The following is a 54,504-nucleotide window of genomic DNA, read 5'->3' as shown; positions in this document are numbered from 1 at the left end:
CCGCCTTGCCGCGGCGCTCTGAGGTCAGGGCTTGGATTCTGGGACTGCGCTGCGTCGCTCTTCTCCTTGCTCCTCCCCGAAATGACGGACTCGTTCCGGGAAAGACAAAGCGATGGGGCCTGCCAATCGCCAGGTAGCCGATTGGCCGACGCAAGCGAGCGATAAAAGTCGGGCGCCGAGCAACCGGCGGCGGCATCGATTGCGGCCAGTGGCGACCTGTCGCCATTGACAAGCCATCTTTGCTCCTCCACCTCATGCCCGGACTTCAGCGCATCGGCCCGGAGCGCGCTTTTGTGCGTCCAAGTGGACGCGCGGCGCTCCAGAGATTAAAGGCTGCCGGCATGACCGGATATTATTCCTTTCCCTTCCCGCGCCGCACCTCGGTTGGCGTCGATGTGGGCGGCGTGGTGGTTGGCGGGGGTGCTCCCGTCGTCGTGCAGTCGATGACCAATACGGATACCGCCGATGTCGACCAGACGGTCGCCCAGGTCGCGGCGCTGCATCGCGCCGGCTCCGAGATCGTGCGCATCACCGTAGACCGCGATGAAAGCGCCGCCGCCGTGCCGCGCATCCGGGAGCGGCTGGCGCGGCTCGGTATCAACGTGCCCATCGTCGGCGACTTCCACTATATTGGTCACAAGCTCCTGGCCGATCATCCGGCCTGCGCCGAGGCGCTGGCCAAATACCGCATCAATCCCGGCAATGTCGGCTTCAAGGACAAGAAGGACCGGCAGTTCGCGGCAATCGTCGAGATGGCGATCAAACATGACAAGCCGGTGCGCATCGGCGTCAACTGGGGCTCGCTCGACCAGGAACTCCTGACCCGGCTGATGGACGACAACCAGGCCCGCGGCTTTCCGTTGACCGCACAGCAAGTGACGCGCGAGGCGATCGTGCAGTCGGCGATCCTCTCGGCCGAGATGGCCGAGGAGATCGGCCTTGGCCGCGACAAGATCATCCTCTCGGCCAAGGTCAGCGGCGTGCAGGACCTGATAGCCGTTTACACCGAGCTCGCCAGCCGTTCCGACCATGCGCTGCATCTCGGCCTCACCGAAGCCGGCATGGGCTCGAAAGGCATCGTCGCCTCATCCGCCGCCATGGGCATCCTGTTGCAGCAAGGCATCGGCGACACCATCCGCATATCGCTGACGCCGGAGCCGAACGGCGATCGCACGCGCGAGGTGCAGGTGTCGCAGGAATTGCTGCAGACCATGGGCTTCAGGCAATTCGTGCCGATCGTCGCCGCTTGCCCCGGCTGCGGCCGCACAACCTCGACCGTGTTCCAGGAACTGGCCCAGAACATCCAGGCCGATCTCAGGAAGAACATGCCGGCGTGGCGTGAGAAATACCCAGGGGTCGAGAACCTCAAGGTCGCCGTGATGGGCTGCATCGTCAACGGCCCGGGCGAGTCCAAACATGCCGATATCGGCATTTCGCTGCCAGGCACCGGCGAGACGCCGACGGCGCCCGTTTTCGTCGACGGCAAGAAGGCGGCGACGCTGCGCGGACCGTCGATCGCGCAGGATTTCGAAAAGATGGTCGCCGACTATATCGAACAACGATTTGGTCGCGGCAAGGCCGCGGCAGAGTAGGTCGAATGCTGCGCTTCCTCCCGGTGGCGCTGATCCTGCTGTGCGGGTGGCCCACCTTGGCCCAGGCCGATCCGCCGCAATCGGCCAAGCAGCGGCTGATCGACAAGGTCTGCAACCTGATCCAGGCCCATGCCGACCAGAACGGTCTGCCCAGGGATTTCTTCGCCCGGCTGATCTGGAAGGAAAGTCGGTTCGATCCCAACGCCGTCAGTCCGGTCGGCGCCGAAGGAATCGCCCAGTTCATGCCGGGGACCGCCAAGATGCGCGGGCTCGCCAATTCCTTCGACATCAACCAGGCGATCCCGGCCTCGGCGAAATACCTCGCCGAGATGAAGACCAGCTATGGCAATCTCGGCCTGGCGGCCGCCGCCTACAATGCCGGCGAAAACCGGGTCTCGCGCTGGCTGGGCTCGGGCGGCTTCCTGCCGATGGAAACCGAAAGCTATGTCTTCGACATCATGGGCGAGCCGGTCGATAAGTTCGCCGACCGCGCCTATGCCGGAAGCGTGCGACCGCTCGACGCGAAATCCGATTTCGTCGCGGCCTGCCGTAAGCTCCCGGTGATCATGTCGCGCACGGTGGCGATGGCTTCCATCAACATAAAGCCGTGGGGAATCCAGGTGGCCGGCAATTTCCGCCGCAGCGCCGCAGTCAACCAGTGGCTCAGGGTGAGGGGCCGCTTCCCGGCCCTGCTAGCCGGGCATGATCCGGTGGTCAGCCGGGTGCGCACGCCGATCGGCCGGCGCGGCATCTACGCGGTCAGGATCGGGGTCGACGACCGTGCCGCCGCCGGGGCTATCTGCCAGAAATTGCAAAGTGTCGGCGGGGCATGCGTGGTGGTGCGCAACCGATAGCGGGTGTGTCGTTGCGGGTGAAGGGGCGATAAAAATGACGGCCGCGGCTATAGGCGACCCTGGATTGGCCGGCATTGCCCTGCCTTCAACGAGCAATGAGGGCCGCAGGATGGTCGACGCATATGTTATCTGCGGCACGCCCAGGACCGGAAGCACTTTGCTGTGCAAGCTCCTGGCCTCCACGAAGGCGGCGGGCGATCCTCATTCGTTCTATCGGCGGCAGGACGTGCCCGAATGGGCCGAAGAGTGGGGGCTGCCCGGCCGCGACACGATGGGCGAACTCGAATTCAATGCCGCCTATCTCAATGCGGCCATCGCCGCCGGCAAGGGTGGAACCGGCATTTTCGGCCTGCGCCTGATGCGAGAGAATCTGGATGAGCTTTCAGCGATACTCGACCGGATTTTCCCGGGGCTTGTCTCGGATAAAGCTCGTTTCGAGAGGGCTTTTGGCCGTGTTCTCTACATACATCTGTCACGCGAGGACAAGCTTGCGCAGGCCGTATCGCTGGTCAAGGCGCAGCAAACCGGCCTTTGGCATGTCGCTCCCGATGGCACCGAACTGGAAAGGGTGGGACCTCCCGGAGAACCTCGATATGATTTCGGGCGGATCAAGGATGAGGTTGCCGGGCTCGATGGTTATGACACTGCCTGGAACATGTGGTTCGCGGAGCAAGAGGTAATCCCGCTGCGGATCGGCTATGAGCGCCTGTCGAGCGATCCGGTTGCAACGTTGGCGTCCGTTTGCGACGCCTTGGGGGTTCAGGCACCGGATGCTGGGGATATAAGACCCGGCGTCGCAAGGCTTGCCGACGAGACAAGCCTCGACTGGATGCGCCGTTATCATCTGGATGCGGCGTCCGAGGCGTCGACGGTATAGCTATGCCGTCTTCGCCACCACCGTTTCGCTGAGCCAGGTGCCGATCTTGGCGCCGAGGCGGTCGGGTGAAACCGGCTTCGGCAGATAGTCGTCCATGCCGGCTTCGATGCACTTGTCGCGGTCGCCCTTCAGCGCATGCGCGGTGACGCCGATGATCGGAATGTGGCTGCCATCCGAGGCCTCCGTCGCCCGGATGGCGCGGGTCGCCTCGTAACCGTTCATCTCCGGCATGGAGACGTCCATCAGGATCAGCCTCGGGCGCAACGAGCGGTACATCTCGACCGCCGTGCGGCCGTTGCCGGCTATACGATAGCTCAAGCCCAACCCGTTGAGAATCTGGCCGAACACCAACTGGTTCACCTCGTTGTCCTCGGCGATGAGGATGTCGATCGGACCGTTCGGCGCGACCGCCGGTTCCGGCACGGGGACGGCCGGCATTGCCGGGCCGCGGATGACGGTAAAGGCGGGCGGCGCCGCCTGCGGCAGCGCCGGTACAGGTTCGCGAACGAACTGCGCCCTGCCGACCTGCGAGCGGGCTTTCTGGACGACCGAGATGACGGTGCCGAGCAGGACCGCGGAGCGCGCCGGCTTGGTCAGGTGCGCGGCAATGCCGAAATCAATGATCATCTTGCCGAAATCGACCTGGTCGACCGAGGTCAGGAGCACGACCGGTATGGCCGACAGCCGGCTGTCGGCGGCGATGGCTTTCGCGACATCGGCGCCGTTCATACCGGGCATCTGGTAATCGAGGATGATGCAATCGACGGCGGCCCCCAGCTGGCAGGCGCGGTCGAGGAAAGCCAAGCCGACCGCACCGCTTTCGGCGGCGGCGCAGTCGAAGCTCCAGCTCCTGAGCTGTTCGAGCAGGATCTCGCGGTTGACCGGATTGTCGTCGATGACCAGAACGCGGGCGCCGGTGACGTCGACCGGCACGATCTCGTCGCGAGCCTCGGCACGATGCACGGGCAGGGGCACCGCGAACCAGAATACGGAGCCGCGGCCGATCTCGCTCTCGACGCCAATCTTGCCGGCCATCAGGTCGACGAGGCGGGCGGCGATGGCGAGACCAAGGCCGGTGCCCTCGTGACGGCGGGTCGAGGAGCCGTCGACCTGGGCGAATTTTTCGAACACGTTCTGCAACTTTTCGGCCGGGATGCCGATGCCGGTGTCCTCGACGCGCAACTTGAGCTGGACGACGTCATTGACGGTTTCGCCGCCGACGTCGATCAGCACATGGCCCTTCTCGGTGAACTTCACCGCGTTGCCGAGCAGGTTGGTGACAATCTGGCGGAACCGCCCGGCGTCGCCGACGACGTAGGCCGGCAGGCGCGGGTCGACGCGCACGATCAGTTCGAGGTTCTTTTCGGCGACATGGGCGGAGACGAGCGTGGCCACATCCTCGACCGCCTCGGCAAGGCGGAACGGCGCCGGGTCGAGCGTGAGCTGGCCGGCATTGATCTTGGAGAAATCGAGGATGTCGTTGATGATGGTGAGCAGCGCGTTGCCGGATTTGACGATGACGTCGGTGAAGGTCTTCTGGCGCGCGGTCAGCTCGGTCTTGGCCAGCAGCTCGGCCATGCCGAGCACGCCGTTCATCGGCGTGCGGATTTCGTGGCTCATATTGGCGAGGAATTCCGATTTGGCGCGGTCGGCCGCCTCGGCCTTGAACAGCGACTCGGCGGATTCGGCGAAGGCGCGGCGGATGGCTTGCTCCATCGGCCGGAAGATCCAGAAAGCGGCGATGGAGAGCACCGCGAACAGCAATCCGCTCGCCCACAGCAGCAGCCGGTCACTGGAGGCGTCGGCCAAATGGCGCTCGTCGTCCATGGCGGTGCGGACGCGGACCAGCATCGGCTGGGCAAACAGGTCGTTCTGGTTGCGGATTTCGCGATAGCTCCACTCATCGACCTTCTGCGCCACCGACATCAGGTTGAAGTTTCGAATCATGTCGCGCGGAGACCAGAACAGGTCGCCATTGACCGAAGCGGATTCGAGCTCGTTGATCGTCTTTGTCGACAGGCGTGGACGCAATGCGGCGATCTGGGCCGCAAGCGTCCCAATCTCGCTGGTCAGGCGTTCCGAATGGCCGCGCGCCGACGCGGTCAGCGCATCGCGCGTCTCCGCTCGCCAGGCGGTTCCCGTCGTCTCGGCGAAGCTGGTCGCGTTGCGCAGATCGCGGGTAAAGATGACAAGGTTGCTGCTCAGGGCATCGATCTGGTGGCGGAAGGAATTGACGCGATCAAGTGCGAGCATGATCGCCAGCGAAGCCAACGCGAAGATCAGCAATCCCGAGAGATAACGGCTCCGGATGGACCGTATGAAGGAAGAATATTCCGGCATGCGCAACCCCAACACATACGCATTATTTTAACGGTCGGGATTACGCTTGATTTACATTAAGATTTCGTTCTGGCGACCGAGAATTTCGGATTCCCGCAGCCTCCCATGTAGCCTGCCGGCTGCGCCGAGATGAAGGGCCGCGGCCACTTCAAGGGACGGTCAAGCTTCGGATATTATTTCAATCCGCGGGCCGTTTGTGATGCCGGGATTCCTGGTTCGAGCCGCGAAGCATTTCACGGTCATCGGCATCGACCAGATCGACGTCGCCGCCCCTGAGCGACTGGCCCTGCTGGCGAGCCGTTCTTTCCTGCTTCGACCGCTTCAGTTCGTCCTCGGCGTTGAAATTCTTGTCCGCATTCTTGGTGTTCACCCGCTCCTCGATGATTTGCACCTGCTGTTCGTGGGTCTTCTTGCCGGTCATGGGATATCTCCCTCTATTTGTTCGTCCGGCCGGTCTGGTCGGGGTTCACACCGCCTTGCGGGGTGGTGTCGTTCTCGACATCGCCCCGAAAAGTATTTTCGCCATCGAGTTCCTCGTCGTCGTCAAGAATGTCGCCACCCTTGATGGTGCCTTTGGATGCGCCGATGCCGGGATCGTTGCGCAAGTCGCGATCGCTTGGCCTCGGCTGTTTGCGATGCTTGTTGTCGTTCATGGGTTGCCTCCTGCTTCTGGTCCCGAACGTCGCGACGGGTGCAATTGTTCCCGAAACGCAAGGTCCCCAAACGCTCTGGCCGGGAGTGAGACCACCGCAGCCGCGTATCTTCGAACAGCGGAATGCTGCCACGAGTGATGTCAGCTCCGCGTCAACCGGTTATCGATCGGGCAGCATTTGGCGCGCCTGCCTGTTCGGCGCGGCGGATCAGATCGACGCTGTGATGCCGCCGTCCACATAGAGAATATGGCCGTTTACGAAAGAGGAGGCCTCGCTGGCCAGGAAGACGCAGGCGCCGACCAGTTCCTCGACCTTTCCCCAGCGGCCGGCTGGCGTGCGCTTTTCCAGCCAGGTGCTGAACGCAGGGTCGGCGACAAGGGCAGCGTTGAGCGGCGTATCGAAATAGCCGGGTGCAACGGCATTGCATTGCAGGCCATGTTTGGCCCAATCCGTAGCCATGCCCTTGGTCAGGTTGCCGACCGCGCCTTTCGTCGCCGTGTAGGGCGCGATGCCCGGACGGGCGAGCGCGGTCTGCACGCTGGCGATGTTGATGATCTTGCCGCGGCCGCGCCTGATCATATGGCGCGCCACGGCCTGGCCGACATGGAAGACGCTGGCGACGTTGGTCTGCAGCAGGCGCTCGAACGCATCGGCGGGAAACTCCTCGAGCGGCGCGCGGAATTGCATGCCGGCATTGTTCACCAAAATGTCGATCGCTCCGCCGTCCAGTTCGAAACCGTCGACCGCTGAGCGAACCGCTTCATGATCGGTAGCATCGAAGGCCAGCTTTTCCGCTCCGGGAATCTGCCTGATCGCGGTGGCGAGCCTTGCCTCGTCACGGCCGTTGAGGATCACCCTGGCGCCGGCTTCGGCCAAACCCTTGGCCAAGGCGAAGCCTATGCCTTGCGAGGAGCCGGTTACGAGGGCGGTGCGCCCGCTGAGATCGAACAATTTGGTCGACATCGAACCTGATCCTCCCGATTGGCCCGTTAAACAGAAACCTTCACGCCAAGCCTCGGGGTCTGCCCCGATCTCAATTGTTGCGCGTCGCCACGAAGGTCGCGGCTGCCTTCAGCAGGCCGGCCTGCTCGCCATAGGGTTCGAGCAGCGCATGCGCCTGATGGACAAGGCCATGCAACTGGGCGCGTGCCCATGCCTCCCCGTGCAGCGCCACCAGCGTTGCCTTGCCGGCGGCGGCGTCCTTGCCCGTCGCCTTGCCCATCTGTGCGGCATCCGCGGTCAAATCGAGAAGATCGTCGGCAAGCTGGAAGGCAAGCCCGATCGCCGAGCCGAACTCGGCCAGTCTTTCGCGATCCCCGGCAGGCACGCCGGCGACGACCGCGCCCGCCTCGCAGGCAAAGCGGATCAGCGCACCGGTCTTCATCGCCTGCAGCCGGATGATCCCGGCCTCGTCCGGCGCGATGCGCTCGGCCTCGAGGTCCAGCGTCTGGCCGCCGACCATGCCGCCGGCCCCGGCGGCGCGGGCGAGCGCCAGCACAAGGGCGGCCCGCCGCTCCGCCGGCAGCGCCGTAGTCTCGTCGGCGAGGATGTCGAAGGCAAGCGTCAGCAGGGCGTCGCCGGCGAGGATGGCAGTCGCCTCGTCGAAGGCCCTGTGCACGGTAGGCTGGCCGCGGCGCAGATCGTCGTCGTCCATCGCCGGCAGGTCGTCATGGATCAGCGAATAGCAGTGCACGCATTCCAGTGCGGCCGCCACGCGCAGTGCCGCTTCGCCGTCGGCGGAAAACAGGGCCGCGCTTTCCATCACCAGAAAGGGGCGCAGGCGCTTACCGCCGTTGAGCACGCCGTGCCGCATCGCCGCCATAAGGCGCTCGGGCCGCGCGATCTCGCCCGTGAGCGCGCGGTCGTCGAGCAATCGCCGCAGCAACGTCTCGACGGCGGCGGCCCGTGCGACGAGCGCCGTTTCGAACGCCATTTCATCGTCATTCGTCATGGCCCGGACCGGTAGCCGACACTCAGACGTTGCGCAAGAAGACAAGCGCCATTATGCCGGGGGAGGGAGAGACACGGGTTGGGCGACTTGGCGGAACCGATCGTCGATCATGAAACCGAAAAGCTGGACATGGCGACGAGATCCCGTGGCGTGAACCGTCGTGCTCTCAAACGCTGGGTCCGGCGCGGTATCGTCGTGGCTGCCGTGCTGGCGCTTATCCCTACGGTGCTGACCTTTCTCTATCTGCCGTCTTTCGTGCATCCGGTGTCGACGCTGATGCTGAAGGATCTTGCCACCTTCTCCGGCTATGACCGCCGCTGGGTGTCGATCGACGACGTGGCACCGGTGCTGGCCAATTCGGTGATCATGTCGGAGGACGGACAGTTCTGTTTCCATCGCGGCGTCGACCTCGGCGAATTGCGGGGTGTCGTCGACGACGCGCTGGCCGGCGAGGGGACGCGCGGCGCCTCGACCATCACCATGCAGACGGTGAAGAACCTGTTTTTGTGGTCTCGTCCGCTGGGCACGGTTCGTAAAGTGGTCGAGTTGCCGCTGGCCGTGTATCTCGACGCGGTGATGTCGAAGCGGCGCATCATGGAAATCTACCTCAACATCGCCGAGTGGGGGCCGGGCATATACGGCATCGAGGCGGCGGCGCGGCACCATTTCGGTGTTTCGGCAAAACAGCTGTCGCGCCGTCAGGCCGCGCTGCTTGCCGTCAGCTTGCCAAATCCGATCGCCCGCAACCCGGCCAAGCCCGGGCCGGGGCTGAGGAGGCTGGCCAACCTGATCGAGCGGCGCGCCGGCCGATCCGGCGCTTATGTCGGCTGCCTCCAGTAGCCGACATAAAAAAATTCGCGGGCAGCGCTGGCCAAAACGGCACCGGGCGTGTATAGGCACCCGACTTTCTCAGATTCCGGCCCCTGACACGGCCCTTTCACGAGGGCGGGCGGGGCTTTTGACCATGTAGTGGAGCATATCCATGGCCGTTCCGAAACGAAAAACCTCTCCGTCCAAGCGCGGCATGCGCCGCTCGGCAGACGCCCTCAAGGCCCCGACCTATGTCGAGGACAAGAACTCCGGCGAAATGCGCCGCCCGCACCATATCGACCTGAAGACCGGCATGTATCGCGGCCGCCAGGTGCTGACGCCCAAGGAAAGCTGAGACCAGCTTTCCTGATGTTTGAGCTAAAAAGACCGGCCGCTGGCCGGTCTTTTTGCGTCTGGCGGGACCGACGACCGACAGCGTAGCTGCGTCTCCAGGCCTTGATCTCCGATCGGCCCGGACGCCGCCTCATCGTGCATCCTCGAGGCATGGCCGATTGCATACCGCACATCGCCTTCGACTCGGTCGACACGACTTTTCCCAATGATCGAACCGTGAGCCCGATGCGCGGCAATCGCCGGAGGCAGCGTCGCTGGTGTTTTTCGCAATCTGTGGGATTGCCATAGACGGTTTCTTATGCGATTTTTGAATTTATAGTCGGAAATCGACACAGATTGGGAATTCGATGTGGGATTTCGTCAGCACAAGTGATCTCGACGATACCGAGCAGGCCGTCCTTTCCCAACTCAAAGTCGATGGGCGGATGTCGAGTGTGGATATCGCCAAGCGCATCGGCGTCACCGAAGCGACGGTGCGGCGGAAAATGGCCCGTGTGCTCGAGGACCCGGATATCTGCATCCAGGCGGTCGTGCGCCCTTTGCGCAGCGATGTCGGCATTGCGGCCATTGTCGGGCTCGACGTCGACCGCGAGCACATCATCAGCGTTGCTCGAAAACTGTCGGAATACTCGTTCGTCGACAGCGTTTACGCCATGACCGGGCCGTTCGACATCATCATCCAGCTCACTTTGCCATCCACGACCAGCCTGCACGATTTCCTCGTCAGTGAACTGGCCAACGTTCCCGGGATCAAGGATTCCGAGAGCTACATGATCGGTCGCGTCTTCAAGCATAGCGGCCGGGCTTACCAGCACAGCAAAACCGAAGAAAAAAGAGGGTAACAATGGGTGAGTTTCTTTCCGCTTCGCGCCGCCGCGTCCTGACCCTTCTTGCCGCCGCGCCGCTCCTCCTGCCGTTCACTGCCACCGCCCATGCCAATGGGCTGGTCGACCAAATCAAGCAGCGCGGCACCATCCTTGTCGGAACCGAGGCCGCGTTCGAGCCGTTCGAATTCGTCCGCGACGGCCAGATCGTCGGCTATAACAAGGACATTCTCGACTATGTGGTCAGCCAGCTCGGCGTGAAGCTCGACCAGCTCAACCTGCCTTTCCAAGGCTTGCTGCCAGGGCTGCTGGCCAAGAAGTTCGACCTGATGGCGACCTCGACCGGCATCAACGCCGAGCGGGCGGCGAAATACGCCTACACGCGGCCAACCGGTTCGTTCGAGAACGTCGTCGTCGTGCGCGTCGACGAGGAGCGCATCAAGAAGCCGGAGGACATCAACGGCATGGTGGTGGCCACGCAACTCGCCTCCTCCGTGCAGCCCATCATCGAGGCCTATGACAAGGAGCTCAAGGATAAGGGCGGCAAGGGTGTCGGCGAGATGAAGCTGTTCACCTCCTTCCCCGAGACCCATGTCGCTCTGGCCTCCGGCCAGGTCGACGCCATCGTCATCGCCTCGCCTTCGGCGGCCGTTCTGATGAAGAACGTTCCCGACACCTACAAGGTCGTCGGTTCGATCGGCGAATTCTCCTATCTCTCCTGGGTGGTGCGGCCGGAGGACAAGGATCTGCGCGCCTTCATCAACGCCAAAATCGGCGACTTGAAGGACAGCGGCAAGCTGAAGGAGCTTCAGCTCAAATGGTTCGGGTTCGAGATGAAGACGCCCGACGAGGGTTATCTGCCGCCTGGCGCGCTCTAAGCCCCCAACCAGGCGCCCGGCGCTGCCGGACCGGTGGTTCCAGTCATTGGACGCGCCGGTCTCGGATGGCCCGGACGTCCAGGGATCATTCGAGCTGAAAAATGTTCCATTTTTCAAAGACGCTGACCTTCCTGCCGGAATTCCTGGCCGGCGCCGGCATCACGCTGAGCGTCTCGGCGCTGGGGTTTCTGGTGGGCACATTGATCGGCTTCGGCCTGCTCGCATGTGGCAGGTCGCGCTGGCGCGTGATCCGCTGGATCGGCGCGGTCTACACCAGCTTCATCCGAGGCACGCCGCTGATCGTGCAGATCTTCATGGTCTACTACGTGCTGCCGGGCCTCGTCGGTATCGACCTGCCGCCGCTCCTGGCCGGCGTGCTGGCGCTCAGCTTCAACAGCGCGGCCTTCGTCGCCGAAATCCTGCGCGCCGGACTGACGCGCATTCCCGCCGGCCAGTACGAGGCGGCCAAGGCGCTCGGGCTGAAGCCTGCCGTGACCTGGTTCAAGGTCATCCTGCCGCAGCTCTTCCGCGCCATTGTCCCGCCGATGGTCAACGAGTTCACCATGCTGGTGAAGGCATCCTCGATCCTGTCGGTGATCGCGGTGGTGGAACTGACCCGCACCGCGCAGAACATCATGAACGTCACCTACCGGCCGGTCGAGGCCTTCTGCATCGCGGCGGTGCTGTATTTCGTCGTGCTGCTATCATGCAGCCTGCTGACCAGGCATCTGGAACTCAAGGCGCGAGGCGCACGCGCATGAGCTTCGATTTTTCCGTCATAGCGGACAACTGGCAGATCCTCGCCAAGGGCTTCGGCAACACGGTGCTGATGTGCGCTGTCGCATTGCCGTTCGGCTTCGCGCTCGGCACCGTGCTGGCGCTTATCCGGCTGCGCGGCGGGCGGGTGCCGACGGCGATCGTCTCGGCCTATGTCGAAATATTCCGCAATATCCCGTTCCTGATCCAGATATTCCTTTTGTTCTACGCCTTGCCGATGTTCGGTGTCAGGCTCTCGCCCGTGGTCGTTTCGATCGGCGCGCTGTCAGCCTATGCCAGCGCCTATTCGGCCGAGATCATCAGGGGCGCGATCCAGTCGATTTCGTACGGCCAGGTCGAGGCCGGCTACGCGCTGGGGCTGCGCTACCTGACTATCTTCCGTAAGATCCTGGTTCCGCAGGTGCTCGGCTACATCCTGCCCGCGGCCACCAATCTCACCATTACGCTGATCAAGGAATCGGCGATCCTGTCGGCGATCACCGTACCGGAACTCACCTACATGGCCCAGAACATCATTGGCCGCACCTTCTCGCCGGTGGAGATCTTCACCGCCATCGCATTGCTGTACTGGGGGCTGACGGCCTTCGTGGCAGCGATCTCGCGCAGCCTGGAGCATAGGCTGCAGCCCCATCTCGCAGCCCGCCGTGGCGCCTGATCCAAAAAAGCTTCAACGCAGAGGAGACCCCATGTCCAAACTCACCACCGCGCCGCGCGATGTCTTCCAGACATTCATGAACTTCCCGCTGGTCGAGGACCTCGATACGCTGAAGGCCGATGTCGCCATCATCGGCATGCCCTATGGCGATCCCTACACGATCGACGAGCTGATCAACGACCAGACCAATGCGCCGACCGCGGTGCGGCGCGCCTCGCAGCGGATCAGCCAGGCGCTCGACCGCTATGATTTCGACATCGGTGGGCCAGTCTTCGACGGCAAGGACATCAAGGTGGTAGACGTCGGCGATGTTCCCGGCGCGGCGGCCGATCATGTCGGGCACTACGGCAGAGCCGAAGCGGCGATTCGCAAGATCCGCGCCGCGGGCGCACTGCCGATCACAATCGGCGGCGACCACGGCATTCCGATCCCGATCTTCCGGGCGCTTGACGGCGAGGGTCCGATCACGCTGGTTCAGCTCGATGCCCATCTCGACTGGCGTGACAACGTCAACGGGGTCAAGGAGGGCTATTCCAGCACCATCCGCCGGGCCTCGGAAATGACGCATATCAAGGACATTTTCCAAGTCGGCGTTCGCGGCCAGGGCAGCGCGCGCACCGAGGAGGTCGAGGCCGCCCGCGCCTATGGCGCCAACATCATCACCACCAATGAATGGCAGGACATCGGCACCGCGGCGCTCCTGAAGCGAATTCCCGACGGCGGCCGCTACTATCTCACCATCGATGCCGACGGCCTCGATCCGGCGGTGATGCCGGCGGTCGAGGGGCCACAGCCGGGCGGCGTCAGCTACCGGCAGACGATTGAACTCATCAAGGGGCTGGTCGGCAAAGGAAGGCTGGTCGGCATGGATATCGTCGAGATCGCGCCGGCGCGCGATGTCAACGAGATCACCTCGATGACGGCCGGCCATATCATCCTCAACGTCATCGGCGCGGCCGTGCGCGCCGGCTACTTCAAGCGCTGATCGCGAGCGGGGTGCGCGGTCACGCATCCCGCGGCTCGATTTCAAAGATGTCGGCCGGACAACCGGCTGACATCGTTGTTGCATTCGGTCTTCTAGCGTGTTTGGGGCGTGCTGCGAAAATTCTTGACGGCGTGCCGGTTGCGCACTCTACAAAGGGGTGCCCCCAAATGGAGACGCCAGATGTTCGGTGCCGTCCCGCTGCTGATCGTGCCCTTTGTCCTCTACAATCTCGGGCTGCTCGGAATATTCGGCAGCGGTGACGATCCCTGGGCAAGCGAGGTCTTTTCCGTCGGCATGATGTCCGGCGGGGTGTTCTCGATGACGCTCGGCGACCTTATGGTGCTGATCGGGCTCATCTTCCTCTTCGTCGAGATCGTGAAATCGGCGCGCACTACGAACGCCTCGATCATGGACCATCTGTTGTCGACGCTGGTCTTCGTGGCCTTCCTGGTCGAGTTCCTGCTGGTCAAGGGCGCCGCGCACTCGGTCTTCTTCACGCTGATGATCATCGCGCTGTTCGACGTGCTCGCCGGCTTCTCGGTGTCGATGCGGTCGGCGAGCAGGGATATCAACCTGAATTAGCCTTAGCCCGGATCGGCGGTGAAGCCGGCGGCCTCGATGCCGGTGATGGCGGCGGCTTCGTCATTGTCCGAGCTGTCGCCGGAAATGCCGACGGCGCCTATGATGCTGCCTGCCTTGTCGCGGATCAGCACGCCGCCCACGACCGGCAACACGCGTCCGCCCGAGACGTCGGAGATGCCGGTCATGAGATGCGGGCGCTCCTTGGCGAAGGCCTCGACGCGGCGCGAGCCCATGCCGATGGCGAGCGCGCCATAAGCCTTGCCGGCGGACATTTGCGGGCGCAGGAACGAGGCGCCGTCCTGGCGCTGGAAGGCGACGAGATGGCCGCCGGCGTCGAGCACCGAGACGCCGAGCGGCCTGAGCTTGAGCTCCGCGCCCTTGGCGAAGGCGGCGTCGATGATCTCGAGGGCTTTGTCGAGCGGCAGTGCGGTCATGGCGATCTCCTGTTTGAAACGGATATCATCGGCAGCCAGCCGAACGAGGCAATCCAGGTTCCGGTTGAAATTGCTTCGTGGAAAGCGGGGTGAACGCGCCGATCCGGATCGCGCCTATGCCGCGATCCACCAAATGCGGTCAACGGCCACCGGCTCAGGGCCGGCAACGAAGTAACCGGGAGCGGCGTGCTACTTCTTCTTGGCGCGGGCGGGCTTCTTGGCGGGCACTGCCGGCGCGTTGGCAAGGTCTTCGGCTTCCTTGGCCAGCCGCAGCGCCCGCAGCTTGTCGGTCTTGACCTTGCGGGCATCGCTCTCGGCGACATACTCGGCCATCGCCTTCTGTCGGACCGTGGCCGCTTCCTCCTGCTTCTTGAAGCGCAGATCGGCGCGCGCGCGGGCAGTATCCCTAGAGTTCTCAACCAAGAGTCTGTTCCAATCTCGTGACGTGATTTTCGGCCTCTTGTAGCAGAGCCGGCCATTCAACGGGGAAAATAGTTGGTCACGCGGCCGGGTTGCCGCCGAGAGCCTTGCTGGCGAGCACGGCCTCATAGGCGGCCTGCAGGGTCGCGCGTACAGAGGGGCCGGACGCTGCATCGAGGGGCGTGCCGAGATGCTCGTGGCGCAACTCACCCATGAATTTCTCCCATAGCGGCGGCCCGCCCTTTTCCAGAAGCTCGGCCCGGATCGACAATTCCTCGCTGACCGGCAGCCAGACGCGGCCCCAGGCGCCGAGATGGGCCAGGATCGGCACCAGGGTGATCGCCATTTCGGTCAGGCTGTAGATCGCCTTCTGCTTGTGCGAAGGATCGTCGGCCTTGGTCAGCATGCCCAGATCCATCAGCCGCTTCAGCCGGTCGGCCAGTATGTTGGAAGCAATGCCTTCCATCGACCCGTTGAGCAACTCGCGAAAATGGCGCCTGCCGCCAAAAATAATATCGCGAAGGATGATCAGGCTCCAGCGGTCGCCGAACACTTCCAGCGAAAGATTGATCGGGCAACCCGAGCGGCGATCGATGTTCATTCGATTTCTCCAAAACCGGTTGCATTATTGTATCGGTTTTATTATGGTGCAACCGATTGCAAAATGCAAGCAGATGAGGAGGCCACGCGATGACGAAGACCGGACGCCCCACTATCATATCCGAAGCCTTTGGCGACCCCGCCGACCCCGCTCTGCTGCTGATCATGGGAGCGATGGCCTCAATGCTGTGGTGGCCGGAGGCGTTTTGCCGGAAACTCGCCGCCGCGGGACTGTTCGTAATCCGCTATGATAATCGAGATACCGGCCGCTCGACCAAATACCCGCCGGGAGAGCCGCCCTACACGTTCGACGACATGGCTGACGATGCGATCGGCGTTCTCGACAGCCACGGCCTCGACAAGGCGCATATCGCCGGCATGTCGATGGGCGGCATGATCGCGCAGCTCGTGGCGCTCAAGCATCCGTCCCGCGTCGCGTCGCTGACCGTGATCAGCAGCTCGCCGATGGGGGTGGACACCTCGAACCTGCCGCAGACCAGCGATGCCTATATCAAACATTCGGCTGAAGGCGCGCACATTGACTGGTCGGATCGCCGCCAGGTCATGGACTTCATGATCAAAGATGCCAAGGCGATCGCCAGCACAGCGCATCCCTTCGACGAGGGCCGCATGAGAGCCTTCATCGAGCGGGACTATGATCGCTCCGGCGGCCTGCTCAGCGCGACCAATCATTTCCTGCTCAAGGGCGATAGTGATCGATGGAGGGGCCGACTGCACGAGATGAACGCGCCGCTGCTGGTAATCCATGGTACGGCCGATCCCATCTTTCCGGTCGAGCATGGCGAAGCGCTGGCCGGGGCGGTCGCCGGCGCGAAACTCCTCCGGGTTGAAGGCGGTGGCCACGAACTGCATCCGGACGATTGGGATGTGATCGTCACCGGCATCGTTGCTCATATCCGGGCCGATTGGCACTCAAAGCGCGGTCCTGACGCCACAAGTTTGGGCAATAGTTAAGTAAACATTTCGGTACTAGACGACGTGAACCCCGAGACAGGTGAGCAAAAATGTCCCTGACGCTTCACTATCATCCGCTGGCCTCGTTTTGCTGGAAGCCGCTGATCGCGCTCTACGAGAACGGCACGCCGTTCGCGTCCGTCATCGTCGATCTCGGCGACGAGCAGTCGCGAGCGGCCTTCCTGAAGATAGCGCCCTGGGGCAAGATGCCCGCTTTGCGTGACGATGCGCGCGACCGCACCGTGCTGGAGTCGACCCTCGTCATCGAGTATCTGGCCGCGCACTATCCCGGACCGGTCGACCTCGTCCCCGCCGATATCGACCTCGCAATCGCGGTTCGCCAGGCCGATCGCTTTTACGATCTCTATGTGCAGGAACCGATGCAGAAGATCGTCGGGGACCGGCTGCGCCCGGAACGTAGGACCGATCCGTTCGGCGTCGAACAGGCGCGCGACCAGTTGCGCAATTCCTATGCGATCATCGAGCAGGAGATGGCGTCGAGGAACTGGGCTGTGGGCGACGCCTTCACCATGGCCGATTGCGCGGCCTCGCCGGCCCTGTTCTACGCCAACAAGGTCGAGCCATTCGGCGACAGATATCCTGCCGTGAGTCGCTACCATGACCGGCTGTTGCAGCGGCCGGCCTTCGCCCAGGTGATTGAGGAGGCGCAGCCCTATTTCAAGCTCTTCCCCTATAATGATGGCTGATCGTGGTGCGTGACCGGTCGTTTGAACAGGAACGATCAAGTCTCCCAAAATTGGTCGAGCCAGATGTTGAGTTTCAGGAAGCCGGCATTGCTCACCGTATAGACGCGCCGCGTGCCTTCGGCCTTGGCGTGGACAAGGCCGGCATCGAGCAACACCTTCAGATGCTGCGATACGGCCGGACGTGAGACCGGCAGCCCGGCTGCCAGTTGATTGACGGTTTTGGGACCGCGTCGAAGTTCTTCCAGGAGATGGCGCCGGTTGGGATCGGCGATCGCCATGAAGGCGTCGGAAAGCATCATGCCTCATTTGTGGGGCAAAGTTCTTCGAATCTCAACCGTTTGCTTCTGCTTTTCTTCGTGGGTCAAGCCGCAATGCTTCCGGCGTCACCGAACGGTCCGCGGGCTGCGTCTTGAAGGCGTCGCGGTCCTCGATCGGCACCGGCGCGCGGCGGCTGATGCGCAGCAGCGTGTAGCCTGCCAGGGAAAGATGCGCGAAGGCGGTCGCCAGAAACAGGCCCTCCGGACGCATCCAGCCCATCAGGGCGGCCGCCAGCAAGGGTCCGATCATGGTGCCGAAGCCATAGAGCAGCAGCAGGCCGCCCGAAACCTTGACGAAGTCCTCGGCACTGGCGTGGTCGTTGGCATGCGCCACGGCGATCGAATAGAGCGTATAGGCGAAAGCACCGTAGGCGGCGGTGAAGACGATGACGAAGACGCCGGAGCGCGGCTCGAACAGGAAGATCAAGAGCGCGAACAGCGCAGCGCCGAAAGCGGCACCCGCCAGCACGAAGCGCCGGTCGGTCTTGTCGGAGAAACGCCCGGCCGGAAGCTGCATGGCGGCACCCGCCACCACCACCAGGCTCATCATCAAGGCGATCTCAGCGGTGGAGATGCCGATGCGGGCGCCATAGACGGCGCCAAGCGTGCCCCATGCGCCGTTGGCGATGCCGATGAGGACGCAAGCGATGGCCGAGACCGGCGAGTTGGCGTAGAGCCCCTTGACGTCGAGCTTGACGTCCTGGAGCGGCTTGGGGTGCGAGGCGGTCGAAACCGCGGTCGGGATCAGCGAAAGGCAGAACAGGATGCCGGTGATCATGAAGAGTGAGGCCGATTTCACGTCGCCGCCGGCGACGATCATCTGCCCGCCCATGATCGAGGCATAGGTAACCATCATATAGAGGCCGAAGACGGTGCCGCGATTCTCGTTGGTGGCCTTTTCGTTCAGCCAGCTTTCGATGACCATGAAGGCGCCGGCCATGGTGAAGCCGGTGAAGGCGCGCAACAGGATCCAGACATATTCGTCGATGACCAATCCGGTGAGCAGCGCAACGATGGCGCCGGACGCGGCGAAGGCGCCGAAGGCGCGCACGTGGCCGGCACGGCGCACAATACGTGGTGCAAAGAAGCAGCCGGTGACGAAGCCGCCGGCCCAGGCTGTGCCCATCAGGCCAAGCGATGCGGTGGAGAAGCCTTCCACCTGGCCGCGTAGCGGCAACAGCAAGCCGTGCAATCCCGACGCCGCCAAGAGGAATGCGGTGCCGCGAAGCAGCGAAAGGATCGGTCTGTAGGCTGCGAGCATTTTTGATCCGGCTGGAATCGAGGAGAGACGCAGAGTCTGAAGACAGTCGCATTCGGGCTTTTCGGAGGCGGGTCTTTTCGGCCTTATCCGCGGCGGAACAGCGCCTCGGCCGCGGATTTGGTGCTGTCCTTCGACTTGAGTTCAGCCTCCAACCGGGCGATCTCGTCACGCAGGATGCCGATCCGTTCCGACAACTCGCCGACGGAGAGCAGCGACAGGTCCTGCCCGATCTCGTGCGGACGCGCCTTCTTCTTGGGTTCGTCGTCGAAGATCGCCATTTGTGCTCCTCCTCCGCCATACCGATTGGCCATTTGCCTGATTTGCCAATGAGCATACATAGGGCAGGGGCGTCGATGCAAACAGCCGGCAAGAATGCGGCGAGGAAAGACGGGAGATTTCATGGCGAGCGGATCTAAAATTCCGGCAAGGATGACGGCCATCGCGATCTCCGAGCCGGGTGGGCCCAGGGTGCTGAAACCGGAGACGCGCGATGTGCCTGTGCCCGGTCCCGGCGAGATATTGATCAAGGTGCGCGCCGCCGGCGTCAACAGGCCCGACGTGCAGCAGCGGAAGGGCGCCTATCCGCCGCCGCCCGGTGCGTCGGACCTGCCGGGCCTGGAGGCGTCGGGCGAAGTGGCCGCGCTCGGCGACGAAATCTCTCGCTGGCGCCTTGGCGAGCGCGTCTGCGCGCTCACCCCCGGCGGCGGCTATGCCGAATATGTCAAGGTTCATGCCGGCAGCGTGCTGCCGCTGCCGGCCGGTTTCACCCACACGGAAGCGGCGGCCGTGCCGGAAAACTATTTCACCGTCTGGCACAATGTGTTCGAGCGCGGCGGCTTGAAGAAAGGCGAAACGCTGCTGGTTCATGGCGGCTCTTCGGGTATCGGCACAACGGCGATCCAGCTTGCATCGGCCTTCGGTGCCCATGTCATCACTACGGCCGGCAACAAGGAGAAATGCGATGCCTGCCTGAAGCTCGGAGCCGACCGGGCGATCAACTACCGCGAGGAGGATTTCGTCGCAGCGGTCAAGGAAGCGACGGGCGGCAAGGGTGCCGACGTCATCCTCGACATGGTCGGCGGCGACTATGTGGCGCGCAACTACGAGGCCGCGGCGGTCGAGGGCCGGATCGTCCAGATCGCCCTGCAAGGCGGCGCGGTGGCGAGCGCCGATTTCTCGAAAATCATGGTCAAGCGGCTTGTTCATACCGGTTCGACACTGAGGCCGCGCACCGTCGAGTTCAAGGCGGCGCTGGCAGCCGCGCTCGAAGCGCAGGTGTGGCCGTTGCTCGGCACGCGCCGGATCGCGCCCGTCATGGACATGATCTTCCCGCTTGCCGATGCCTGGCGGGCGCATGAGCGTATGGAGGAAGGCGATCATATCGGCAAGATCGTGCTCGACGTCGGCTGACGGGAACATTGCCGATGCCCGGCTGGCCGAGGCGGGCTCATACCCGCGACCCGGCCCCTGCCTGCAAGCTGAACAAAAGCTTAATGGTGCAATGCAGCATTTGCATCATTGCTATGCAAAATCAGCCATTCAAGTGCCGCTCGATGATGACTATTTGAGCATCATCGAAACGAACACCCCATTTGGAGGACTGACATGAACCCGATCCGCGCTTTCCGTAACTGGCGTATGTACAACGAGACCGTGCGCGAACTGAACCGCCTCAACGCGCGCCAGCTCAGCGATCTCGGCATCAACCGCGCCGACATCGAAAAGATCGCCCGCCAGGCGATCTGACTTCAAGAACCGCCCCGCCGCAAGGCGGGGTCGCAAAGCAGAGCCGCCGCAGACGCTTGCTCGTCGCCGGTTCCGAACCCGCCGGACCTGTCCGGCGGGTTTTGTCTTTCTGGACCCCAAACATATTCGCGGCACCATTTTCATGCCGCCCGTGATTGATCTGCCCCGGTGTGGTTGCCAGATCGACGGGCGTTCCCAAAAACGCCTTCCCAAAAACATTGCGGAACCGCCGGAGAGCGGTTATATAACCTGCGAATTTCCCATTTTGGTGGCTCTAAACCACCGCCCGCGCGGGAACGCGGGCGAACGAGAAGGATTTTTAAAAATGGCCAATACGCTGCTGATGCCAAAGGCGACCGCTGTCTGGCTGGTCGACAACACCGCGCTTTCCTTCGAGCAGATAGCACAGTTCTGCGGGCTGCATCCGCTCGAGGTCAAGGCGATCGCCGACGGCGAATCGGCGCAAGGCATCAAGGGCATGGATCCGATCATGACCGGCCAGTTGACCCGCGACGAGATCGCGCGTGCCGAGAAGGATCCGAACCAGCGGTTGAAGCTTTCGGACCCCAAGGTGCGGGTGCCGGAATCCAAGCGCAAGGGGCCGCGCTACACCCCGCTGTCGAAGCGTCAGGACCGACCGAACGCCATTCTCTGGTTAGTGCGCAACCATCCCGAATTGAAGGACGCGCAGATCTCGCGCCTCGTCGGCACCACCAAGTCCACGATCGAGCAGATCCGCGAGCGCAAGCACTGGAACTCTGCCAACCTGCAGCCGATGGACCCGGTGACGCTCGGTCTCGCCTCGCAGATCGATCTTGACATGGAAGTCAACCGCGCATCGCGCGGCCGCGAGCAGGCACAGCCGGTCGGCGACACATTGCTGCCGGCGGCGCTGACCGAGCGCCTGGTTCCGGCTCCCGAAAAGCCGAAGGACGAGGATGCCGAACTCGACGCCAACGCCGTGTTCGCCAAGCTCTCGGCTCTGAAGTCGAAGGACAGGGATAACGACGAGGAGTAGAATTCTCGCGAACTCGACCGAAAAGCCCGCTTCGAGCGGGCTTTTTTACGGGTTGGGAGACCTCAGCTTCGCGCCGCACGGTCCGGCGCCATGCCGTAATCCTCGCTGCGTTCCACCGCCCGGTAAAAATCGGCGAGCTGCTTGCCGCGCTCCGGCTTGAAGACGCGGCCTGCGATGACCACCGAGGCGATGCGATCGATGCGGAAGGCGCGGAAATCGTCGCGCATCTCGCACCAGGCGACCAGCGTCCACACCTTGCCCCAGAACCAAAGGCCCAAGGGCCTGATGTCGCGGGCGGTGCCGCGGCCGGCTTCGTCCGAATAGTCGATGGTCAGCACCTGGCGCTTCTCGATGGCGCGCTCGATCAGGTCGATCGCCTCGCGCGCGGCATCGCTCACCACCCACATCGGCGTGTGGATCTCGGTGCGAGCGATACGGTCCTTTTCGGCATCGGGCAGCACCGCGCCGATCTTGACCAAAGCCTCATCAGCGGCCCGGGCCATGGCCGCACCGCCAAAGGCACGCACCATGCGGGCGCCGGCGACCAGCGCCACGATCTCGTCACGCGTGAACATCAGCGGTGGAAGGTCGAAACCCTCCCTCATCATGTAGCCGACGCCCGCTTCCCCGTCGATCGGCACTCCGGTCGACTGAAGGTCGGCTATGTCGCGATAGATGGTTCGCTCGGAAACCTCGAGCCATGTGCCAAGCTTCTGCGCGGTGACCAGACGGCCACCGCGAAGATGCTGCACGATCTGGAAGAGCCTGTCGGCGCGTCGCATCGTATGGTCCCTCGATGTTGTTCCTATGCATGTCGCTCAAAACCGGTTCCCACTTTTGGGCTGCATGCATCGTGTTCTTGCGCATGCCTTTATTCCGAAACCGCAGAACACTCGGCGGCATGCATCATGGTTTCAGGCCTTCGCACTCGCGCTGCGCGGCCACAAATTCCGCGCCGAAGGACAATTTCCTCCTTGTCGGCGTCATTGGCATCGAGCTCGCGCCAGAAGGGCGCGACATCGCTCAGCGTCATGCCGCGCCCGAGATCCTCAATGGCTGCTTCGGCAACAGTACGCCGATGATAGCCGATCGCGACCGGGCATGTCACTTCGGCGCCACGGTCAAAGGCAAGCGCCGTGCGCAGCACGCGAACGTCCATCTCGACGCCTTCGGGAATCGAGCGGATGAATTCGTCGACCTGTTGCGCCGTCGGCACCAGCATCGTCTGGTCTTCGACTCCATCTGCCACCGTGCGCGGGGCCGGTTTGATGCCGTTGACCTTCGGCGTGTTCAATCTGTCGGTCCAGCTCTTCATCGCTCGTCCTGTTCACCGCTCGCATCTATGGCATGGCGCTCCTGACACCATTCTGTCAGGAGGGTTCAGCATACTCCCTGGCGAATAGCGTCCGCATCTCGGCAAGTTCGCCGTTTCGTTCAGGATAGAGCGTCTTCAGGAAAGCCAGCGCGAAGGTGCCGGGCGCCGAACCTGGCGCGGAAACGATCTTGCCGTCGGACACGGCATGCGGCACGTCCTGATAATTGTGATCGCCGGCATAGCCAGCAATGTGGCGGTTGATCCAGTCACGGCCATTGCTGGTGTGCCTCGCCTTCTCGAACATGCCGGCCCGGGCCAGCGCCAGCGTTCCAGCGCAGATACCGCCGACGACACCATCCCGCATCGCAACGTCCCTGAGCAATTCCGCCACCTCGGGCGGCGCCTCGCCCGCCCATCGGTCGGAGCCAATGACGGCGATTGCATCGAGATCGGCATTTTCATCGGCGCCGGCCGAGCGGTCGGGCGTCAGCCGGAAACCGCTGATCCCGCTCACGGGCCTGCCATCGGGTGTCAGCGAAACCGCGCGGGCGCCGAACCATTCGACCGCCGAGGCGGCCAGCAGGCCATATTCCCAGTCGGCGAAGCCGTCTATGAAAAGAAGGCCGATTGTCTTCTGCTTGGGCATACGCTCGCTCCGTCCCTCGCGTGCCGGACTTATCATCTGGGCGTTGGGGCGCCCACATCCAACCGCTTTGCCGAAAAATTCGTCTCAATTGTCGCGAAGGCGACGTTCGGCATACATGTCCGGCCAGCCGATATCCTTGCGAATGTCCGCCGGCAGCGAGTTGATGAACCGCTGGGTGCGGATCTCGTTGCGCATCGTACGAATCTTGCCGACATAGTGCTGCATGCCGCGCAGAATGGTGGAACCGGTCATGGCTAGTCTCCTCTCTGTGAATGAAGACAGTATTGCACACCCCTCCTGACAGCAGTCTGTCAGGAGGATGGCAGGGCCTGGATAATAGTTGCGATCGGTGCGTTATCCCTGTGAAGGTATCGTTTTCACTGCATCAGACCGCGGCCCGAAGCAGGTTTAGAAGGCGGAGATTGTTCACTAATGCAATGCCTGGTCATGATCCATTGTTCAGCCTTTGGCGACGAACTGTCAGGATACGTGGTCTCCAGCCAGGGATCCGAAGTTCTGATATGGAAGGAGAAAATTCTTCCCCAAAAACAGGGAGACGACCATGAGCCTTCAACTGACAGGAATTCACCATCTGACCGCCATCACCGCCAATGCGCGTGGAAATCTTCATTTCTATACAAGGGTGCTGGGTTTGCGGCTGGTCAAGAAGACGGTGAACCAGGACGATACCTCAGCCTACCACCTCTTCTATGCCGATGGCGAAGCGACGCCGGGCACCGACCTTACTTTCTTCGACTGGCCGGTCGGCCGCGAGCGACGCGGCACCCACAGCATTGTCCGGACCAGCCTCAGGGTTGGTGGCCAGGACAGCCTTGCCTGGTGGAAGCAACACTTGACTGACGAAAATATCGTCACGAGTGAGATTGCAGACATCGGTGGCTACGCCAGCCTGGATTTCGAGGACCCCGAGGGCCAGCGTCTTCGCCTCGTCAGCGATGACGGCAAGGGCGACAGCCGCCCCTGGGCGCAAAGCCGCGTGCCGGTCGAACACCAGATCCGCGGGCTCGGGCCGATCGTCATCAGCGTTCCCGACCTCACCAATACCGAAGCAGTGGTGACGCAAGTGATGAACATGCGCAAGGTCCGAGACTATGCCTCGCCGGAGGGCCAGGTTCAGGTCTTTGAAATGGGCGAGGGTGGGCCGGCGGCGGAATTGCACGTCCTCGTGCAGCCGGGACTGGCGCCGGCAAGGCAAGGTGCCGGTGCGGTTCATCACGTCGCCTTCAGGGCGCCGGACCAGGAGACGCTGCATCAATGGACGGCGCGGCTGGCCGAATTCCGTCTGCCGTCGAGCGGCGAGGTCGAGCGCTATTATTTCCGCTCCCTCTATTTCCGCGAGCCGAATGGCATCCTGTTCGAGATCGCCACTGACGGGCCGGGGTTCACCGCCGACGAACCGCTGGAGACGCTGGGCGAAAAGTTGGCCCTGCCGCCATTCCTGGAATCGAAGCGCGCTTCGATCGAGGCCGGCCTCAAGCCGCTGAAGTAGATCGTTCCCCGATCAAAGGCTGGCGCCGCGTTCCAGTCCGGATCGCGGCGCCTATTTTATTCGAGCGACGAACGACGCGCTTTGACAGCCGACCGCGATGCTGGTCAAAGGCGGCATGTCGAAACTCCTCGCCCCCGTCATCCTTGGCATCATGGTCATCCAGTTGATCAAGCCGCTCGGCTGGCCGGGGCTGAAACGGCGCAGCGACTTCTGGAAGCTGGCGCTCCTGGCCATGGCGGCCATTTCGATAACGGCCGTGCTTGGACATTGGACGTAGCGCAGTTCCAGGAAGGTGTCTGGCGGTTTCCCGCCTGGAATGCGCAGGATGGAATATCGGGCCGGCACGAGCCGGCGGCAATCACTCTTCGATCACGCAGCCGACGAGGTGCTCGGCCCAGGCCCGGTAACCGGCTTCCGATGCATGAAATCCGTCCGAGGCGAAGCCGGCTTCTGGATTGGTGATCGGCAAGCGCGGCGCCGGCACCGCACCGCGTTCGAGGCAAAGACGTTTGCCCATCCGGTTCATCTCACCGGCGCGAATTTCCAGGATCTTGCCGAGCAGCGGCGGCATGGCTGGCGCTTGCGTGAACTCCAGCACAGGAGACCACACCACGCGGGCCTCAGGCCATTTGGCGCGCAGGGCGTAGAGCAGACCGCCGAACGCCCTCTTGAAGCGGGGCACGGAGTGGAAATTCTTGGTGTCGTTGGTGCCAATGGCGAGCACGATATGCGTCCACGGATCGGCCGAGAGATTGGGCAGGACGTGGTCGCGGATCTGCCCCGACGTCGCCGAATTGAACCCGGCGGCGCGCCAGCGCACGGCGCGGCCGGTTCGCTGCGAGATCAGGGCGGCCAGCTGCGCGGCCAGGCCATTCTCGGATTTTTCGATGCCGACCGAGGCGGCGGAGGAATCGCCCAGCACCAGCAGCCAAACCGCCGGCTGGCCGCCGGCTATCTCATGCATGACCGGGCCTTGCGCGGGCAGCATGCGCGAGGTGCGTCGGCGCACGCCAAGCCCCTGCCAGACATAGACAGGGAAGGCGAGCCAAGTGAGGAGAGCCGGAAAGCGTCGCATCGAGCAGCATTTAACGCATGTTGCGCCGGAGGTGAACGATCCTTGCACCGGTGGCGGACGCCTTCAAGCGTCCAATGTTCGATGGGATCGCTGAATGCCTAAGCCCTGTCCGCTTGCGACCTGTTTCCATACTGGTCATGCAGCCGCACCCAGTCCATCAAGGTTCTATAAGGCCCGGTCTCGTCGCGGCCTTTCGGCGCAAGGTCGAGATATTGATAGGCGCCGATCAGCTGTTCGCTGCCGCGGGCGCGCGACATGAAGGTCAGGAAGATGTCGCCGGTCTCGTCCCGGTAGAACACGGTGGTGCCCGGCAGGTCTTTCGATTTCAGAACGGGCGTCTCGAAGTTGTAGATCGCTTCACCGGATGCGATCTGCTTGTCGGTGAACGACACCTGCATGTCGAAGTTGAAGTCCGAGGCATAGGATGAGACCCAGTCGAATCTCCAACCCATGCGCTCTCGGTAGGGCAGCAGCTCGGCAAGCGGCGCGCGTGACACCGCGACAAGCGACACGTCATGATGTCTCAGATGCTGGTTGGCGCCGTCCATGTGGTCGGCGACGAACGCACAGCTTTCGCAATGATGGGTCGACCCGGGCCCGAACACGAAATGATAGACGATCAGCTGGCTGCGGCCGGCGAACAGTTCGGCCAGGCATCTTGGACCCTGCTCGGTTTCGAAGACGTAGTCCTTTCTCACCTTCAGCCAAGGCAATTCGCGCCGTTCCGCCGCGATGCGCTCGCGAAATCGCGTCAATTCCTTCTCGCGCGCCAGATGCGCTTTGTGTGCCCGGAACCAATCCTCGCGTGAAACGACCTTGTTGCGATGCATGAACCTCTCCCTGGCTTCATCCCAAGGACGTTCGGGACGGGCATGAGCCGACATCGCGCCGGCTGCGCTGGAGAGAAATAGGGATGGAGGCGCTTCATCCCAAGTCCGGCGGAGCGCAGCAAAACCCGGGCGCATGGCCCGGGTCCGATAGAGACGGAAAACCGTGGTCAGGCAGCCTGCTCCAGGCTCGGCTTCCATTGTCCAAGCGCCGCCAGATGGTTCATGCGGGCACGGTGGGTGAAGGCGGCCTGACCCACGGCAACATTGGATGCCTTGCCACTCCAGGCCTTCTGCGGGGCAGCCTGCAGGGCGCGGCCATAGGAGAAGGTCAGCTTCCACGGATGCGGGCCGATGGCGTTGATGGCGTTGAGGTTGGCGGTCGCTTCCTCGTCCTCCTGGCCGCCGGAGAGGAAGGCAATGCCCGGCACCGCCGCCGGCACGGCCTCACGGAACAGTTTTATGGTCTTTTCCGCGACCTCTTCAGGGCTGCTCACCGCGCCCGACTTCCTGCCCGCCAGCACCATGTTGGGCTTCAGGATCGTGCCCTCGAGCACCACCCGGGCCGCGTAGAGCTCGTCGTAGAGCTTCGTCAGCGTCGCCCTCGAGATTTCATAGCACGTGTCGATGTCGTGGGCGCCGTCCATCAGCACTTCCGGCTCGACGATCGGCACGATGCCGGCTTCCTGGCAAAGGGCCGCATAGCGGGCGAGCGCATGGGTGTTCGCGCTGATCGAGGTGACCGACGGCACGCCCTTTGCCTTGTCGATGTCGATCACGGCACGCCATTTGGCGAAGCGGGCGCCGAGCTTGTAATAGTCGGCGAGCCGCTCGCGCAGGCCGTCGAGGCCCTCGGTGACCGTGTCGCCGGGAAAGCCGGCCAGGGGCTTGGCGCCGGCATCGACCTTGATTCCGGGGATGGCGCCTGAAGCCTTGATGATATCGACCAGCGGCGTGCCATCGGCCGCTTTCTGCCGAATAGTCTCGTCGTAAAGGATGACGCCGGAAATATACCTGGTCATGGCGTCACTGGTGCGGAACATCATCTCGCGGTAGTCGCGCCGGCTGTCCGCGGTCGATTCGACGCCGATGACGTCGAAGCGCTTCTTGATGGTTCCCGAGCTTTCGTCGGCGGCCAGCAGGCCCTTGCCGTTGGCCACCATCGCGGCGGCAATGTCTTCGAGACGTTCGCTCATCGTGCTACTCCTTGACGGTGTTGTTCTGCGCCTGACAGGACACTACCGCCAAAGGAATGACGCCGGAAAGCTCGAATCGATCGAAACTCCCGGCAACGCCGCGCGCTCGCCTCGAGTTGATCGTCTCAATGCTTGAGCACGTCGACGCCCGGCAGCGGCTTGCCTTCCATCCATTCGAGGAAGGCGCCGCCGGCAGTCGAGACATAGGTGAAATCGTCGGCAACCCCGGCCTGGTTGAGCGCCGCCACGGTATCGCCGCCACCGGCCACCGAAACCAGCTTGCCGGCCTTGGTGCGCGCCGCCGCATGCCTGGCTGCCGCCATCGTCGCGCGATCGAAGGGTTCGATCTCGAACGCGCCGAGCGGCCCGTTCCAGACCAAGGTCGCGGCGCGGTCGATCCAGTCGGCAACGGCCCTCACGGTCTTTTCGCCGACATCGAGGATCATGCCATCCGCAGGCACGTCGGCGATGGCCACGGTTTCGCTGGCCGCGCCCCCCTTGAATTCCTTCGCCACGACGCCGTCGACGGGCAGGATGATGGCGCAGCCGGCCTCGGCCGCCTCGATCATGATCTGCTTGGCGGTAGCGGCGAGGTCGTGCTCGCACAGCGACTTGCCGACATCGGTGCCGCGTGCGGCGAGAAAGGTGTTGGCCATGCCGCCGCCGATGACCAGCGCGTCGACTTTCTTGACCAGGTTCATCAGCAGGTCGATCTTGGTCGAGACCTTGGCGCCGCCGACGATGGCGACCACCGGGCGAACAGGATTTCCAAGGCCCTTCTCCAGCGCTTCCAGTTCGGCTTGCATGGTGCGGCCGGCAAAGGCTGGCAACAGATGCGCCAGTCCCTCGGTCGAGGAATGCGCCCGGTGGGCAGCGGAGAAGGCGTCGTTGACGAAGATATCGCCATTGGCGGCGAGCCGTTCGGTGAAGGCCGGGTCGTTCTTCTCCTCGGCCTTGTAGAAGCGGGTGTTCTCGAGCAGCAGCACGTCGCCCTTGTTCATGGCGGCGACCGCACTTCCCGCCGTGTCGCCGACGCAGTCGCCGGCAAAGCCCACGGGACGGCCAAGCACCTCGGCCGTCGCCCTGGCGATCGGCTCCAGCGAGAATTCCGGCGAGGGACCGTCCTTGGGCCGGCCGAAATGGGCGAGCAGGATGACCTTGGCGCCCTTGCCTGACAATTCAGCGATGGTCGGCGCGATGCGTTCGATGCGGGTCGTGTCGGTAACCTTGCCGTCAGCGACGGGAACGTTGAGGTCGACGCGCACCAGCACGCGCTTGCCATTGATGTTGCCGATATCGTCCAGTGTCTTGAAGCTGGCCATGCTGGTTCCTTTCGCTGAGAAATCGCCGGGACCATACCCCGCACCGACGACGATGCAAGACTTGGCTGGGGAGGGCGCGAAATTTTCAAGGCGAAGGCGAAGGCGAAGGCGAAGGCGTCGACGTCGCGAAGCGTCACGGCAGGCGGATGGGTGCGGCGCAAAGGATCGCCGTGTCAGCTTTCGGTCGTTGCCTTTTCCACCGCCGGATCGGTTTTCTCGTCTGCGCGTGCCGCGGTGATCGGTGTTTCCACCGGCTTGCGCCAGGTTTGGACGAAAGCTTTGATCCGGTCGGCGATCTCGCCGGCGCTGAGGAAGACCGGTACCCGCGCCACGGGCGCGGTCGGTTCGAAGGAGAGGCCCAGGCCTGTGATCCTGCCCTTGTCGTCGACGTCACGCACGATCAGCTCGATCGGGCCGATCAGCACGCGGTCGGCGTATTCGACGTGGCCGCCGAGCCGCGCCGTGACCAGAGCGCCGACGGTCAGGTTCTGTTCCGCCTCGCTCAGGCCCGGCGCGTATGCGGCTTCCAGTTCGGCAGCGGAACGCGCCGGATCGACGGCGAAGGCGCCGAAGAAATCGGCGTCCTCGGGGTCGACGACGGCGCGGCTGGCGAACAGCTTGTCGAGCAGGCGTGGATAGCGGTCCGGCACGAAGATGTAGACCTGGTCGCCGGCGGCAAGCCTGCCCATGTCCTGGAAACGCATCGAGCGTCCATCGCGCAACACCAGCGAGGGCCGCGCCCAGCGCGGGATGCGCTCGCCGCGCGCCACCGGGCTGCCCGGCGCGACGCGGTAGGCGAGGAGCTCGTGATGGGCCGAGCCCGGCAGTTCGAGCTCGACCTTGTCCAGAGGTCCGAGCCGCGCCGGCACGATCAGGCCGAGACGGCGCGCCAGCGGACCAACGGTCCAGCCCTGGATGACGAGTGACACCAGGACGATGATGAAGGCAGCATTGAAGATGGTGCGGCCATTCTCCAGCCCGCCGAGCAAGGGAGTGATGGCAAGCAGGATCGAGACGGCGCCGCGCAGGCCGACCCAAGAAACGAAGGCGACTTCGGGGCGCGGCAGACGAAACGGGACCAGGCAAAGCCAGACCGCGATCGGCCGGGCGACGAACATCAGGAACAGGCCGAGCAGCACCGCCGGCACCATGATTGCCGGAAATTGCGAGGGCGTCGCGAACAGGCCGAGGATCAGGAACATGATGATCTGCGCCAGCCAGGACATGCCGTCCTGGAAGCGCTTGAGGATAGTGACGGCGCGGATGTCGGAATTACCCGCGACGAGACCGGCAAGATAGACCGCCAGGAAACCGGAGCCGCCGATGGCGCCGGCGGCGGCGAAGACCATCAGCGATAGGGTCAGCACGAAGATCGGCAGCAGGCCATGGTCGAGATTGAGCCGGTCGACGAGGCGCACGATGGCGAGGCCCCCCAGCACGCCGACAATGGCGCCCAGGCCCATGTTGATGAGGAAGCCGAGGACGAGGTTGGTGACCAGGACATTGGCCTCGGGGTCGGCATGGGCGGCTATGATCTCGACCAGGGTGATGGTCAGGAAGATGGCGATCGGATCGTTGGTGCCGGACTCCACCTCCAGCGTGGAGCGCACGCGCTCGCGCAGATTGATCTCGCCGGCGCGCAAAAGGAAGAACACGGCGGCCGCGTCGGTGGAGGCGACGGCGGCACCGAGCAGGAAGGATTCCAGCCAGGTGAGATCGAGCATATAGTAGGCGGCGGCGCCGAACAGGCCAGTGGTGAGGATCACGCCGAATGTGGCCAGAGACAGCGCCGGCCCGGCTGCCTGCCGCAAGGCATTGAGAGGCGTGCCGAAGCCGGAATCGAACAGGATCACCGCCAGCGCCAGTGAGCCGGCAAAATAGGCGATGCGGGCATTGTCGAACTCGATGCCGAGGCCATCGGTCCCGGTGGCGAGCCCGATGCAGAGAAACAGAAGCAGCAGCGGTGCGCCGAAGCGGAAGGCGATCAGGCTCGAAAACGCGGCGACGACGACAAGCGCGGTGCCCACCAGCGTGACGAGATAGATCGCATGCTCCATCCGTGACTTGTCCCCTGCCTCTTCTCTCGATTCAAGGAAGAGTGGGGCGAAGGCATGGCCGGCGCAAGGCGGGAGAGCGGTTTTTTGGGCCGAAGCCCCACAACTTCATCGTCCTTGGGCTTAGCAGGAGCGAAGCGACGCGTTGCCGAGCACTCCGACGAAAACGCCCGGACGAAACCGGGCGTTTCAAGTCTCTGGAAGATGGGCCCGCGATCAGGCGATGGTCTTGCCGAAGGCGACCGCGGTATCGCCCATGCGATTGGAGAAGCCCCATTCATTGTCGTACCAGGACAGCACCGAAACGAAGTTGCCGTCCATCACCTTGGTCTGGTCGAGCGCCACGATCGAGGAGTGCGGGTCGTGGTTGAAGTCGATCGACACGTTCGGATGATGGGTAACCGACAGGATGCCCTTGAGCTTGCCATTGGAGGCGGCGATCACCGCCTCGTTGATCTCCTGCGCCGACGTCGAGCGCTTGGCGATGAACTTGAAGTCGACGAGCGAGACGTTCGGCGTCGGCACGCGGATCGAGATGCCGTCGAGCTTGCCCTTGAGCTCGGGCAGCACCAGGCCGATGGCCTTGGCGGCACCGGTCGAGGTCGGGATCTGCGAGAGTGCCGCAGCGCGGGCGCGGTAGAGATCCTTGTGCATGGTGTCCAGCGTCGGCTGGTCGCCGGTGTAGGAATGGATCGTCGTCATCATGCCCTTTTCGATGCCGACCGTCTCGTGCAGGACTGCGGCCAGCGGCGCCAGGCAATTGGTGGTGCAGGACGCGTTCGAGATGACGATGTGGTCCTTGGTCAGCTTGTCGTGATTGATGCCGTAGACGACGGTGAGGTCGGCGCCTTCACCGGGCGCCGAAACGAGGACGCGCTTGGCGCCGGCGGTCAGGTGTGCGGCTGCCTTGTCGCGGGCGGTGAAGATGCCGGTGCATTCGAGCGCGATGTCGACGCCGAGCTCCTTCCACGGCAGCTGGGTCGGATCCTTGATCGCGGTGACCTTGAACGTCTCCTTGCCGACGGTGATCTGGTCGCCGGAAACCGATACTTCGTGCGGGAAGCGGCCGTGTACGCTGTCGTAGCGCAGGAGGTGGGCGTTGGTTTCAACCGGGCCGAGGTCGTTGACGGCGACGACGTCGATGTCCTTGCGGCCGGATTCATGGATGGCGCGCAGGATGTTGCGGCCGATGCGGCCGAATCCGTTGATGGCAACTCTGACGGTCATTTTTCTCTCCTTGGGAGCTGGAGGGCAGACGATTGGTCCGCAGCTTCATAGCGGCGGAAGCGGAAAGAATCCAGCCGCGGCGACGTGGATTTAAATCGATTAGGTCAGGCCAGTCCGGCGGAACCGCTGTACGCGGTTTCGCCGAGCGTTCTTGTTTCATACATGTCGCTGTCCCAAAATCGAGATACACTTTTGGGCAACAAGCACGGCCTTACTTGCCATGCAGGCGGGCTTCCGCCGCCTTGGCGGCCGCCTCGGCGGTGATGCCGAAATGCGGATAGAGCTGCTCGATCGTTCCCGAGGCGCCGAAGCCGGTCATGCCGATGAAGATGCCATCGGAGCCGATGAGGTGATCCCAGCCCTGGCGGATGCCGGCTTCGATCGCCATCTTCACCTTCGCATTGCCGATCGTCTTGCGGCGGTAGTCCTCGCTCTGCTTATCGAACAGTTCGAAGCAAGGAACCGAGACGACGCGGGTCGGATGGCCGTGCTTCTCCAGGAGGTCGCGGGCGCCGAGCGCGATCTCGACTTCCGAACCCGTGGCGAAGATCGTCACCGCGGCTTCGCCGCTGGCGGCGGCGAGCTCATAGGCGCCCTGGCTGCTCAGGTTCTTCTCTGTGAATTCGGTGCGCACGGTCGGCAGGTTCTGTCGGGTCAGCGCCAGCGTTGACGGCGTCTTTTCCGATTCAAGGGCCAACTGCCAGCATTCGGCGGTCTCGACCGCGTCCGCCGGACGGAACACGTTGTGGTTCGGGATGGCGCGCAGTGCCGCCACATGCTCGACCGGCTGATGGGTCGGGCCGTCTTCGCCGAGACCGATGGAATCATGGGTCATGACGAAGATCGAGCGGATGCCCATCAGCGAGGCCAGTCGCATCGAGGGGCGGGCATAGTCTGAGAAGCACAGGAAAGTGCCGCCATAGGCGATCAGGCCGCCATGCAGCGTCAGCCCGTTGATGGCGGCAGCCATGCCGTGTTCGCGGATGCCGTAGTGAACATAGCGCTGGCCGTAGTCGTCCGGGGTGATGTTCTTGGTCTGGCTGGTCTTGGTGTTGTTGGAGCCGGTGAGATCGGCCGAGCCGCCGATGGTTTCGGGCACGGCGCCGTTGATGACTTCCAGCGCCATTTCGGAAGATTTGCGGGTGGCGACCTTCGGCTTGTCGGCGGAGAGCTTCTTTTTGTAGTCGGCAATGACGGCGTCGAAGTTGGACGGCAGCTTGCCGGCAACGCGGCGCTCGAACTCTGCCCTGAGCTTGGCGTCGGTCTTGGCGAGGCGACCTTCCCAGTCGGCGCGCGCCTCGGCGCCGGCCGTGCCGGCCGTGCGCCAGGCATCGAGGATGTCGGCTGGAACCTCGAAGGGGGGTGACTCCCAGTTGAAGAACTTGCGCGCGCCGGCGATCTCGTTGGCGCCGAGGGGCGAGCCGTGCGCCTTGTTGGTGCCGGCCTTGGTCGGGGCGCCGAAGCCGATGGTCGTCTTGCAGGCGATCATCGTCGGCTTGTCGGAATGGCGGGCGGCTTCGATCGCATAGGCGATGGCTTCCGGATCCGTGCCGTCGATGTGGCTGGCGTTCCAACCGGAAGCCTGGAAGCGCGCGACCTGGTCGGTATTGTCAGCCAGCGACACCGGGCCGTCGATCGAGATGTTGTTGTTGTCCCAGAACACGATCAGCTTGTTGAGCTTGAGGTGCCCGGCAAGCGCGATCGCCTCCTGGGAGACACCTTCCATCAGGCAGCCGTCGCCGGCCAGCACATAGGTGTAGTGGCTGACGAGGTCGTTGCCGAAGGCGGCGTTCATGATGCGCTCGCCGAGCGCGAACCCGACAGAATTGGCAAGGCCCTGGCCGAGCGGGCCGGTGGTCGTTTCGATGCCGGCGGCGTGGCCATATTCGGGATGGCCGGCGGTTTTCGAGCCCAACTGGCGGAAGTGCTTGATCTGGTCGATCGTCATGTCTTCGTAGCCGGTCAGGTAGAGCAGCGAGTAGAGCAGCATCGAGCCATGGCCGGCCGACAGGATGAAGCGGTCGCGGTCGGCCCAATGCGGCGCCTTGGCGTCGAATTTCAGGAAACGGGTGAACAGCACCGTGGCAATGTCGGCGCAGCCCATGGGCAGGCCGGGATGGCCGGAGTTCGCCTTCTCGACCGCGTCCATGGAGAGAAAGCGGATCGCATTGGCCATCCGGTCATGTTGTTCACGCGACGTCATGGTTCCTCCGGGGTGGGGTTTGGGGCCTTGGGAGAGCCCTTGAAAAGCGTGCGCGACACATAGCAGGCGCGCACTTTTAGTCAACAAACCGGTGCGCATTTGCCGGCCTTGTGATGCCGCGGGCAGGCCTATATTAGCGTTAGCAGGGGACAGTCGCGAGAGCTTTGTTGACGTCGCCTTCACCCGGTGCCTAATGTTTCAGAGATAACGCGTTCTGAACGCGAGCGATTCGGTGATGGGCAGGGCACAGGACGAGGCCATGACCGGGGAAACGACACTCAAGGAAGTCATCGCAAGGCTGGGCAAGGCCATGGAAGGCCTGGAAAACGCCGTCGCGGCCAAGCTCGAGCATGAGCGCGATTATTCGGAAGCCGAGGCCGAGGTGCAGCGGATGAATGCCGACCGCTCGCGGCTGGCGCAGGAGCTCGACAGTTCCGAGGCGCGCGCCGAGCGGCTGGAGGATGCCAACAAGGAAGTGTCGCGACGACTGGTGACCGCCATGGAAACCATCCGCGCTGTGTTGGATAGGTAGGCTGATGGCACAGGTCACGGTTTCCATCGACGGCAAGCAGTATCGGATGGCCTGCGACGAAGGCCAGGAAGAGCATCTGATCGATCTCGCCGAGCGTTTCGACCGCTACGTCTCGCATCTGAAGGATTCATTCGGCGAGATCGGCGACCAGCGGCTGACGGTCATGGCCGGCATCATGGTCATGGATGAACTCTCGGAGCTGCAGAAGCGCGTCAAGGGCATGGAAAGCGAAGTGCTGACCTTGCGCAAGACCCGCGACGAGGCGCTGACCAAGGCCGACAAGAGCGACAGCGTGCTGACCAACGCGCTTGGCGCGCTGGCGCAGCGCATGGAAGATCTTGCGGCGACGCTGGCCGTCAACAAGGCATAAGCGGTCTCCTCGGAAATTCCTGCCGAACTTGGCGGCAAGAAGAGAAATTTTTTCGCGGGCGCGACGGGCGCCTGTGGCTTTAGGCATTTGTGGGTTGCCGCCGAGGTGTTAAAAAGATTTGAGCGCTCGCCAGCCGTTGCCGGCAACATTTCAAGGGTAGGGAAACAACATGAGCCTTCGCATCAACGATATCGCCCCGGATTTCACCGCCGAGACCACGCAAGGACCGATCAGCTTTCACCAGTGGATCGGTGACGGCTGGGCGGTGCTGTTCAGCCACCCGAAGAATTTCACTCCCGTCTGCACGACCGAGTTGGGCACGATGGCGGGGCTCGAGGGCGAGTTCAAGAAGCGCAACGTCAAGATTATCGGCATTTCGGTCGATCCGGTCGAAAGCCACGGCAAATGGCAGGACGACATCAAGACGGCCACCGGCCATTCGGTGAACTATCCGCTGATCGGCGACAAGGATCTCAAGGTCGCCAAGCTCTACGACATGCTGCCTGCTGGTGCAGGCGAGACGTCGGAGGGCCGCACGCCCGCCGACAATGCCACCGTGCGTTCGGTCTATGTCATTGGGCCCGACAAGAAGATCAAGCTGGTGCTGACCTATCCGATGACCACGGGCCGCAACTTTGACGAGATCCTGCGCGCGGTCGATTCCATGCAGTTGACCGCCAAGCACCAGGTGGCGACGCCGGCGAACTGGAAACAGGGCGAGGACGTCATCATCACCGCGGCCGTTTCCAACGAGGACGCCATCAAGCGCTTCGGCGCCTACGAGACCATCCTGCCCTACCTCAGGAAGACCAAGCAGCCTTCCGCGTAAAGCGGCTCTCCGGTTCACGGAAACGGCGAACCATCTCTTTGTTTTTGCGCAATTCCTTGGGCAAAGCGCCACGCGCTTTCCCGGGAAACCGCTTGGAATTGCTCCAGTTGCCTGGCCGGCATTTTTCGACTTCCGTCGCTTTTCTGGCAAGGCGTGCTTGACGGCAGGGCCCCGCTAGACAAGCATGCTCGTATGTTGCTCTGGCAGAGAAAATCATTCCTGTCTGGCTAACGGAGGGGACGTCGGATTGGACATAGGTTCGGCAAAGCCTGAGGTCACCGGTTTCCACGACAAGCCGACCGGCGCCATCCAGTATGTCGTCGCCGACCGGGTGACGAAGCGGTGTGCCATAATCGATCCGGTCCTCGACTTCGACGAGAAGTCCGGCGCAGTTTCGACAGCCAATGCCGATGCGCTGCTGGATTTCGTCAGGGCGGAGGGACTGAGCGTCGAATGGATTCTCGACACCCATCCGCATGCCGATCATTTCTCGGCCGCGCAGTACCTGAAGCAAAGGACCGCGGCGCCGACGGCGATCGGCGAGAGGATCGTCGAGGTCCAGAAATTGTGGAAGGCGATCTACAACTGGCCGGATTTCCCCGCCGACGGCTCGCAGTGGGAGCGGCTGTTCGGCGACGGCGAGGTTTTTCGGGTGGGAACGCTTCCAGCAAGGGTGCTTTTCTCGCCCGGGCACACGCTGGCGTCGATCACCTATGTGATCGGGGATGCAGCCTTTGTTCACGACACGCTGTTCATGCCCGACAGCGGCACGGCAAGGACGGATTTTCCCGGCGGCAGCGCCGCGCGCCTGTGGCACTCGATCCAGGGCATTCTGGCCCTGCCGGAGGACACGCGCGTCTTTGTCGGCCATGATTATCAGCCCGGCGGGCGCCAGGCATTATGGGAGAGCACGGTTGCCGCGCAGAAAGCCGACAACATACATCTTGCCGCCGCGCGCGGCGAGGCCGAATTCGTTGCCCTGCGCGAGGCGCGCGACCGGACATTGCCGATGCCGAGGCTGATCCTGCATGCGCTGCAGGTCAACATGAATGGCGGACGCCTGCCGGAACCGGAAGCCAATGGCCGACGGTATCTGAAATTTCCGCTGGATGGGCTTTGAAGCAATCACGGCACCCGCTGCGGTATACAAAAAGGCGGCGCCAGTCTCCTGACGCCGCCGTTCTATCTTGTTGCCGATGCCGGCTTTAAGCCGCCGGCTGCGCCTCGATGGTGCGCAGCGCCTGGGTCTGGCGCTTGGCGGCGGCCTTGACGGCATCCTGAACCTTCTCGAAAGCGCGCACTTCGATCTGGCGCACGCGCTCGCGGCTGATGTCGAACTCAGCCGACAGTTCTTCCAGGGTCAGCGGCTCATCGGCGAGGCGGCGCGCCTCGAAGATGCGCCGTTCGCGTTCGTTGAGCACCGCAAGAGCACCCGACAGCATGCCGCGCCGGTTTTCCAGCTCGTCCTGCTCGATCAGCATCTCTTCCTGGCTTTCGTGGTCGTCGACCAGCCAGTCCTGCCATTCGCCGGACTCGCCTTCCGTCGCCCGGATCGGCGCGTTGAGTGAGGCGTCGCCCGACAGGCGGCGGTTCATCGACACGACTTCCGCTTCCGAGACGTTCAGCCTCGTGGCGATTTCGGCGATCTGGTCGGGCTTGAGGTCGCCGTCGTCAAGCGCCTGGATCTTGCCCTTCACCTTGCGCAGGTTGAAGAACAGCCGCTTCTGGTTGGCGGTCGTGCCCATCTTGACCAGGCTCCACGAGCGCAGGATGTATTCCTGGATCGAGGCCTTGATCCACCACATGGCGTAGGTCGCGAGGCGGAAGCCACGCTCTGGCTCGAATTTCTTGACGGCCTGCATCAGGCCGACATTGCCTTCCGAGATCACTTCGCCAATCGGCAGGCCGTAGCCGCGATAGCCCATGGCGATCTTGGCGACGAGCCGCAAATGGCTGGTGACGAGCTTGTGCGCTGCGGAAGTGTCCTCATGCTCGGCATAACGCTTGGCGAGCATGTACTCTTCCTGCGGCTGAAGCATCGGAAAGCGGCGGATCTCTTCCAGGTAGCGGCTGAGGCCGCCTTCGCCGGAAACGATACTGGGTAGTGACTGGGCCATGATAGCGCCCCCTCTCTATTGGAGTGATGCCCCCGAAACGCGGCGGGCATGTGACGCGAGCACCAAAGGCTCGCTCGCGACATCAGATATATACAGGAACAAAACCAGAAAAGACAGGCATTTGTTCAACACGAAACAGTGTGTCACGCTGAAGTGAACAACGCCAGTCAGGTTTTTTGATGGTTGATTTGAAGCTTGCCGGGCGGCGGATTCAAAGACTGCGAAAGCCGCCGACGAGTTCCTCCATGTCCCTCGGTATCGGTGCCTCGAACCTCATCGATAGATGGGTAGTCGGATGGCGAAATTCAAGGAGCCAGGCGTGCAAAGCTTGCCGGGAGAAGGCCTTGACCTGGCTTCTCAGCGGTTCGGGCAACCGGTTGGCCTTGGTGCGAAAGGCTTGGCCGTAATCGGGATCACCGAGCACCGGATGACCGATATGGGCCATGTGGACGCGGATCTGATGGGTGCGGCCGGTCTCCAGCCGGCATTCAACCAGACTTGCGGTTGCGAATTCCTTTTGGTTTTCGCCGAAGCGCTCCTGCACCGCAAAATGGGTGACGGCGTGGCGGGCATCGTCGCGTCCTTCGGGTACTACGGCGCGACGTACACGGTCGGCGGCGCGGCCGAGTGGGGCATCCACCGTTCCGGCCGGCCGCTGCGGTATGCCCCAGACCAGCGCCAGGTAGGCGCGCTCGAGATCGCCTGTCAGGCCGTGATCGGCAAAGGCCTCCGAAAGCGCCTTGTGGGCGCGGTCGGTCTTGGCCACGACCATGACGCCGCTGGTTTGCTTGTCGAGGCGATGAACGATGCCCGGCCGGCGCACGCCGCCGATGCCGGACAGGCTGTCGCCGCAATGATGGATCAGCGCATTGACCAGCGTGCCGGTCCAATTGCCGGCGCCGGGATGGACGACAAGCCCGGCGGGTTTGTTGATGACGATCAGTTCGTCATCTTCATAGAGGATATCGAGGGCGATGTTTTCCCCCTGTGGCTCCGCCGGTTCCGGCTCCGGCATGGCGACCGAGACAGTTTCGCCCGGCGACATCTTGCACTTGGTCTCGACAACGGCCTTGCCGTCGACCAAGACCGCGCCCTGCCTGATCAGCATCTGCACGCGGCTGCGCGACATTTCCGGGCCGAGCCTGCCTGCCAGCCACTGATCGATGCGCTGGCCGGCATCGTCGGCGCCGGCCACGAGCACGATCGGTTCTGCCTGCATGAATTGGTCCTCTATCAATCCGGGGGCCTCTTCGTTATGAGCGCTCATCGAGAATCGTTCCGGAATGTTTGCCATGGCCCGCCCCGCCGCCGACGAAGACGCCGTTGTTGAAGGCGGGGAAAAGCCGCTCAACCCCGAGATCGAAAAGGTGCGCGGCAGGCTCATCCGCTTCATGGCCATCAATCTCGGCCTGCTCTTGCTGGCCCTTATGGTGGTGATCGCGGCGATTGTCTACAAATCACGCAAGGCAGCGCCGGTGAGCCCGCCGCTGGCCGGCGACATCCAGGTGCCCGCCGGCGAACCGCTCAGCGGAGACATCGTGCTGCCGGTCGGCGCCAGGGTGGTCAGCCAGTCGCTATCCGGCAATCGCGTCTCGATCGAGGCCGAACTTGTCGATGGCAGCCGCACGATCTTCGTCTACGATATGGGCGAGCGGCGCATAATCGGCCGCTTCGCAATCCGCAACAAATGAAGCCCGGCGCGCAATGACCGGCTTTGCCGAAAACCGTCATATCGCCACCGTTGCGCTGGTCGTCGACAGCTATGACGAAGCAATCGACTGGTATGTCGAGCGAATGGGCTTTGTGCTCCTGGAGAATGTGGACCTTGGCGGCGGCAAGCGCTGGGTGACGGTCGCGCCGGCCAGCGGGCGCGGCGCGCGGCTGCTTCCGGCCGAGGCCTCCGACGAGGCACAAAGGAAGAGCATCGGCAACCAGACCGGCGGGCGGGTTTTTCTCTTCCTGGAAACCGACAACTTTGCCCGCGATCATGCGGCGATGGTGGCGAAGGGCGTCGAATTTCGCGAGCCACCGCGCTTGGAGCCCTACGGCACGGTGGCGGTTTTCGCCGATCTCCACGGCAATCTATGGGACCTGATCGAGCCAAAACGCTAGCAGCAGCCAGCTTTTTCTTGATCCCGGGAAAGCCGGCGGACCCCAGTTGCTTTTTCTCCGCCGCCAGCCTATATCGCCGGTTCTTGAACGCGCCCATCGTCTAGCGGTCAGGACACCGCCCTCTCACGGCGGGAACAGGGGTTCGATTCCCCTTGGGCGTACCAAGAAGGCGACGGCTCAGCCGTTGATGATCCCTCCAGCATCAAACAATGTTCAAGGCCTCCGCGGAAGCTTCGTCATATGCGCGCATATGACCGCATGGAGCGCTGGCAAAAGCCGGGCTCGGAGCTATGGCATGGCGGCTTCGATTAACGTTTCGTTTACCTATAATCTGTCTATTGGAGACAATTCACCCGCGACCACGGATGTACTGGCGCTGCGGTGAAAACAAAGGTCGGCCCACTGCCGGCCTTTTGTTTTTTGGCCGGCCGCTGCGGGCAGGGCTGCCTCCAATGCTTTCGGCAAGAGCTTTCGCCAAAGCATATTGCCCTTGCCATCTCCAGCCCTACCATCAATCCTGACGATCGCACGCGGGCGGCCGGAAGGGTCGACGGTGGAGGAATTGCAATGAAAAGAACCGCTGGAATGCTCCTGATTAGCGGCGCATTGGCGATTGGCGCCACCTGCCCGTCGGCTGCCGCCCAGCTCAACACGATGGACGAAGTCGGCACGGCGATCCAGGCATGCTGGACGCCGCCGGCGGATGCTGGAAATTCCATCGTCACTCTGAGCTTCAGCTTCAAGCGCGACGGCACGCTGCTTGGTCCGCCACGGCCGACCGCCGCCAAGGTGGCCGGCGACGACAAGGCGCGAAAGTCGTTCATCGACGCCGCAATGACCGCGGTGAAGAATTGCACGCCGCTCAGCCTTTCGCCGCAACTGGCGCAAGGGATTGCCGGCAACGTGTTCACCTTGCAATTCGTATCTCCCAAGATCGGCCAATAGCTGTTTTCCGCAACTCTCCGCGCAGGGCGCGCCGCGGCTTAATGCGCTAGAGCCGTTCGGCGTTCGGATCGCCGATCCCGCTTCAATTTTTTACGCAATCCTGACGGAAAACGTCTGCCAGCCAGCCGCTCAGGTAGCGACTACCACCAAACCATCTCGCCCAGCACCGCCTTCACCGGTCAGTGGCTGGTACGCCGCGCCTCGGCGTGCCGCGCCAGGTCGGGTGTCTCGAAGACGTAGTCGTTCCAAGCCGATTCCGGGATTTGCCCGGCCAGATAGCATTCCAGCAGCAGGTTTTGCTCGGCGCTCAGGGGCCTCGGATCAAGTCCCAGGGAATGAAAAAGATTTCTTGTCAGTTCCGATACCGTGACCTGGATCGACATCTGCGTTCTCCTTCGCGCTTCAACGCGAAAGGCCGGGCAAAGGTTTCAGGGCCCGTTTCCGGTAACGCCGGAGTGATTCGGCAGGCCTGCCAGCCGTCGGTCCGGCTGCATTGTTTTGCAGTTCGTCTCAACCTTGAAATAAAAATGCAATATTGAATTCACAGAGGTTCTTCTATTAAACTAAAGACAAGTCTCTCAATGCATGGAGACTAGAAAGATTAGATAAAACTCATTTAGCGAAAGCTTACCGAAGTCGAAAGAGTTGTCATTCCAGGTTCTCAGCAACAAGGACCGCGTCCTTCCGATGATCCGTTTCTGGTCCCCCATGATGATCGCGTTCGTCACCCTGACCGTGCTCGCGCTCGGCATGTCCAGTTCTTATGCCGACAGTTGCAGTGCAATAAGAAATCAGTTGTCTTCGGCCGGCCGTGGCGGCGGCACGAGCCCCGAGCTTGCCCAGTTGCACCGCCAGCTTGCCGCGATCCAAGGCATCGAGAGGCAGCGCAAGTGTACGGCGAAAAATTCCCTCGGTGGTTTCTTCAACGCATGCGCCGATCTTGCCAGGAACAGGAGCGAGGTGCAGCGCCAGATCGCTGCGGCCTCTAATTCAGGCCGGGACATGTCGGGGCTGCGGGCACGCTTTGTCGCGCTTGGCTGCGCGCCAGCGGCAAAGCGCGCGGCGGCGAAGACCCAATCGGTGTCTGCGGCGGCGCCAGCGGCGAGGGCAACGGGCGCCGGCAACGCGATGCTGTTCTGCGTGCGCCTTTCGGATGGATATTTCTTCCCAGCACCCAAGTCGCAGTTCGCCGGCAGCGACGATGTGAAGGATATGGCCGATCAATGCCGCTACATCTGCGACGAGCCGGGCGTCGACCTCTATACGCTCAGCGACGTCAGCCTCGAAACCGAAAAGATGGTCTCTCTCGACACGCGCAAGCCCTACACCGATCTGCCGACCGCATTCCGCTACCGCGACGACGTCAATTTCAAGGCATGTGACCTAAAACGCTACTACAGCAGGGTCGCCGAATTGAGGGCCCGAACGGTAACGCCCACAAACATGACCAATGCCATCATCCCCTTGCCGTCGGCCAAGCCGGACCTCGGCAGCGTCGCGGCAATTCCCGCGGCGGACGCCGAAGCCTCCGGGGCGGCCCAGCATCAGTCGATAGAGGCCGGCAAGCGGCCGGTGAGAATAGTCGGCCCGGCCTTCTTCCCAGCCGAATGATTATCCGCCCCGGGGGTAGGCGCCGGTTTCCCAGCCAATGTCAGTTTTGGGTGGCACCCATCAGTCGCAGACCATGCGAACCCTCTTTCCGGGTTCGCTGACATTCCTGCATGCCAGGGGCTTTTCCTCATCGGAGGACGGCGGAGGTGGCCTCGAAACTCTTGAAAGATGACGTCTCGGTGCGGCGCGCGGCGCGGGCCTGCGCTCGGAAAACCGGGTTGGCGGTTGTGGCGGCGCCGGAAAAGCGCCGTTTTCCATTCCGGACGGCCCGTATTCCACATTGGGCGGCGGCCGGTCCCAGAAACGCCGGGCATCGAGCGGGCGCGGAATGACGACGGTGCCGTCATAGCTGCGCGAACAGCCGCTGCCGAAAAGCAGCGCCGCGCTCAGCAAGCAAGGCACAATCCGTCCAAACATCAGCAACACCCCAATATTGGCTTATAGCGCGGCTTCGATCCGGCCGACAACCGGGCGCAATGGCGCAGGCCAGGGCCCGTCCGGTGCGCAACGGCTTGTTAAGGTTAGCGGATCGTTAATGCTTCTCGGGCACATTCCGCCGACGAACCGCGGAGGGAGGGTTCGGCCTTGGATTCGGGGTGGGGACGGCATGGCTGAAGCGAACGAGACAGCCGGCGTGCGCGGCGAGCGCGGGTCGGGCGAAATGACAGTGAACGACGCGGCCTCGTTCACCGCAGGCATGGATTTGGCCATGCTACGCCAGCTGGTCGAGACGGGCTCGGACTGGATCTGGGAGACCGATGCCGAGCTGCGCTTTTCCTGGCTTTCGCACAACTACCAGGCGGTCACGGGCATCGACCCGGCCGCCGTGCTCGGCCGCTTCCGTTTCGATTTCCTGAAGCAGGTCCTGAACGGCAACCGCAGCGCGGCAATGCATCTGGAGGATCTGCAGGCGCATCGGCCGTTCCGTGACTTTGTCTACGAACTGAAGGGAGGTCGCGCCGATTGCCGCTGGGTGCTGACCTCAGGCTTTCCACGCTTCGATGACGAGGGGAAATTCGCCGGCTATCGTGGCATTGGACGCAATGTCACGGGATTGGCCGTCGCCTTCGAAGAACTGGAGCAGAAGCAGCAAGGAGAGGCGTCTTCGGGAGGCCTTCCCGACCTTCGCACGATGGTCGATTCGATGCCGATCGGGATCATGGTCCTCGACGCCGACCTGCGCGCCGAAGTGATCAACCAGGCCTTCTACAATTTGTGGAAAATCGATCCCCAGCGCGCCGGGATCGGCTCGGGCTTCCGCGAGTTGATGGAGGCCAGCCGCGCCGCCGATTCCTACGGCGCCGACGACGTTGCCTGGCAGCGTCATACCGCCGAGCGCGAGGCCGAGATCAGGGCCGGCGTCGCCGGCTCGAGACAATTGCCGCGCAATGACGGGCGTACCCTGGTTGCGTCGCTGGCCCCGCTGGCCGGCGGCAAGCGGCTCATCTCCTATGTCGATGTCACCGACATGAAGGATCGCGAGGCCGAGCTGGCCGACGCGCTGGAAAAGGCGCGACTGGCGGAAGCGGTGATCAACGGCGTCAAGGATCCGATCTTCGTCAAGGATGACGATCTGCGCTTCGTCTTCGTCAACGAGGCGTTTGCGGGCCTGTTCGGCCAGACGCCGCAAACCATGCTTGGCAAGCCCGGCGGCAATTTTCTCGCGCCGGCCGAGGTTGCGCTGTTCGAGAAAAGCGAGCGCGAGGTGCTGGCGACCGGGCGGCCTTACGAGGTGGAGGAAAGCTTCGAGGTCGACGGCGTCAACCGCTCGCGCGTCGTCAGGAAGAACCGCGTTAGAATGGTAAGCGGCCGCAACTACGTGGCCGGCTTCCTCTTCGACGTCTCGGACATGAAGGGCCGTGAGACCGAGGCGCAGGACGCCCGCAAACACCTGGCCAGCGTGCTGGAATCGCTGCCGGCCGCCGTGATCATCTACGACCGCGAGGACAATTTCGTTTTCGCCAACCGCAAGATGCAGGACACGCTGCCGGCGTTGAAGCCGGCGTGGCAGCCCGGCCGCACCTTCCGCGACGCGCTGGCACTCGGTCATTCGGCTGGCTATTTCCGCTCGAGCGGCGATCCGCGGGTCGATGCGCTCTATGATGGCGATCTCGATGGCTGGCTGGACAGCATCCTCGCCCGTTACCACCTGCCATACTCATCCTTCGAACGTCTCAATCCCGACGGCCGCTGGTATCAGGTTTATGACATGCGCACCGATGACGGCACGTTCATCGGCGTGCGCGTCGACATCTCCGAGATCAAGAGCCGCGAAAAGGCGCTGCACGATTCGATGCGGCAGATCGACCTGTTCCGGCACGTGCTGGACGAACTGCCCGTGGCCGCCTTCATCAAGGCGCAGGACCTCAGCATCGAGTTCGTCAACAAGGCCTGGTGCGCGATCACCGGGCTCGCCAAGGAAGACGTTATCGGCCGCACCGATCGGCAGCTGTTCGGCGACGGGGATGGAGAAAGCTACAGCCTGGACGATACCGAGGTTGCCCTCACGGGCAGCGTCAGGGAGGTCGAGGAGCCCGTCACCCATCGCGACGGCACGGTGCGGCAGTTGATGACGCGCAAGAGCCGGCTGGTGGCGCTGGACGGATCGGTGCATCTGGTCGGCTCCAGCACCGACATCACCGAGGTCAAGGCGCGCGAGCGGGCGCTGGAAGAAAGCATGCGCGAGAACGAGGTATTCCGCAGCCTGATCGACAACGTGCCGGTGTCGATCTATGCCAAACGCTCCGATCTCAGGCAATTCTACGTCAACAAGGGCTGGTGCGATCTCACCGGCTTCAGCAAGCAGGACGCGATCGGCAAGACCGATATCGAAATTTTCGGGCCCGACGGCGAAGCCTTCGTCAATGGCGACCTCGCGGTGCTGCGCAGCGGCGAAACCCAGGAGGTCGAGGAGACGGTGATGCTCCCGGACGGCAGCGTGCGCCACCAGTTCGCCCGCAAGGGCGCGATGATCGCGTCCGACGGGTCGCTCTACCTGATCGGGTCGACCACCGACATCACCGAATTGAAGCTGCGCGAGGCGGAACTGCGCGAGGCGCGCCAGCGCGCCATACTTGCCGACCGCGCCAAGTCGGAATTCCTCGCCAATATGAGCCATGAGATTCGCACCCCGATGAACGGCGTGCTGGGCATGGCCGAACTCCTGGCCAAATCCGATCTCGATCCGAAGCAGAAGACCTTCACCGACATCATCGTCAAATCGGGCAACGCGCTGCTCACCATCATCAACGATATCCTGGATTTCTCCAAGATCGATGCCGGCCAGCTGGTGCTCGATCCCGCCCCCTTCAATCTCGCCGAGGCGATCGAGGACGTGGCGACGCTGGTGTCGACGCGGGCCAAGGAAAAGGACCTCGAGCTCATCGTGCGCATCGAGCCTGGGCTCGAAAGCCTGTTCATCGGCGATGTCGGCCGCATCCGGCAGATCGTCACCAACCTGCTCGGCAATGCGGTGAAGTTCACCGAAGAAGGCCATGTGCTCGTCGACGTCACCGGCGAAAGTGTGCCGGACGGAACCAGGCTGACGATCTCGGTCACCGACACCGGGATCGGCATCCCTGAGGAAAAGCTGAAACAGGTGTTCGAGAAATTCAGCCAGGTCGACACCTCCTCGACGAGGCGGCATGAGGGCACTGGGCTCGGGCTCGCGATCACCTCGCGGCTGGTCGAATTGATGGGCGGCGACATCGGCGTGGAAAGCGCCGAAGGCAAGGGGTCGACCTTCTGGTTCACGGTCACGCTGCCCAGGGCCGGACAACAGAACGCGCAGCGCATCATGCCGGTGGACGTGACCGGCGCGCGGGTGCTGATCGTCGACGACAATGCCGTCAACCGCGCCATCCTGACCGAGCAGATGACGTCATGGACCTTCGATTCCTGCGCGGCCGAGAGCGGCGCCGAGGGACTGAAAGTGCTGATCGCGGCCGCCGCCTACGGCGTGCCGGTCGATTGCGTCGTGCTCGATTATCAGATGCCCGAGATGAGCGGTGCCGAGATGGCAGGTGTCGTGCGCAACACCGCCGGGCTTGCCGACACGCCGATCATCATGCTGACCTCCGTCGACCAGTCGCTGGCCAACACCAGTTACCGCGATCTCGGCATTGATGCCCAACTCATCAAGCCCGCACGCTCCTCGGTGCTCCTGGAAACGCTGGTCGCCACCATCCAGCGGCATCGCCACGCCACGGATGTCGCCCGGCCGCTTGCTGTCGAGGGAGGCGGCGGGAACAATCCACAGTCACCGCCACCGGCGGCAGGGCAACGCGCGTTGCTGCAGCCGCCGCCGGTCAGGCCTCGGCTTGCCGCGACTGGCGGCGAGCAGCGGCTGGACATCCTCGTGGCCGAGGACAATGAGGTCAACCAGATGGTCTTCACCCAGATCCTCGGCGAGACCGGCTACGGTTTCGAGATCGTCGGCAATGGCCGCAAGGCGCTGGACGCTTTCGGCAGGCTCAATCCGTGCATGATCCTGATGGACGTCTCGATGCCGGAGATGAACGGGCTCGAGGCAACCGCCGCCATCCGCCGGCTGGAAGAGGAAACCGGCACGCATGTGCCGATCGTCGGGGTCACCGCGCATGCGCTCAAGGGCGATCGCGAACGCTGCCTGGACGCCGGCATGGATGACTATCTGCCCAAGCCGATCAGCCCCAGGGCCCTGCTCGAAAAGGTCGAGCGCTGGGTCGGCGCCGGTCGCCAGGCCCGGCGCAACGCGGGATAGACTTTGCGCCTTCGGCCGGATTGCGGCGAGAATCACCCGGGGCCGGCTGCAGCCCTTCGAGCAAGACTATGGTGCGATCGCACCATATCAAAGCCGGCGTCCAGCCGGGACAATGACGGCATCGAATTTCCGCTCTCTCTTGAGTTACGGGCGGGAGCAGCGACCGCCAGTATGAAGCAGCGTCAATCTACCCCAACGGACCTGTTTTTGGCGATGGCCCGGCCAAGACATCCTCTGGCCTCGAGCAACGCGCTCCCGTCCGGCTTTTCTTCGATCAGCGATCCATGCCGAATCCGATGGCTGTTTGGGTGGCCGGATCGCGCAAGTCCCTGATTCCCGAAGGCAAACCGGCGCCATGCCGCAGCCGCTAATCGCCATCGCCTTTCCAAGCGCCGGCGACGCGTTACCGGGCTGACACGAAACTGTCATGCGACTGTTATAATCGAACGCTATTGCCCTCAGCGGGCGCTGGCAAGGAATGGCGCCGAGAGACCATCTTCCGAACAGGAGCAGGCCATATGAGACATTTCATCCGCTCGGCGGCCGTTGCGATCGCAATGGCTGCGGCGTCCACCCTCACCCTTTCCGCGGCAATGGCAGCTGACATCTCCGGTGCCGGCGCCACCTTCCCTTACCCGATCTATGCGAAGTGGGCCGATGCCTACAAGAAGGAGACCGGCATCGGTCTCAACTACCAGTCGATCGGCTCGGGCGGCGGCATCAAGCAGATCAAAGCCAAGACCGTCACCTTCGGCGCTTCCGATGCGCCGCTGAAGGGCGAGGATCTCGAATCCACCGGACTTGCACAGTTCCCGATGGTGATGGGCGGCATCGTTCCGGTCGTCAATCTCGAAGGCATCAAGCCGGGCGAACTGGTGCTCGACGGCCCGACGCTGGCCGATATCTTCGTCGGCAAGATCACCAACTGGAATGACGCGGCGATCGCCAAGCTCAATCCCGACGTCAAGCTTCCCGACCAGGCGATCGCCGTCGTGCATCGCTCCGACGGTTCGGGCACCACGTTCAACTTCAGCTACTACCTGGCCGACGTCAGCGCCGACTGGAAGTCGAAGGTCGGCGTCAACACCGCGCTCGAATGGCCGGTTGGCATCGGCGCCAAGGGCAATGAAGGCGTCGCCAACAACGTCTCGCAGACCGGTGGCTCGATCGGCTATGTCGAATACGCCTACGCCAAGCAGAACAAGTTGACCTATGCCGACATGATCAACAAGGACGGCAAGAAGGTCGAGCCGACGGCGGCGGCGTTCTCGGCGGCGGCGGCCAATGCCGACTGGAGCTCGCAGCCTGGTTACGGCGTCATCCTGGCCAACCAGCCGGGCGCCGAATCCTGGCCGATGACGTCGGCGACCTGGATCCTGGTCTACAAGAAGCCCGGCGACGTGGCGGCGACCGGTGAAGCGCTCAAGTTCTTCGCCTGGTCCTACGCCAAGGGCGACGACATGGCCGGGGCGCTGGACTACGTTCCGATCCCCGACGCGGTCGTCAAGAGCGTCGAGGACATGTGGGCCAAGGACATCGTCGGCGAAGACGGCAAGCCGCTCTATTCCGCCATGTAATCCCTGCTGAACGAGGAGGGCGCTTCACGGCGCCCTCCCTGTCTTCCTTGAAACGCGAGGGCCAGATGACCGCCGTCTCCGAAGCCATGCCATCGTCGGCCGCCATGCGGGCCAGGGAAGCCACGGTCCGACGCTTCGCGCTCACCGATACGATTTTCCGGACGGCGACACGCTTTTCCGCCATCCTCGTCCTGCTCATCCTCGGCGGCGTGGCGATTTCGCTGTTTGCCGGCTCGTGGGAAGCGCTGTCGAAATTCGGGTTCTCCTTCCTGACGACCGAATCGTGGAACCCGGTCACCGAGAATTTCGGAGCGCTGGCCCCGATCTACGGAACCATCGTCACCGCCGCCATCGCTATCCTGATCGCCGTTCCCATCGGCATCGGCATCGCCATCTTCCTTACCGAACTCTGCCCGCGGCCACTCCGGCGCCCCATCGGCATCGCCGTCGAGCTGCTTGCCGGCATACCCTCCATCATCTACGGCATCTGGGGCCTGTTCGTGTTCGCGCCGTTCCTGCAGACGACGGTGCAGCCCTTCATCATCAAGCTTTTCCACGACGTGCCGGGACTCTCCAGCCTGTTTGCCGGCCCGCCCTACGGCATCGGCCTTCTGACCTCGGCGCTGATCCTTGCCATCATGGTCCTGCCCTTCATCACCTCGATCACCAAGGATGTCTTCGACACGGTGCCGGCGGTGCTGAAGGAATCGGCCTACGGCATCGGCTGCACGACCTGGGAGGTCACGCGCCGCGTCGTCATCCCCTATACCCGCGTCGGCATCATGGGCGGCGTCATGCTCGGCCTCGGCCGCGCGCTCGGCGAAACCATGGCGGTAACCTTCGTCATCGGCAACGCCCACCGCATCAGCGCCTCGCTGTTCGCGCCCGGCACGACGATCTCGGCGACCATCGCCAACGAGTTCACCGAAGCCGACGGCGATCTCTATACGTCTTCGCTGGTGGCGCTCGGCCTGATCCTGTTCGTCATCACTTTCCTGATCCTTGCCCTTGCGCGCTACATGCTGCTGCGCATGGACAGCCGCACGGGAGCCTGACCGATGTCGACGGCCACATCGCTTCACAATCGACGCAAGCGCAGGAATGCCGTGATGATGACGCTATGCGTCGCGGCGGCGGGCATCGGCCTGGCCTGGCTGGCGCTGATCCTCGGCGCACTGCTCTATAAGGGCCTGTCGGGTGTTTCGCTCTCTGTGTTCACCGAAATGACACCGCCGCCCGGCGATGCCGGCGGCCTGCTCAATGCCATCTACGGCAGTATCATGATGACAGTCATCGCCGTCATCGTCGGCACGCCGATCGGTGTCCTCGCTGGGACCTACATGGCCGAATATGGCCGCTTCTCGCGCCTCACCACCGTCGTGCGCTTCATCAACGACATCCTGCTGTCGGCACCCTCGATCATCGTCGGCCTGTTCGTCTACGAGCTGCTGGTGCGGCCGATGGGACATTTCTCGGCGATTGCCGGTGCCGTCGCACTGGCCATCCTGGTCATCCCGGTCGTCGTTCGCACCACGGAGGACATGCTCAACCTGGTGCCGAACGCCCTGCGCGAGGCCGGCGCCGCGATCGGCGCGCCGCGCTGGGTGGTCATCCGCTCGGTCGCCTACCGTGCGGCGCTGTCGGGCATCGTCACCGGCATATTGCTGGCCATCGCCCGCATTTCCGGCGAGACGGCGCCGCTGCTCTTCACGGCACTCAACAACCAGTTCTGGTCGAGCAATCTCAACGCCCCAATGGCCAGCCTGCCCGTCACCATCTTCCAGTTCGCTCTCAGCCCCTACGAGGAATGGCAGCAGCTGGCGTGGACCGGCGCACTCATAATCACCCTTACGGTTCTCGGGCTGAGCATCTTCGCCCGCAGCCTTACCGGACGCAGAGAGGACAGATGAAACCGATGTTGTCCACCGAGTTGAATACGCCCGAAGTCGCGGTCGAGAAAGCCAAGATCGAGGTCAAGGGCCTCAATTTCTACTATGGCCAGTCGAAGGCGCTGAAGGATATCAGCCTGTCGCTGCCCGAGCGCAGCGTCACCGCCTTCATCGGGCCTTCGGGCTGCGGGAAGTCGACGCTGCTGCGCGTCTTCAACCGCATCTACGAGCTTTACCCGAGGCAGAGCGCCGAGGGCCAGGTGCTGCTCGACGGCCAGAATATCCTCGACCGCTCGCAGGATCTCAACCTGCTCAGGACCAAGATCGGCATGGTGTTCCAGAAGCCGACGCCGTTCCCGATGTCGATCTACGAGAACATCGCCTTCGGCGTCAGGCTCTATGAGAAGCTCAGCAAGGCGGAGATGGACGGCCGTGTCGAGCAGGCGCTGAAGCGCGCGGCACTGTGGAGCGAGGTCAAGGACAAGCTCAACGCCAGCGGCCTCAGCCTTTCGGGCGGCCAGCAGCAGCGCCTCTGCATCGCCCGCACGGTGGCGGTGAAGCCGGAGGTCATCCTGCTCGACGAGCCTGCCTCGGCGCTCGATCCGCTGTCGACCGCCAAGATCGAGGAGCTGATCGACGAGTTGCAGGCCGATTATACGATCGTCATCGTCACCCACAACATGCAGCAGGCGGCGCGCGTGTCGAAGCAGACCGCCTTCATGTATCTGGGCGAGCTGGTCGAGTTCGACCGCACCGAGAAGATCTTCACGTCGCCCCGCGAGAAGCGCACGCAGGACTATATCACCGGCCGCTTCGGCTGATCCCAGGCATACGAGGACCAAGATCATGGCCGAACACACAGTCGCAGCCTTTGACGAAGATCTCGGACAGATCAGCAGGCTGATCCGCGACATGGGCGATCTCGCCTCATCGATGGTCGGCGGCGCGACCAAGGCGCTCCTGAATTCCGACAACGCGCTCGCCCAGCGCGTCGTCTCCGACGACGCGATCATGGATGCGCGCCAGCGCGAACTCGACGACCGCGCCATCACCCTGATCGCCAAGCGGCAGCCCATGGCGGACGATCTGCGCCATGTCGTCGGCTCGATCCGCATGGCGGGCGATCTCGAACGCATCGGCGATCTCGCCAAGAACATCGCCAAGCGCGTCGGCACCGTCGGCCTTGCCGCCACGCCGCGCGACCTGTCGCACTCCATCGACGCCATGGCGCAGCTTGTGCTGATCCAGGTGCAAGGCGTGATCGAGGAGTATGCGGCGCGCGATGCCGCGGCACTTGCGAAGCTGCGCGCCGACGATGAACGCATCGACGTCAAATACACGTCGGTCTTCCGCGAGCTGCTGACCTACATGATGGAGGATCCGCGCAACATCACCGCCTGCACGCATCTTTTGTTCTGCGCCAAGAATCTCGAGCGCATCGGCGATCACGTGACCAACATTGCCGAAAATGCCTATTATGTGCTGACCGGCACGCAATTGCCCGCCAATCGCCCGAAGCAGGACGAGACGGCGATGTCGGCGCCAGCGGCTTGACGGCAGGGGTGACCAGTCGATGATCGCGCCACGCATCATGGTGGTGGAGGACGAGGAGCCGCTGGGTGTGCTGCTCCGTTACAATCTGGAATCGGAGGGTTATCAGGTAGAGGTGGTGACGCGCGGCGACGAAGCCGAGATCCGCTTGCAGGAGAATGTCCCTGACCTTCTTGTGCTCGACTGGATGGTGCCGGCGGTGTCCGGCATCGAGCTCTGCCGCCGTCTCCGCATGCGGCCCGATACCGAGCGGCTGCCGATCATCATGCTGACGGCGCGCGGCGAGGAAAGCGACCGGGTGCGCGGTCTCTCCACCGGCGCCGACGACTATCTGGTCAAGCCGTTCTCAACGCCGGAATTCATGGCACGCGTCAAGGCGCTGCTGCGCCGCGCCAAGCCCGAAGTTCTGTCCAGCGTGCTCAAGGTCGGCGACATCGTGCTCGACCGTGAATCGCACCGGGTCTACCGCAAGAAAAGCGAGATCCGGCTCGGGCCGACCGAGTTCCGCCTGCTCGAATTCATGATGCGACATCCCGGCCGCGTGTTCTCGCGCAGCCAACTGCTCGACAATGTCTGGGGCGAAACGATCTATATCGACGAGCGCACCGTGGACGTGCATGTCGGCCGGCTGCGCAAGGCGGTCAACAACGGCCGCATGCCTGACGTTATCCGCACCATTCGGGGCGCGGGGTACGCGATCCGCGAAGACTAGGGATATGTCACGCAACGTTCTCGCCTATGCCTGATTTCGCCTGTGCCCCCGGCGCGAAAATTTCCTGGTCGACGAAGGTCAGCGCGCGCATGGCGCAGCCCTCGCGGATCAGCGGCAGTTCGTTCGGCTCGGTGTCGAAGGAAATCGATTTCGAGTGCTGGCCGCCGGCGGTCTGGGCAATGGCCTCGCGCAGAGCCGGCTCGATCAGGTCGAAGGCGGCGGCGCTGACGCCGACCATGGCGACCGGCGCCGGATCGATCAGGGCGAACAGGCTGCCAAGGCCGTAACCCAGCGCCTCGCCGGCCTTGCGGTAGGCTTCGCGCTCCGGCCCGTCCTTTTCGCGCGCCGAGGCCGCCAGGGTGCGCATGTCGGCGTCGCTGACGTCGACGGGCTGGGTGTCCTCGCCAAGCTGCCTCGCGTTGCGCCAAATGGCATAGTTGCCGGCATAGGCCTCGACGCAGCCGCGCCGCCCGCAGCGGCAGAGCGCCCCGCCGGGGCGATGGATCATGTGGCCGAACTCGCCTCCGGATGAA

The 54,504-nt window shown here is 63.3% G+C and carries 59 protein-coding genes and 1 tRNA gene (1 of these 60 cut by a window edge); 34 read left to right on the top strand and 26 right to left on the bottom strand.

Translation table 11 applies throughout. The features are described from left to right. Window positions 1-341 precede the first annotated feature (341 nt). The 3 genes from ispG to LB541_RS24150 all read left to right on the top strand — a co-directional run bounded on the left by ispG (window position 342) and on the right by LB541_RS24150 (window position 3,323). Entirely contained in the window at window positions 342-1,592 is a 1,251-nt protein-coding gene (gene ispG / locus LB541_RS24160; protein ID WP_140517596.1) for a flavodoxin-dependent (E)-4-hydroxy-3-methylbut-2-enyl-diphosphate synthase, read from the top strand. A gap of 5 nt (window positions 1,593-1,597) precedes the next feature. After that, on the top strand, window positions 1,598-2,446 hold the full coding sequence (locus LB541_RS24155; RefSeq protein WP_224619786.1) for a lytic transglycosylase domain-containing protein: 849 nt from the start codon (window positions 1,598-1,600) through the stop codon (window positions 2,444-2,446). A 64-nt stretch (window positions 2,447-2,510) separates the two neighbouring features. Further along, window positions 2,511-3,323: a Stf0 family sulfotransferase gene (locus tag LB541_RS24150; RefSeq protein WP_224619784.1), complete on the top strand. Its 813-nt coding sequence runs from the start codon at window positions 2,511-2,513 to the stop codon at window positions 3,321-3,323. On the opposite strand, the gene LB541_RS24145 is transcribed toward LB541_RS24150, so the two are convergent. From LB541_RS24145 to LB541_RS24125, 5 genes are all read right to left on the bottom strand, one after another. Next, window positions 3,324-5,663 carry a response regulator gene (locus tag LB541_RS24145; RefSeq protein WP_224619781.1) on the bottom strand — a complete coding sequence of 780 codons (2,340 nt, stop codon included), beginning with the start codon at window positions 5,661-5,663 and terminating at the stop codon, window positions 3,324-3,326. 178 nt (window positions 5,664-5,841) lie between these two features. After that, window positions 5,842-6,084: a hypothetical protein gene (locus LB541_RS24140; protein ID WP_140500496.1), complete on the bottom strand. Its 243-nt coding sequence runs from the start codon at window positions 6,082-6,084 to the stop codon at window positions 5,842-5,844. Between the two features lie 13 nt (window positions 6,085-6,097). Beyond that, the gene (locus tag LB541_RS24135; RefSeq protein ID WP_140517598.1) at window positions 6,098-6,316 is read right to left on the bottom strand and encodes a hypothetical protein; all 219 of its coding nucleotides are present in this window, start codon (window positions 6,314-6,316) and stop codon (window positions 6,098-6,100) included. 207 nt (window positions 6,317-6,523) lie between these two features. Continuing rightward, on the bottom strand, window positions 6,524-7,279 hold the full coding sequence (locus tag LB541_RS24130; protein WP_140500499.1) for an SDR family oxidoreductase: 756 nt from the start codon (window positions 7,277-7,279) through the stop codon (window positions 6,524-6,526). 70 nt (window positions 7,280-7,349) lie between these two features. Beyond that, window positions 7,350-8,267 carry a polyprenyl synthetase family protein gene (locus tag LB541_RS24125; RefSeq protein WP_140558867.1) on the bottom strand — a complete coding sequence of 306 codons (918 nt, stop codon included), beginning with the start codon at window positions 8,265-8,267 and terminating at the stop codon, window positions 7,350-7,352. Between the two features lie 78 nt (window positions 8,268-8,345). Between LB541_RS24125 and LB541_RS24120 the strand changes: the two genes are divergently transcribed. The 8 genes from LB541_RS24120 to LB541_RS24085 all read left to right on the top strand — a co-directional run bounded on the left by LB541_RS24120 (window position 8,346) and on the right by LB541_RS24085 (window position 14,132). Further along, entirely contained in the window at window positions 8,346-9,107 is a 762-nt protein-coding gene (locus LB541_RS24120) for a transglycosylase domain-containing protein (RefSeq protein WP_140880381.1), read from the top strand. A gap of 142 nt (window positions 9,108-9,249) precedes the next feature. Further along, the gene (rpmF, locus tag LB541_RS24115) at window positions 9,250-9,432 is read left to right on the top strand and encodes a 50S ribosomal protein L32 (RefSeq protein WP_008834724.1); all 183 of its coding nucleotides are present in this window, start codon (window positions 9,250-9,252) and stop codon (window positions 9,430-9,432) included. Window positions 9,433-9,778: 346 nt separating this feature from the next. Beyond that, window positions 9,779-10,273, top strand: coding sequence for an Lrp/AsnC family transcriptional regulator (locus tag LB541_RS24110; protein WP_140500504.1), 495 nt, complete (start codon window positions 9,779-9,781; stop codon window positions 10,271-10,273). 2 nt (window positions 10,274-10,275) lie between these two features. After that, window positions 10,276-11,133, top strand: a complete 858-nt coding sequence (locus LB541_RS24105; protein WP_140500505.1) for a transporter substrate-binding domain-containing protein — start codon at window positions 10,276-10,278, stop codon at window positions 11,131-11,133. Between the two features lie 101 nt (window positions 11,134-11,234). Continuing rightward, window positions 11,235-11,894 carry an amino acid ABC transporter permease gene (locus tag LB541_RS24100; protein ID WP_140525757.1) on the top strand — a complete coding sequence of 220 codons (660 nt, stop codon included), beginning with the start codon at window positions 11,235-11,237 and terminating at the stop codon, window positions 11,892-11,894. After that, window positions 11,891-12,565 carry an amino acid ABC transporter permease gene (locus LB541_RS24095; protein WP_140658565.1) on the top strand — a complete coding sequence of 225 codons (675 nt, stop codon included), beginning with the start codon at window positions 11,891-11,893 and terminating at the stop codon, window positions 12,563-12,565. The genes LB541_RS24100 and LB541_RS24095 overlap by 4 nt, the downstream gene beginning before the upstream one ends. Before the next feature lie 31 nt (window positions 12,566-12,596). Then, window positions 12,597-13,550: an agmatinase gene (locus LB541_RS24090; protein WP_140558870.1), complete on the top strand. Its 954-nt coding sequence runs from the start codon at window positions 12,597-12,599 to the stop codon at window positions 13,548-13,550. A 180-nt stretch (window positions 13,551-13,730) separates the two neighbouring features. After that, window positions 13,731-14,132, top strand: a complete 402-nt coding sequence (locus LB541_RS24085; RefSeq protein WP_140500511.1) for a hypothetical protein — start codon at window positions 13,731-13,733, stop codon at window positions 14,130-14,132. Window positions 14,133-14,134: 2 nt separating this feature from the next. Here the strand turns inward: LB541_RS24085 and LB541_RS24080 are convergent, their stop codons facing one another. The 3 genes from LB541_RS24080 to LB541_RS24070 all read right to left on the bottom strand — a co-directional run bounded on the left by LB541_RS24080 (window position 14,135) and on the right by LB541_RS24070 (window position 15,587). Beyond that, on the bottom strand, window positions 14,135-14,566 hold the full coding sequence (locus tag LB541_RS24080) for a GlcG/HbpS family heme-binding protein (protein ID WP_140525760.1): 432 nt from the start codon (window positions 14,564-14,566) through the stop codon (window positions 14,135-14,137). Window positions 14,567-14,755: 189 nt separating this feature from the next. Next, window positions 14,756-14,989, bottom strand: coding sequence for a hypothetical protein (locus LB541_RS24075; protein WP_140500515.1), 234 nt, complete (start codon window positions 14,987-14,989; stop codon window positions 14,756-14,758). Window positions 14,990-15,065: 76 nt separating this feature from the next. Then, a complete protein-coding gene (locus LB541_RS24070) occupies window positions 15,066-15,587 on the bottom strand; it encodes a winged helix-turn-helix transcriptional regulator (RefSeq protein WP_140880383.1) in 522 nt (173 codons plus the stop codon). 89 nt (window positions 15,588-15,676) lie between these two features. Here LB541_RS24070 and LB541_RS24065 point away from each other — a divergent pair, with 89 nt between their 5' ends. Further along, window positions 15,677-16,561, top strand: a complete 885-nt coding sequence (locus LB541_RS24065; RefSeq protein ID WP_224619779.1) for an alpha/beta fold hydrolase — start codon at window positions 15,677-15,679, stop codon at window positions 16,559-16,561. Between the two features lie 50 nt (window positions 16,562-16,611). Continuing rightward, entirely contained in the window at window positions 16,612-17,268 is a 657-nt protein-coding gene (locus tag LB541_RS24060) for a glutathione S-transferase family protein (protein ID WP_140517605.1), read from the top strand. Window positions 17,269-17,303: 35 nt separating this feature from the next. Here LB541_RS24060 and LB541_RS24055 read toward each other — a convergent pair whose 3' ends face one another. The 3 genes from LB541_RS24055 to LB541_RS24045 all read right to left on the bottom strand — a co-directional run bounded on the left by LB541_RS24055 (window position 17,304) and on the right by LB541_RS24045 (window position 19,124). Continuing rightward, window positions 17,304-17,567: an ArsR/SmtB family transcription factor gene (locus LB541_RS24055; protein ID WP_140500522.1), complete on the bottom strand. Its 264-nt coding sequence runs from the start codon at window positions 17,565-17,567 to the stop codon at window positions 17,304-17,306. 31 nt (window positions 17,568-17,598) lie between these two features. Next, window positions 17,599-18,846 carry an MFS transporter gene (locus tag LB541_RS24050; RefSeq protein ID WP_140500523.1) on the bottom strand — a complete coding sequence of 416 codons (1,248 nt, stop codon included), beginning with the start codon at window positions 18,844-18,846 and terminating at the stop codon, window positions 17,599-17,601. Window positions 18,847-18,929: 83 nt separating this feature from the next. Further along, on the bottom strand, window positions 18,930-19,124 hold the full coding sequence (locus LB541_RS24045) for a DUF1192 domain-containing protein (protein WP_140500525.1): 195 nt from the start codon (window positions 19,122-19,124) through the stop codon (window positions 18,930-18,932). A gap of 121 nt (window positions 19,125-19,245) precedes the next feature. Here LB541_RS24045 and LB541_RS24040 point away from each other — a divergent pair, with 121 nt between their 5' ends. The 3 genes from LB541_RS24040 (at window position 19,246) to LB541_RS24030 (ending at window position 21,610) form a co-directional block, all read left to right on the top strand. Continuing rightward, window positions 19,246-20,256 (top strand): NAD(P)H-quinone oxidoreductase, encoded by a 1,011-nt coding sequence (locus LB541_RS24040; RefSeq protein ID WP_140500527.1) that lies wholly within the window; start codon window positions 19,246-19,248, stop codon window positions 20,254-20,256. Window positions 20,257-20,451: 195 nt separating this feature from the next. Continuing rightward, window positions 20,452-20,592: a DUF1127 domain-containing protein gene (locus tag LB541_RS24035; RefSeq protein WP_140500528.1), complete on the top strand. Its 141-nt coding sequence runs from the start codon at window positions 20,452-20,454 to the stop codon at window positions 20,590-20,592. Window positions 20,593-20,917: 325 nt separating this feature from the next. Beyond that, on the top strand, window positions 20,918-21,610 hold the full coding sequence (locus LB541_RS24030; RefSeq protein WP_140517606.1) for a DUF1013 domain-containing protein: 693 nt from the start codon (window positions 20,918-20,920) through the stop codon (window positions 21,608-21,610). Window positions 21,611-21,672: 62 nt separating this feature from the next. Here LB541_RS24030 and LB541_RS24025 read toward each other — a convergent pair whose 3' ends face one another. The 4 genes from LB541_RS24025 to LB541_RS24010 form a co-directional block, all read right to left on the bottom strand. Next, a complete protein-coding gene (locus LB541_RS24025) occupies window positions 21,673-22,392 on the bottom strand; it encodes a helix-turn-helix transcriptional regulator (RefSeq protein WP_140500532.1) in 720 nt (239 codons plus the stop codon). 89 nt (window positions 22,393-22,481) lie between these two features. Further along, on the bottom strand, window positions 22,482-22,925 hold the full coding sequence (locus tag LB541_RS24020; protein WP_224619778.1) for a hypothetical protein: 444 nt from the start codon (window positions 22,923-22,925) through the stop codon (window positions 22,482-22,484). 55 nt (window positions 22,926-22,980) lie between these two features. Next, window positions 22,981-23,571, bottom strand: a complete 591-nt coding sequence (locus LB541_RS24015; protein WP_140517872.1) for a DJ-1/PfpI family protein — start codon at window positions 23,569-23,571, stop codon at window positions 22,981-22,983. 84 nt (window positions 23,572-23,655) lie between these two features. Beyond that, window positions 23,656-23,823, bottom strand: coding sequence for a hypothetical protein (locus LB541_RS24010; RefSeq protein WP_140500534.1), 168 nt, complete (start codon window positions 23,821-23,823; stop codon window positions 23,656-23,658). 310 nt (window positions 23,824-24,133) lie between these two features. Between LB541_RS24010 and LB541_RS24005 the strand changes: the two genes are divergently transcribed. Continuing rightward, entirely contained in the window at window positions 24,134-25,081 is a 948-nt protein-coding gene (locus LB541_RS24005; RefSeq protein WP_140517873.1) for a ring-cleaving dioxygenase, read from the top strand. A 97-nt stretch (window positions 25,082-25,178) separates the two neighbouring features. Further along, window positions 25,179-25,358, top strand: a complete 180-nt coding sequence (locus tag LB541_RS24000; protein ID WP_224619796.1) for a hypothetical protein — start codon at window positions 25,179-25,181, stop codon at window positions 25,356-25,358. A gap of 81 nt (window positions 25,359-25,439) precedes the next feature. Here the strand turns inward: LB541_RS24000 and LB541_RS23995 are convergent, their stop codons facing one another. The 7 genes from LB541_RS23995 to tkt form a co-directional block, all read right to left on the bottom strand. After that, window positions 25,440-26,156: an SGNH/GDSL hydrolase family protein gene (locus tag LB541_RS23995; RefSeq protein ID WP_140627943.1), complete on the bottom strand. Its 717-nt coding sequence runs from the start codon at window positions 26,154-26,156 to the stop codon at window positions 25,440-25,442. A gap of 98 nt (window positions 26,157-26,254) precedes the next feature. Then, window positions 26,255-26,986 (bottom strand): DUF899 domain-containing protein, encoded by a 732-nt coding sequence (locus LB541_RS23990; protein WP_140627940.1) that lies wholly within the window; start codon window positions 26,984-26,986, stop codon window positions 26,255-26,257. A gap of 167 nt (window positions 26,987-27,153) precedes the next feature. After that, window positions 27,154-28,179, bottom strand: a complete 1,026-nt coding sequence (locus LB541_RS23985; RefSeq protein WP_224619776.1) for a class I fructose-bisphosphate aldolase — start codon at window positions 28,177-28,179, stop codon at window positions 27,154-27,156. A gap of 125 nt (window positions 28,180-28,304) precedes the next feature. Next, window positions 28,305-29,501, bottom strand: coding sequence for a phosphoglycerate kinase (locus tag LB541_RS23980; RefSeq protein WP_140500542.1), 1,197 nt, complete (start codon window positions 29,499-29,501; stop codon window positions 28,305-28,307). Between the two features lie 173 nt (window positions 29,502-29,674). Next, window positions 29,675-31,558 carry a potassium/proton antiporter gene (locus LB541_RS23975; protein WP_224619774.1) on the bottom strand — a complete coding sequence of 628 codons (1,884 nt, stop codon included), beginning with the start codon at window positions 31,556-31,558 and terminating at the stop codon, window positions 29,675-29,677. Between the two features lie 213 nt (window positions 31,559-31,771). Then, window positions 31,772-32,782, bottom strand: a complete 1,011-nt coding sequence (gap, locus tag LB541_RS23970) for a type I glyceraldehyde-3-phosphate dehydrogenase (RefSeq protein ID WP_140561556.1) — start codon at window positions 32,780-32,782, stop codon at window positions 31,772-31,774. 211 nt (window positions 32,783-32,993) lie between these two features. After that, entirely contained in the window at window positions 32,994-34,985 is a 1,992-nt protein-coding gene (gene tkt / locus LB541_RS23965; RefSeq protein WP_224619771.1) for a transketolase, read from the bottom strand. Between the two features lie 259 nt (window positions 34,986-35,244). Here tkt and LB541_RS23960 point away from each other — a divergent pair, with 259 nt between their 5' ends. From LB541_RS23960 to LB541_RS23945, 4 genes are all read left to right on the top strand, one after another. Next, on the top strand, window positions 35,245-35,517 hold the full coding sequence (locus tag LB541_RS23960; protein ID WP_140500550.1) for a DUF4164 domain-containing protein: 273 nt from the start codon (window positions 35,245-35,247) through the stop codon (window positions 35,515-35,517). Window positions 35,518-35,521: 4 nt separating this feature from the next. After that, the gene (locus LB541_RS23955) at window positions 35,522-35,887 is read left to right on the top strand and encodes a cell division protein ZapA (RefSeq protein WP_140500552.1); all 366 of its coding nucleotides are present in this window, start codon (window positions 35,522-35,524) and stop codon (window positions 35,885-35,887) included. A gap of 169 nt (window positions 35,888-36,056) precedes the next feature. Beyond that, window positions 36,057-36,716, top strand: coding sequence for a peroxiredoxin (locus tag LB541_RS23950; protein WP_140500553.1), 660 nt, complete (start codon window positions 36,057-36,059; stop codon window positions 36,714-36,716). Window positions 36,717-36,963: 247 nt separating this feature from the next. Beyond that, window positions 36,964-37,836, top strand: a complete 873-nt coding sequence (locus LB541_RS23945; protein WP_224619769.1) for an MBL fold metallo-hydrolase — start codon at window positions 36,964-36,966, stop codon at window positions 37,834-37,836. Window positions 37,837-37,921: 85 nt separating this feature from the next. Here the strand turns inward: LB541_RS23945 and rpoH are convergent, their stop codons facing one another. Then, entirely contained in the window at window positions 37,922-38,833 is a 912-nt protein-coding gene (rpoH, locus tag LB541_RS23940) for an RNA polymerase sigma factor RpoH (protein WP_027023478.1), read from the bottom strand. 211 nt (window positions 38,834-39,044) lie between these two features. After that, window positions 39,045-40,100, bottom strand: a complete 1,056-nt coding sequence (locus tag LB541_RS23935) for an RluA family pseudouridine synthase (protein WP_140517878.1) — start codon at window positions 40,098-40,100, stop codon at window positions 39,045-39,047. Window positions 40,101-40,125: 25 nt separating this feature from the next. Between LB541_RS23935 and LB541_RS23930 the strand changes: the two genes are divergently transcribed. From LB541_RS23930 to LB541_RS23915, 4 genes are all read left to right on the top strand, one after another. After that, window positions 40,126-40,524, top strand: coding sequence for a fimbrial protein (locus tag LB541_RS23930; RefSeq protein ID WP_140517879.1), 399 nt, complete (start codon window positions 40,126-40,128; stop codon window positions 40,522-40,524). A 13-nt stretch (window positions 40,525-40,537) separates the two neighbouring features. Next, window positions 40,538-40,945 (top strand): VOC family protein, encoded by a 408-nt coding sequence (locus tag LB541_RS23925; RefSeq protein WP_140625023.1) that lies wholly within the window; start codon window positions 40,538-40,540, stop codon window positions 40,943-40,945. Between the two features lie 89 nt (window positions 40,946-41,034). Then, window positions 41,035-41,109 (top strand) — tRNA-Glu (locus tag LB541_RS23920). A gap of 403 nt (window positions 41,110-41,512) precedes the next feature. Continuing rightward, a complete protein-coding gene (locus LB541_RS23915) occupies window positions 41,513-41,890 on the top strand; it encodes a hypothetical protein (RefSeq protein WP_140500560.1) in 378 nt (125 codons plus the stop codon). A gap of 179 nt (window positions 41,891-42,069) precedes the next feature. On the opposite strand, the gene LB541_RS23910 is transcribed toward LB541_RS23915, so the two are convergent. Then, window positions 42,070-42,273 carry a hypothetical protein gene (locus tag LB541_RS23910; RefSeq protein ID WP_140500562.1) on the bottom strand — a complete coding sequence of 68 codons (204 nt, stop codon included), beginning with the start codon at window positions 42,271-42,273 and terminating at the stop codon, window positions 42,070-42,072. Between the two features lie 304 nt (window positions 42,274-42,577). Between LB541_RS23910 and LB541_RS23905 the strand changes: the two genes are divergently transcribed. From LB541_RS23905 to phoB, 8 genes are all read left to right on the top strand, one after another. Continuing rightward, entirely contained in the window at window positions 42,578-43,501 is a 924-nt protein-coding gene (locus tag LB541_RS23905; protein WP_140525468.1) for a DUF2865 domain-containing protein, read from the top strand. Between the two features lie 607 nt (window positions 43,502-44,108). Then, entirely contained in the window at window positions 44,109-48,242 is a 4,134-nt protein-coding gene (locus tag LB541_RS23900; protein ID WP_224619767.1) for a PAS domain-containing protein, read from the top strand. Between the two features lie 518 nt (window positions 48,243-48,760). Beyond that, window positions 48,761-49,819, top strand: coding sequence for a phosphate ABC transporter substrate-binding protein PstS (pstS, locus tag LB541_RS23895; RefSeq protein ID WP_140517885.1), 1,059 nt, complete (start codon window positions 48,761-48,763; stop codon window positions 49,817-49,819). Window positions 49,820-49,884: 65 nt separating this feature from the next. After that, window positions 49,885-50,874 carry a phosphate ABC transporter permease subunit PstC gene (pstC, locus tag LB541_RS23890; protein ID WP_140517886.1) on the top strand — a complete coding sequence of 330 codons (990 nt, stop codon included), beginning with the start codon at window positions 49,885-49,887 and terminating at the stop codon, window positions 50,872-50,874. A gap of 3 nt (window positions 50,875-50,877) precedes the next feature. Further along, window positions 50,878-51,729, top strand: coding sequence for a phosphate ABC transporter permease PstA (gene pstA / locus LB541_RS23885; RefSeq protein ID WP_140517887.1), 852 nt, complete (start codon window positions 50,878-50,880; stop codon window positions 51,727-51,729). Continuing rightward, a complete protein-coding gene (gene pstB, locus LB541_RS23880) occupies window positions 51,726-52,529 on the top strand; it encodes a phosphate ABC transporter ATP-binding protein PstB (protein WP_140500574.1) in 804 nt (267 codons plus the stop codon). The genes pstA and pstB overlap by 4 nt, the downstream gene beginning before the upstream one ends. 25 nt (window positions 52,530-52,554) lie before the next feature. Continuing rightward, window positions 52,555-53,262, top strand: a complete 708-nt coding sequence (gene phoU, locus LB541_RS23875; protein WP_140500575.1) for a phosphate signaling complex protein PhoU — start codon at window positions 52,555-52,557, stop codon at window positions 53,260-53,262. 19 nt (window positions 53,263-53,281) lie between these two features. After that, window positions 53,282-53,971: a phosphate regulon transcriptional regulator PhoB gene (phoB, locus tag LB541_RS23870; protein ID WP_140584490.1), complete on the top strand. Its 690-nt coding sequence runs from the start codon at window positions 53,282-53,284 to the stop codon at window positions 53,969-53,971. A gap of 7 nt (window positions 53,972-53,978) precedes the next feature. Here phoB and LB541_RS23865 read toward each other — a convergent pair whose 3' ends face one another. Continuing rightward, window positions 53,979-54,504 carry the end of an ROK family protein gene (locus tag LB541_RS23865; RefSeq protein ID WP_140561570.1) on the bottom strand. 716 nt of this gene lie beyond the right edge of the window, so 526 of the gene's 1,242 nt are visible here — the last part of the coding sequence; its start codon lies beyond the right edge, outside the window; its stop codon occupies window positions 53,979-53,981.

Origin of the sequence: Mesorhizobium sp. BR1-1-15 (genome assembly GCF_020165475.1) — a bacterium.
Taxonomy (GTDB): Bacteria; Pseudomonadota; Alphaproteobacteria; order Rhizobiales; family Rhizobiaceae; genus Mesorhizobium.
Note: the sequence above shows the minus strand (reverse complement) of the source record. Positions and strands in the feature narration are given on the sequence as shown.

What these genes read in the sequence shown, in the direction of transcription:
- ispG (WP_140517596.1), top strand. Translation starts at nt 342, where the DNA reads ATGACCGGATATTATTCCTTTCCCTTCCCGCGCCGCACCTCGGTTGGC.
- LB541_RS24155 (WP_224619786.1), top strand. Translation starts at nt 1,598, where the DNA reads ATGCTGCGCTTCCTCCCGGTGGCGCTGATCCTGCTGTGCGGGTGGCCC.
- LB541_RS24145 (WP_224619781.1), bottom strand. Translation starts at nt 5,663, where the DNA reads ATGCCGGAATATTCTTCCTTCATACGGTCCATCCGGAGCCGTTATCTC.
- LB541_RS24140 (WP_140500496.1), bottom strand. Translation starts at nt 6,084, where the DNA reads ATGACCGGCAAGAAGACCCACGAACAGCAGGTGCAAATCATCGAGGAG.
- LB541_RS24135 (WP_140517598.1), bottom strand. Translation starts at nt 6,316, where the DNA reads ATGAACGACAACAAGCATCGCAAACAGCCGAGGCCAAGCGATCGCGAC.
- LB541_RS24130 (WP_140500499.1), bottom strand. Translation starts at nt 7,279, where the DNA reads ATGTCGACCAAATTGTTCGATCTCAGCGGGCGCACCGCCCTCGTAACC.
- LB541_RS24125 (WP_140558867.1), bottom strand. Translation starts at nt 8,267, where the DNA reads ATGACGAATGACGATGAAATGGCGTTCGAAACGGCGCTCGTCGCACGG.
- rpmF (WP_008834724.1), top strand. Translation starts at nt 9,250, where the DNA reads ATGGCCGTTCCGAAACGAAAAACCTCTCCGTCCAAGCGCGGCATGCGC.
- LB541_RS24110 (WP_140500504.1), top strand. Translation starts at nt 9,779, where the DNA reads ATGTGGGATTTCGTCAGCACAAGTGATCTCGACGATACCGAGCAGGCC.
- LB541_RS24105 (WP_140500505.1), top strand. Translation starts at nt 10,276, where the DNA reads ATGGGTGAGTTTCTTTCCGCTTCGCGCCGCCGCGTCCTGACCCTTCTT.
- LB541_RS24100 (WP_140525757.1), top strand. Translation starts at nt 11,235, where the DNA reads ATGTTCCATTTTTCAAAGACGCTGACCTTCCTGCCGGAATTCCTGGCC.
- LB541_RS24095 (WP_140658565.1), top strand. Translation starts at nt 11,891, where the DNA reads ATGAGCTTCGATTTTTCCGTCATAGCGGACAACTGGCAGATCCTCGCC.
- LB541_RS24090 (WP_140558870.1), top strand. Translation starts at nt 12,597, where the DNA reads ATGTCCAAACTCACCACCGCGCCGCGCGATGTCTTCCAGACATTCATG.
- LB541_RS24085 (WP_140500511.1), top strand. Translation starts at nt 13,731, where the DNA reads ATGTTCGGTGCCGTCCCGCTGCTGATCGTGCCCTTTGTCCTCTACAAT.
- LB541_RS24080 (WP_140525760.1), bottom strand. Translation starts at nt 14,566, where the DNA reads ATGACCGCACTGCCGCTCGACAAAGCCCTCGAGATCATCGACGCCGCC.
- LB541_RS24070 (WP_140880383.1), bottom strand. Translation starts at nt 15,587, where the DNA reads ATGAACATCGATCGCCGCTCGGGTTGCCCGATCAATCTTTCGCTGGAA.
- LB541_RS24065 (WP_224619779.1), top strand. Translation starts at nt 15,677, where the DNA reads ATGACGAAGACCGGACGCCCCACTATCATATCCGAAGCCTTTGGCGAC.
- LB541_RS24060 (WP_140517605.1), top strand. Translation starts at nt 16,612, where the DNA reads ATGTCCCTGACGCTTCACTATCATCCGCTGGCCTCGTTTTGCTGGAAG.
- LB541_RS24055 (WP_140500522.1), bottom strand. Translation starts at nt 17,567, where the DNA reads ATGATGCTTTCCGACGCCTTCATGGCGATCGCCGATCCCAACCGGCGC.
- LB541_RS24050 (WP_140500523.1), bottom strand. Translation starts at nt 18,846, where the DNA reads ATGCTCGCAGCCTACAGACCGATCCTTTCGCTGCTTCGCGGCACCGCA.
- LB541_RS24045 (WP_140500525.1), bottom strand. Translation starts at nt 19,124, where the DNA reads ATGGCGATCTTCGACGACGAACCCAAGAAGAAGGCGCGTCCGCACGAG.
- LB541_RS24040 (WP_140500527.1), top strand. Translation starts at nt 19,246, where the DNA reads ATGGCGAGCGGATCTAAAATTCCGGCAAGGATGACGGCCATCGCGATC.
- LB541_RS24035 (WP_140500528.1), top strand. Translation starts at nt 20,452, where the DNA reads ATGAACCCGATCCGCGCTTTCCGTAACTGGCGTATGTACAACGAGACC.
- LB541_RS24030 (WP_140517606.1), top strand. Translation starts at nt 20,918, where the DNA reads ATGGCCAATACGCTGCTGATGCCAAAGGCGACCGCTGTCTGGCTGGTC.
- LB541_RS24025 (WP_140500532.1), bottom strand. Translation starts at nt 22,392, where the DNA reads ATGCGACGCGCCGACAGGCTCTTCCAGATCGTGCAGCATCTTCGCGGT.
- LB541_RS24020 (WP_224619778.1), bottom strand. Translation starts at nt 22,925, where the DNA reads ATGAAGAGCTGGACCGACAGATTGAACACGCCGAAGGTCAACGGCATC.
- LB541_RS24015 (WP_140517872.1), bottom strand. Translation starts at nt 23,571, where the DNA reads ATGCCCAAGCAGAAGACAATCGGCCTTCTTTTCATAGACGGCTTCGCC.
- LB541_RS24010 (WP_140500534.1), bottom strand. Translation starts at nt 23,823, where the DNA reads ATGACCGGTTCCACCATTCTGCGCGGCATGCAGCACTATGTCGGCAAG.
- LB541_RS24005 (WP_140517873.1), top strand. Translation starts at nt 24,134, where the DNA reads ATGAGCCTTCAACTGACAGGAATTCACCATCTGACCGCCATCACCGCC.
- LB541_RS24000 (WP_224619796.1), top strand. Translation starts at nt 25,179, where the DNA reads ATGCTGGTCAAAGGCGGCATGTCGAAACTCCTCGCCCCCGTCATCCTT.
- LB541_RS23995 (WP_140627943.1), bottom strand. Translation starts at nt 26,156, where the DNA reads ATGCGACGCTTTCCGGCTCTCCTCACTTGGCTCGCCTTCCCTGTCTAT.
- LB541_RS23990 (WP_140627940.1), bottom strand. Translation starts at nt 26,986, where the DNA reads ATGCATCGCAACAAGGTCGTTTCACGCGAGGATTGGTTCCGGGCACAC.
- LB541_RS23985 (WP_224619776.1), bottom strand. Translation starts at nt 28,179, where the DNA reads ATGAGCGAACGTCTCGAAGACATTGCCGCCGCGATGGTGGCCAACGGC.
- LB541_RS23980 (WP_140500542.1), bottom strand. Translation starts at nt 29,501, where the DNA reads ATGGCCAGCTTCAAGACACTGGACGATATCGGCAACATCAATGGCAAG.
- LB541_RS23975 (WP_224619774.1), bottom strand. Translation starts at nt 31,558, where the DNA reads ATGGAGCATGCGATCTATCTCGTCACGCTGGTGGGCACCGCGCTTGTC.
- gap (WP_140561556.1), bottom strand. Translation starts at nt 32,782, where the DNA reads ATGACCGTCAGAGTTGCCATCAACGGATTCGGCCGCATCGGCCGCAAC.
- tkt (WP_224619771.1), bottom strand. Translation starts at nt 34,985, where the DNA reads ATGACGTCGCGTGAACAACATGACCGGATGGCCAATGCGATCCGCTTT.
- LB541_RS23960 (WP_140500550.1), top strand. Translation starts at nt 35,245, where the DNA reads ATGACCGGGGAAACGACACTCAAGGAAGTCATCGCAAGGCTGGGCAAG.
- LB541_RS23955 (WP_140500552.1), top strand. Translation starts at nt 35,522, where the DNA reads ATGGCACAGGTCACGGTTTCCATCGACGGCAAGCAGTATCGGATGGCC.
- LB541_RS23950 (WP_140500553.1), top strand. Translation starts at nt 36,057, where the DNA reads ATGAGCCTTCGCATCAACGATATCGCCCCGGATTTCACCGCCGAGACC.
- rpoH (WP_027023478.1), bottom strand. Translation starts at nt 38,833, where the DNA reads ATGGCCCAGTCACTACCCAGTATCGTTTCCGGCGAAGGCGGCCTCAGC.
- LB541_RS23935 (WP_140517878.1), bottom strand. Translation starts at nt 40,100, where the DNA reads ATGAGCGCTCATAACGAAGAGGCCCCCGGATTGATAGAGGACCAATTC.
- LB541_RS23930 (WP_140517879.1), top strand. Translation starts at nt 40,126, where the DNA reads ATGGCCCGCCCCGCCGCCGACGAAGACGCCGTTGTTGAAGGCGGGGAA.
- LB541_RS23925 (WP_140625023.1), top strand. Translation starts at nt 40,538, where the DNA reads ATGACCGGCTTTGCCGAAAACCGTCATATCGCCACCGTTGCGCTGGTC.
- LB541_RS23915 (WP_140500560.1), top strand. Translation starts at nt 41,513, where the DNA reads ATGAAAAGAACCGCTGGAATGCTCCTGATTAGCGGCGCATTGGCGATT.
- LB541_RS23910 (WP_140500562.1), bottom strand. Translation starts at nt 42,273, where the DNA reads ATGTCGATCCAGGTCACGGTATCGGAACTGACAAGAAATCTTTTTCAT.
- LB541_RS23905 (WP_140525468.1), top strand. Translation starts at nt 42,578, where the DNA reads ATGATCCGTTTCTGGTCCCCCATGATGATCGCGTTCGTCACCCTGACC.
- LB541_RS23900 (WP_224619767.1), top strand. Translation starts at nt 44,109, where the DNA reads ATGGCTGAAGCGAACGAGACAGCCGGCGTGCGCGGCGAGCGCGGGTCG.
- pstS (WP_140517885.1), top strand. Translation starts at nt 48,761, where the DNA reads ATGAGACATTTCATCCGCTCGGCGGCCGTTGCGATCGCAATGGCTGCG.
- pstC (WP_140517886.1), top strand. Translation starts at nt 49,885, where the DNA reads ATGACCGCCGTCTCCGAAGCCATGCCATCGTCGGCCGCCATGCGGGCC.
- pstA (WP_140517887.1), top strand. Translation starts at nt 50,878, where the DNA reads ATGTCGACGGCCACATCGCTTCACAATCGACGCAAGCGCAGGAATGCC.
- pstB (WP_140500574.1), top strand. Translation starts at nt 51,726, where the DNA reads ATGAAACCGATGTTGTCCACCGAGTTGAATACGCCCGAAGTCGCGGTC.
- phoU (WP_140500575.1), top strand. Translation starts at nt 52,555, where the DNA reads ATGGCCGAACACACAGTCGCAGCCTTTGACGAAGATCTCGGACAGATC.
- phoB (WP_140584490.1), top strand. Translation starts at nt 53,282, where the DNA reads ATGATCGCGCCACGCATCATGGTGGTGGAGGACGAGGAGCCGCTGGGT.